General features: G+C 67.7%; 43 protein-coding genes, 3 pseudogenes and 1 CRISPR repeat array (2 of these 47 running past the window's edge). Of the genes and pseudogenes, 22 read left to right on the top strand and 24 right to left on the bottom strand.

Features of this window, described 5'->3' with window-relative positions; all coding sequences use genetic code 11:
• The 3 genes from ACRXBZ_RS26480 to ACRXBZ_RS26490 form a co-directional block, all read left to right on the top strand.
• On the top strand, nt 1–707 hold the 3' portion of the coding sequence (locus ACRXBZ_RS26480; RefSeq protein WP_433881380.1) for an Hsp70 family protein. Its footprint begins 802 nt before the window's first position; the window shows 707 of its 1,509 coding nt (coding positions 803–1,509); its start codon lies beyond the left edge, outside the window; it ends in the stop codon at nt 705–707.
• A gap of 109 nt (nt 708–816) precedes the next feature.
• Nucleotides 817–1,335, top strand: a complete 519-nt coding sequence (locus ACRXBZ_RS26485; protein ID WP_433881381.1) for a vWA domain-containing protein — start codon at nt 817–819, stop codon at nt 1,333–1,335.
• Nucleotides 1,336–2,424: 1,089 nt separating this feature from the next.
• The gene (locus ACRXBZ_RS26490) at nt 2,425–3,033 is read left to right on the top strand and encodes an Rv1733c family protein (RefSeq protein WP_433881382.1); all 609 of its coding nucleotides are present in this window, start codon (nt 2,425–2,427) and stop codon (nt 3,031–3,033) included.
• A 318-nt stretch (nt 3,034–3,351) separates the two neighbouring features.
• Here the strand turns inward: ACRXBZ_RS26490 and ACRXBZ_RS26495 are convergent, their stop codons facing one another.
• Both ACRXBZ_RS26495 and ACRXBZ_RS26500 read right to left on the bottom strand, forming a co-directional pair.
• Nucleotides 3,352–4,014 carry an RES family NAD+ phosphorylase gene (locus ACRXBZ_RS26495; protein WP_433881383.1) on the bottom strand — a complete coding sequence of 221 codons (663 nt, stop codon included), beginning with the start codon at nt 4,012–4,014 and terminating at the stop codon, nt 3,352–3,354.
• Nucleotides 4,015–4,016: 2 nt separating this feature from the next.
• Nucleotides 4,017–4,652 (bottom strand): hypothetical protein, encoded by a 636-nt coding sequence (locus ACRXBZ_RS26500; protein WP_433881384.1) that lies wholly within the window; start codon nt 4,650–4,652, stop codon nt 4,017–4,019.
• 312 nt (nt 4,653–4,964) lie between these two features.
• Here ACRXBZ_RS26500 and ACRXBZ_RS26505 point away from each other — a divergent pair.
• Nucleotides 4,965–5,063: pseudogene (locus ACRXBZ_RS26505) on the top strand (IS982 family transposase); the annotation flags it as partial.
• Between the two features lie 20 nt (nt 5,064–5,083).
• Here ACRXBZ_RS26505 and ACRXBZ_RS26510 read toward each other — a convergent pair.
• A complete protein-coding gene (locus tag ACRXBZ_RS26510; RefSeq protein ID WP_433881385.1) occupies nt 5,084–5,389 on the bottom strand; it encodes a hypothetical protein in 306 nt (101 codons plus the stop codon).
• A 1-nt stretch (nt 5,390) separates the two neighbouring features.
• Here ACRXBZ_RS26510 and ACRXBZ_RS26515 point away from each other — a divergent pair, with 1 nt between their 5' ends.
• A complete protein-coding gene (locus ACRXBZ_RS26515) occupies nt 5,391–6,227 on the top strand; it encodes a hypothetical protein (RefSeq protein ID WP_433881386.1) in 837 nt (278 codons plus the stop codon).
• Between the two features lie 45 nt (nt 6,228–6,272).
• Here ACRXBZ_RS26515 and ACRXBZ_RS26520 read toward each other — a convergent pair whose 3' ends face one another.
• Entirely contained in the window at nt 6,273–7,109 is an 837-nt protein-coding gene (locus tag ACRXBZ_RS26520; protein ID WP_433881387.1) for an SDR family NAD(P)-dependent oxidoreductase, read from the bottom strand.
• Between the two features lie 85 nt (nt 7,110–7,194).
• Here ACRXBZ_RS26520 and ACRXBZ_RS26525 point away from each other — a divergent pair, with 85 nt between their 5' ends.
• Nucleotides 7,195–7,755: a TetR/AcrR family transcriptional regulator gene (locus ACRXBZ_RS26525; protein ID WP_433881388.1), complete on the top strand. Its 561-nt coding sequence runs from the start codon at nt 7,195–7,197 to the stop codon at nt 7,753–7,755.
• 60 nt (nt 7,756–7,815) lie between these two features.
• On the opposite strand, the gene ACRXBZ_RS26530 is transcribed toward ACRXBZ_RS26525, so the two are convergent.
• Both ACRXBZ_RS26530 and ACRXBZ_RS26535 read right to left on the bottom strand, forming a co-directional pair.
• Nucleotides 7,816–9,420, bottom strand: coding sequence for an Hsp70 family protein (locus ACRXBZ_RS26530; protein ID WP_433881389.1), 1,605 nt, complete (start codon nt 9,418–9,420; stop codon nt 7,816–7,818).
• A 24-nt stretch (nt 9,421–9,444) separates the two neighbouring features.
• Complete coding sequence (locus ACRXBZ_RS26535) at nt 9,445–13,200, bottom strand: CHAT domain-containing protein (RefSeq protein ID WP_433881390.1); 3,756 nt, start codon at nt 13,198–13,200, stop codon at nt 9,445–9,447.
• Between the two features lie 256 nt (nt 13,201–13,456).
• On the opposite strand from ACRXBZ_RS26535, the gene ACRXBZ_RS26540 reads away from it, so the two are divergent.
• On the top strand, nt 13,457–14,821 hold the full coding sequence (locus tag ACRXBZ_RS26540; protein ID WP_433881391.1) for a hypothetical protein: 1,365 nt from the start codon (nt 13,457–13,459) through the stop codon (nt 14,819–14,821).
• Here the strand turns inward: ACRXBZ_RS26540 and ACRXBZ_RS26545 are convergent.
• Both ACRXBZ_RS26545 and ACRXBZ_RS26550 read right to left on the bottom strand, forming a co-directional pair.
• Nucleotides 14,784–14,951 (bottom strand): hypothetical protein, encoded by a 168-nt coding sequence (locus ACRXBZ_RS26545; protein ID WP_168586904.1) that lies wholly within the window; start codon nt 14,949–14,951, stop codon nt 14,784–14,786. The two genes, ACRXBZ_RS26540 and ACRXBZ_RS26545, sit on opposite strands and share 38 nt — an antisense overlap.
• Before the next feature lie 234 nt (nt 14,952–15,185).
• Nucleotides 15,186–15,947 carry a sulfite exporter TauE/SafE family protein gene (locus ACRXBZ_RS26550; RefSeq protein WP_433881392.1) on the bottom strand — a complete coding sequence of 254 codons (762 nt, stop codon included), beginning with the start codon at nt 15,945–15,947 and terminating at the stop codon, nt 15,186–15,188.
• 83 nt (nt 15,948–16,030) lie between these two features.
• Between ACRXBZ_RS26550 and ACRXBZ_RS26555 the strand changes: the two genes are divergently transcribed.
• From ACRXBZ_RS26555 to ACRXBZ_RS26570, 4 genes and pseudogenes are all read left to right on the top strand, one after another.
• Nucleotides 16,031–16,981, top strand: a complete 951-nt coding sequence (locus tag ACRXBZ_RS26555; protein ID WP_433881393.1) for a LysR family transcriptional regulator — start codon at nt 16,031–16,033, stop codon at nt 16,979–16,981.
• Between the two features lie 15 nt (nt 16,982–16,996).
• Nucleotides 16,997–17,361, top strand: a pseudogene (locus tag ACRXBZ_RS26560) (SAM-dependent methyltransferase); the annotation flags it as partial.
• 229 nt (nt 17,362–17,590) lie between these two features.
• A complete protein-coding gene (locus ACRXBZ_RS26565) occupies nt 17,591–17,746 on the top strand; it encodes a hypothetical protein (protein ID WP_433884159.1) in 156 nt (51 codons plus the stop codon).
• Between the two features lie 452 nt (nt 17,747–18,198).
• Entirely contained in the window at nt 18,199–18,390 is a 192-nt protein-coding gene (locus ACRXBZ_RS26570) for a DUF397 domain-containing protein (protein ID WP_433881394.1), read from the top strand.
• Between the two features lie 412 nt (nt 18,391–18,802).
• Here ACRXBZ_RS26570 and ACRXBZ_RS26575 read toward each other — a convergent pair whose 3' ends face one another.
• Nucleotides 18,803–20,128, bottom strand: a complete 1,326-nt coding sequence (locus ACRXBZ_RS26575; protein ID WP_433881395.1) for an HNH endonuclease signature motif containing protein — start codon at nt 20,126–20,128, stop codon at nt 18,803–18,805.
• Between the two features lie 527 nt (nt 20,129–20,655).
• Here ACRXBZ_RS26575 and ACRXBZ_RS26580 point away from each other — a divergent pair.
• From ACRXBZ_RS26580 to ACRXBZ_RS26590, 3 genes are all read left to right on the top strand, one after another.
• Complete coding sequence (locus tag ACRXBZ_RS26580) at nt 20,656–21,435, top strand: ATP-binding cassette domain-containing protein (protein ID WP_433881396.1); 780 nt, start codon at nt 20,656–20,658, stop codon at nt 21,433–21,435.
• 143 nt (nt 21,436–21,578) lie between these two features.
• Complete coding sequence (locus tag ACRXBZ_RS26585) at nt 21,579–22,709, top strand: DUF7224 domain-containing protein (protein WP_433881397.1); 1,131 nt, start codon at nt 21,579–21,581, stop codon at nt 22,707–22,709.
• On the top strand, nt 22,706–23,320 hold the full coding sequence (locus ACRXBZ_RS26590) for a hypothetical protein (protein ID WP_433881398.1): 615 nt from the start codon (nt 22,706–22,708) through the stop codon (nt 23,318–23,320). The genes ACRXBZ_RS26585 and ACRXBZ_RS26590 overlap by 4 nt, the downstream gene beginning before the upstream one ends.
• A gap of 342 nt (nt 23,321–23,662) precedes the next feature.
• Nucleotides 23,663–24,221: a CRISPR direct-repeat array (repeat unit 37 nt; unit sequence GCCTCAAGGGGGACCGGCGTTGAACGCCGGTGACAGG).
• 249 nt (nt 24,222–24,470) lie between these two features.
• Here the strand turns inward: ACRXBZ_RS26590 and ACRXBZ_RS26595 are convergent.
• The 6 genes from ACRXBZ_RS26595 to ACRXBZ_RS26620 are packed head-to-tail and all read right to left on the bottom strand — an operon-like array spanning nt 24,471 to nt 31,179.
• Nucleotides 24,471–24,908: a hypothetical protein gene (locus ACRXBZ_RS26595; RefSeq protein ID WP_433881399.1), complete on the bottom strand. Its 438-nt coding sequence runs from the start codon at nt 24,906–24,908 to the stop codon at nt 24,471–24,473.
• Nucleotides 24,905–26,164: an RAMP superfamily CRISPR-associated protein gene (locus ACRXBZ_RS26600; RefSeq protein ID WP_433881400.1), complete on the bottom strand. Its 1,260-nt coding sequence runs from the start codon at nt 26,162–26,164 to the stop codon at nt 24,905–24,907. Before ACRXBZ_RS26600 ends, ACRXBZ_RS26595 begins: the two co-directional genes overlap by 4 nt.
• Nucleotides 26,161–27,369 carry a type III-B CRISPR module-associated Cmr3 family protein gene (locus ACRXBZ_RS26605; RefSeq protein WP_433881401.1) on the bottom strand — a complete coding sequence of 403 codons (1,209 nt, stop codon included), beginning with the start codon at nt 27,367–27,369 and terminating at the stop codon, nt 26,161–26,163. Before ACRXBZ_RS26605 ends, ACRXBZ_RS26600 begins: the two co-directional genes overlap by 4 nt.
• Entirely contained in the window at nt 27,366–27,941 is a 576-nt protein-coding gene (locus ACRXBZ_RS26610; protein WP_433881402.1) for an RAMP superfamily CRISPR-associated protein, read from the bottom strand. Before ACRXBZ_RS26610 ends, ACRXBZ_RS26605 begins: the two co-directional genes overlap by 4 nt.
• Complete coding sequence (locus tag ACRXBZ_RS26615; RefSeq protein ID WP_433881403.1) at nt 27,929–29,275, bottom strand: Cas10/Cmr2 second palm domain-containing protein; 1,347 nt, start codon at nt 29,273–29,275, stop codon at nt 27,929–27,931. Before ACRXBZ_RS26615 ends, ACRXBZ_RS26610 begins: the two co-directional genes overlap by 13 nt.
• Nucleotides 29,272–31,179: a TIGR03986 family type III CRISPR-associated RAMP protein gene (locus ACRXBZ_RS26620; protein WP_433881404.1), complete on the bottom strand. Its 1,908-nt coding sequence runs from the start codon at nt 31,177–31,179 to the stop codon at nt 29,272–29,274. Before ACRXBZ_RS26620 ends, ACRXBZ_RS26615 begins: the two co-directional genes overlap by 4 nt.
• Nucleotides 31,180–31,365: 186 nt before the next feature.
• On the opposite strand from ACRXBZ_RS26620, the gene ACRXBZ_RS26625 reads away from it, so the two are divergent.
• Nucleotides 31,366–32,391, top strand: coding sequence for a hypothetical protein (locus tag ACRXBZ_RS26625; RefSeq protein ID WP_433881405.1), 1,026 nt, complete (start codon nt 31,366–31,368; stop codon nt 32,389–32,391).
• A 44-nt stretch (nt 32,392–32,435) separates the two neighbouring features.
• The gene (csb2, locus tag ACRXBZ_RS26630) at nt 32,436–33,089 is read left to right on the top strand and encodes a type I-G CRISPR-associated protein Csb2 (protein ID WP_433883976.1); all 654 of its coding nucleotides are present in this window, start codon (nt 32,436–32,438) and stop codon (nt 33,087–33,089) included.
• A 75-nt stretch (nt 33,090–33,164) separates the two neighbouring features.
• Here the strand turns inward: csb2 and ACRXBZ_RS26635 are convergent, their stop codons facing one another.
• The 7 genes and pseudogenes from ACRXBZ_RS26635 to ACRXBZ_RS26665 all read right to left on the bottom strand — a co-directional run bounded on the left by ACRXBZ_RS26635 (nt 33,165) and on the right by ACRXBZ_RS26665 (nt 38,556).
• Complete coding sequence (locus ACRXBZ_RS26635; RefSeq protein WP_433881406.1) at nt 33,165–33,536, bottom strand: hypothetical protein; 372 nt, start codon at nt 33,534–33,536, stop codon at nt 33,165–33,167.
• A gap of 13 nt (nt 33,537–33,549) precedes the next feature.
• Nucleotides 33,550–34,476, bottom strand: coding sequence for a LysR substrate-binding domain-containing protein (locus tag ACRXBZ_RS26640; protein ID WP_433881407.1), 927 nt, complete (start codon nt 34,474–34,476; stop codon nt 33,550–33,552).
• 167 nt (nt 34,477–34,643) lie between these two features.
• Nucleotides 34,644–35,435, bottom strand: a complete 792-nt coding sequence (locus ACRXBZ_RS26645; protein ID WP_433881408.1) for an HpcH/HpaI aldolase/citrate lyase family protein — start codon at nt 35,433–35,435, stop codon at nt 34,644–34,646.
• Complete coding sequence (locus tag ACRXBZ_RS26650) at nt 35,435–36,610, bottom strand: CaiB/BaiF CoA transferase family protein (protein ID WP_433883977.1); 1,176 nt, start codon at nt 36,608–36,610, stop codon at nt 35,435–35,437. The genes ACRXBZ_RS26645 and ACRXBZ_RS26650 overlap by 1 nt, the downstream gene beginning before the upstream one ends.
• A gap of 14 nt (nt 36,611–36,624) precedes the next feature.
• Nucleotides 36,625–37,401 carry a 2-hydroxycarboxylate transporter family protein gene (locus ACRXBZ_RS26655; protein WP_433883978.1) on the bottom strand — a complete coding sequence of 259 codons (777 nt, stop codon included), beginning with the start codon at nt 37,399–37,401 and terminating at the stop codon, nt 36,625–36,627.
• Nucleotides 37,402–37,465: 64 nt separating this feature from the next.
• A pseudogene (locus tag ACRXBZ_RS26660) lies at nt 37,466–37,918 on the bottom strand (2-hydroxycarboxylate transporter family protein); the annotation flags it as partial.
• 260 nt (nt 37,919–38,178) lie between these two features.
• A complete protein-coding gene (locus ACRXBZ_RS26665) occupies nt 38,179–38,556 on the bottom strand; it encodes an ArsR/SmtB family transcription factor (RefSeq protein ID WP_168586911.1) in 378 nt (125 codons plus the stop codon).
• A 268-nt stretch (nt 38,557–38,824) separates the two neighbouring features.
• Between ACRXBZ_RS26665 and ACRXBZ_RS26670 the strand changes: the two genes are divergently transcribed.
• Nucleotides 38,825–40,060 (top strand): calcium:cation antiporter family protein, encoded by a 1,236-nt coding sequence (locus ACRXBZ_RS26670; protein ID WP_433881409.1) that lies wholly within the window; start codon nt 38,825–38,827, stop codon nt 40,058–40,060.
• A 59-nt stretch (nt 40,061–40,119) separates the two neighbouring features.
• On the opposite strand, the gene ACRXBZ_RS26675 is transcribed toward ACRXBZ_RS26670, so the two are convergent.
• Nucleotides 40,120–40,791 (bottom strand): helix-turn-helix transcriptional regulator, encoded by a 672-nt coding sequence (locus ACRXBZ_RS26675; RefSeq protein ID WP_433883979.1) that lies wholly within the window; start codon nt 40,789–40,791, stop codon nt 40,120–40,122.
• Nucleotides 40,792–40,994: 203 nt separating this feature from the next.
• Between ACRXBZ_RS26675 and folE the strand changes: the two genes are divergently transcribed.
• Entirely contained in the window at nt 40,995–41,591 is a 597-nt protein-coding gene (gene folE / locus ACRXBZ_RS26680) for a GTP cyclohydrolase I FolE (RefSeq protein WP_168586914.1), read from the top strand.
• A 12-nt stretch (nt 41,592–41,603) separates the two neighbouring features.
• Here folE and ACRXBZ_RS26685 read toward each other — a convergent pair whose 3' ends face one another.
• The gene (locus tag ACRXBZ_RS26685; RefSeq protein WP_433881410.1) at nt 41,604–41,984 is read right to left on the bottom strand and encodes a DoxX family protein; all 381 of its coding nucleotides are present in this window, start codon (nt 41,982–41,984) and stop codon (nt 41,604–41,606) included.
• Nucleotides 41,985–42,542: 558 nt separating this feature from the next.
• On the opposite strand from ACRXBZ_RS26685, the gene ACRXBZ_RS26690 reads away from it, so the two are divergent.
• From ACRXBZ_RS26690 to ACRXBZ_RS26705, 4 genes are all read left to right on the top strand, one after another.
• Entirely contained in the window at nt 42,543–42,878 is a 336-nt protein-coding gene (locus ACRXBZ_RS26690; RefSeq protein WP_433881411.1) for a hypothetical protein, read from the top strand.
• Between the two features lie 482 nt (nt 42,879–43,360).
• Nucleotides 43,361–53,923: a WXG100-like domain-containing protein gene (locus ACRXBZ_RS26695; RefSeq protein WP_433881412.1), complete on the top strand. Its 10,563-nt coding sequence runs from the start codon at nt 43,361–43,363 to the stop codon at nt 53,921–53,923.
• 127 nt (nt 53,924–54,050) lie between these two features.
• On the top strand, nt 54,051–55,595 hold the full coding sequence (locus ACRXBZ_RS26700) for a transposase (RefSeq protein WP_433879170.1): 1,545 nt from the start codon (nt 54,051–54,053) through the stop codon (nt 55,593–55,595).
• A gap of 60 nt (nt 55,596–55,655) precedes the next feature.
• On the top strand, nt 55,656–57,671 hold the 5' portion of the coding sequence (locus tag ACRXBZ_RS26705; protein WP_433881413.1) for a coiled-coil domain-containing protein. The gene runs 2,541 nt beyond the window's last position; only the first 2,016 of its 4,557 coding nucleotides appear in the window; it begins with the start codon at nt 55,656–55,658; its stop codon lies beyond the right edge, outside the window.

Genomic DNA, 57,671 nt, shown 5'->3' on the forward strand with positions numbered 1-57,671 from the left:
AGACGCTGGAAGACCTCGGAGCCGACCTGGTGGACCGCACCCTGCGGATCGTGGACCGGGCGCTGGCCGCTGCCGCGGAGAAGGGAGTGTCCCGGATCGACGAGGTGCTGCTGGTCGGCGGAGCCACCAAGATGCCGGCGATTCGGACGGCGCTGCAAGCACATCTCGGCCGCGCCCCGAAGATCGTCGACCCGGACCTGGCGGTCGTCTCCGGCGCAGCCGTTCGCGCGCGTCGGCTCGCCTCGTCGCAGGCCGGTGCCCGGACCACGGCCGCAGTGGTGCCGCGCAGCTTCGGCGTGCTGATCGAGGACAGCCACGACGAGAAGCTGCGGAGCTTCACCGAACACCTCGTGCACCGCAACGAACCGCTGCCCGCCGTCGCGACGGCCCGGTTCGCCACCATCGTGGACCGGCAGCGATCGGTGCGGATCCAGGTGTTCGAGCAGTCCGGCGACGTGCCGTCGCCGGAGGTCGAGCACAACCGGCGGGTGCTGGACGGCGAGTTCGCCGGATTGCCGCAGCTCCCCGCGGGTTCGGTGATCGAGGTGACGCTGCGTGTCAGCGCGGACGGCCTGCTCGCGGTGACCGCGCGGGAACCGCTCGGCGGCGCGGCGCTGGACCTGGAGGCCTATGTGGACGGTGTCGTCGACGGCGCGGAGACCGAGCAGCTCGTCAAGACCATCGCCGGTCTGTCGGTGCGGTGCTGAAGGGGAAGCGATGAGTTCGTGGATTCGCCGGAACTTCGGCGGGATCGGCCTGACGCAGTCCCCACCGGGCCCACACCTGCCGAAGCTGCAGGAACGGTACGGCGGGCACGTGCTGCTGTGCATCGACGTGAGCGGCTCGATGAGCGGCGGCCTGCTGTCCCAGGCCATCGCCGGCGGTGAGCAGTTCCTCGCCGAGGCCGAAGGCGCGCATTACGAGAGCGGGCTGGTGCTCTGGTCCGATGGGGTGCAGGAGTACGTGCCGCCGGAGGCCCAGCTGGACGAGGTGATCTCCGTGCTGCAAAAGGCAAAAGCGGCCGGCGGCACCGTGCTGTCACACGCGCTGCAGCTCGGCATCGACGTGCTGACGGAATACCCGGGCGACCGCGTGCTGTGCATCTTCAGCGACGGGGCGCTGGCGGACCACGAGAAGGCCAGTGCGCTGGCGCAGAAGGCCTGCTCGATGGGTATCCGCATTATCGTTCGCGGCCTCGGGCGAAAGGCGGCCTCGGCGCTCGCCGATCTCGCCTGCCCCGGCGTGCGGGACGACGACCAGCAGATCGACGATGCGGCCGGTGTCGCGTCCGGCATCGCCTCGATGGCGACCGGCCTGTCGGTGCGCGGCGGCTGACCGGGCTGCGCTCGTGAGTGCTGGTTCCGGTTCTTACCGGAACTGTCACTCACGAGCGATATTCGTGCACGGCGATCACTGCAGTAGGGTGCTGCCGACCGCGACGCGAGGAGGTGAGCCCGATGACCACACCGGTTCCACCCGGGCGTTCCTGGCTGCGGCGGCTGTCTGACCGTCATCCAGGAGGGCCGTTCCACGAACGTGCACTGGATGAAGGAAGAATGATTCAGCCTTTTCGCATTTCCGTTTCCGGCGAAGTCCTCGACGACCTGCGCGCACGCTTGGCGCGAACCCGTAGTGCGGGTAGGCGTTGAGCGCGTCGCCGAGGTCGCCGGGTGCAGGTCGCCAGGTGGCAGGTCGGGTGGCAGGTCGCCGGGTGGCAGGTGCATTTCGTGCATCTGCGGGGCAGGCGCGCAAGGTGCGCCCGAGCCGATGCCGCTGGTCCTGACGCACGGCTGGCCGCGCAGCTTCGTGGCGATGCAGCGCGTCGCTGGGCCGCTGACCGATACCGCCGCGCACGGTGGCGGTCCCGTACTGGGCCACCGGCACCATCGGCTCGTCGTTCCGGCAACGACTACCACCGCAACGACCCGGTACCGGCGACCGCGGTGCCCGGGGCGATCACGTCGAGCCACGAACCCGCGTTCGCGGACTTCCCGAAGAGCCTCTCCGAGCGCGTTTACCGAGACCCGCGCCACTGGAGCACGCCGCGACGCGGCGGGCACTTCATGGCGCGCGAGGAGCCGGCGCAGGTGGCCGGCGAGTTGCGGCCCTTCTTCCGTCCACTGAGGACTGAAGGTTGATCTGACGGATCTCTGCGGACAGCGGTCGCGGAGGCCCGCCACTACCGTTTCGAATGCTGGAACAAGTGCATTCGACTGAATATTTGGTTTCCCGTTATTTGGGAGCGCGGAGCTGCGAACAACGTGACCCGTTACACCAATGGTGTATGACTGGTCACGTTGTGATAACGGCAGATTGGATCGGGGGGATACTCGTATTGGCGGTTGCCGCGCACAACCATCGACGCAAAACCACACGACGGTCGTTACGCGGCTCATGGTGCACCGAGGGTCTTGGAGGTTGGCGATGGTCGCGGCGCTGAAAGCGCACGCAGCATGGTTGGTGAACGCGCTGGGGGTGAACCGGAATCCGCTGCGCAGGCCCATCGATCGACTGGCGGCCGGCTTCACGGTACTGCTACTCATGATTGCGCTGATCGCGATCCCCGCATCGGGTCTGTTTGGTGCGTCACTGCACGCCGACCTGACGCAGCGGGCGGCGGAGTCGGCGGCCACCACCCAGCCGGTGACCGCAACGCTGACCACCCGTCCCACGCTCAGCGTGCCGGTCTCCGAGGCCTACAGCCAGGATGCCCTCAGCTCCACGGCGGTCGTCGAATGGCGCACCGGGCTGCAGCCGCACTCCACGACCCTCCAAGTACCGGCCGACAGCTCGCCGGGCGACACGTTGACGGTGTGGATCGACCAGGCGGGCAACCGCGTGCCGCCGCCGGCGAGCGCTGGCTCGATCACGATCTCGGCGATCTTCGCCGCGATACTCGTGCTGTTGGTGATCGAGCTGGCCTGCATCGCCCTGATCGCCGGAACCCAGAATTTCGCCCGCCGCATGTCCATGCGGGCGTGGGAACGCGAATGGGCGTTCCTCCAGCATGGCGGCACCTGGTCCCAACGGTAAATTTCCCGTTCTGGATACTGTTTCCAGCCTCGTCTTGCGTTGCAACCGAACAGGGGCGCCGTCAAGAAGGGCAAGTCCCCACCGGCATGACGGAATCCTCCTGACGTTCCGCCAGGCAGGACGAGTTTGGATGGTTCGGTTGAAGCGAACGTTCGTGCCGCCTACCGAGGTGAACAGGCCGTTCGCTTCACCCCGATTGGCGAGGCGGAACCAGGTCGCTCCCGCCGGGGCAGCCGGCGGAGCCCCCACCCAGAACGAGTTCCCAACCAGCCTCTGTCGCGACCCGAAAACGCTCACGGCCCCGGACCAGCGGGAACGTCAGTTCGGTCGGGGGGCTACCGCTGCGCGGTAGGGGGCGAGCATCTTGCCCAGCCAGGCCTCGCCGATCGGGGTGTCCAGGTCGATCTGCAGCTCCGGTTCGTCGCCGTCCAGGCCGTCCAAGCCGCAGCGGTCGCCGAACAGCACCAGCGCCGGGTTCCCAGTGTCCCTTTTGGACGGCCAGATCAAGCCGTCCGCCCATTCCGCCTGCGATCGGATCCAGGCCGCCCACGCCTGGGTCCGCGCGTAGGCGTCCTCGCCCTCGGCGTCGACCAGCCACGAATCCTGTGCAACTGCGGCAAGATCCGGTGCCGTCAGCAGGCTGACCAGGTTCAGCTCCCGGGCGGTGCGCACCGCGCTGAGCCGCCGCTCGGCGATCTGAGCCCGGCGGACCAGCCGCTGCCCGTTGCCACCGAACCCGAGGTTGCGCAACAGCACCTCCGCCAACGCCGTCGTCACGTGCAAGCCCGCGTAGTAGGTGGGAAACGGGTCGGCCGCGGTTCCGTCGAACCGGCCGCCCGACGACCCGTTGCCCGCTTGCGCGGGCTTGAACTCGGCCGCGTGCCGCGTGCGGAAATGCAGCCGGAACAGCGTGGTGTCGGCGGGCAGCACGTACTTGTTCGGGGCGGCTTCGAACTCCGGTGGTGGTGTGGCCTCCGGCATGCTCACACCTCCGCCGAGTCTTCGCGGGCGGCGTCGATCAGCACCCGGTCGGCGACATGCCCGATCAGCTCGGCGGGCACCCCGCCGAGCCAGTCGTTCGGCCCGAGCCACCAGTCCGCCGCGCCCCACGGGTCCTCCGCGGCGTGCAGGTAGCGGTTCACGGTCCGCACCAGCTCGCGGGGGACACCGGCGGCGTCGAACTGGAACGCGGGCCACCGGCTCGGGCCGTCTTCCGAAGGCAGCCGGATCAGGTCGAGATCGGCCGGATCCGCCCCGGCGGCCTCGACCTGCTGCTCGTCCAACGAATCCGCCGCGCGCAGCCGGTCCAGGTCGGGGTGCGGCGCGGAGCTCGTCAGCTGGACGCGCAGGTCCGCGCTCAGCCGCTGCCAGTCCACCGTCGGCCGCCGGAACCGCGACTGGGGCTCGGCCAGCGCCTGCCGGACCGGGTGGGTCATCGGCAGCGCATCACCCAGCAGCGAGGCGATGTCCTCGGCGATCAGCGCCGAGGTCTCCGAATCCGCCGCGTCCTGCAACTCGGCGACCAGCGCGACCAGCCGGGTGAACGTCTCGGGATCGAGCCGGTCGGCCACGTCGTCCCACTCGGTCGCCAGCACGTCCAGCATCCGCTGTTGACTCAACCGCCGACCTCCTTTCCGGTGGTGCCCACGGTTCCCGTTCGTCCGCGCGACCCGACGAGATCCACGAACCCGACACCTGCCCAGTCAACACCAAGGTCCATCGAACCGGGGCGAGAAAGCCGGGATTGCGGAACTCCGCTGCCGCACCCTAGACGAGTAAGTCCAAATTCCTGCGGGCATGAGGCGAGGGCGTCCATGATCCGCAGCGAAGGTGCCGTGCGTGTTTTTGGGTGCTATGGCACCCAAAAACGCTCACGGGTGTTCTTCCGCCACGCGAAGGTGGCCATCGGCAGACGTCCCCCCCGAACAGGGCGCGTCGCCCAGCGTGTGCTGGCCCTGGCCGCCGCGATCTGGCACAACTTCCGCACTGGCCAGCCAGTCACTCGCTCGCTCACCGCCTACGATCACTGATCGTATTCAGACTTACTCGTCTAGCCGTTGGCCGGGCAGAACAGGGGTTTCCGGGCCTCTCCCGCGCCGTTGAGCCGCGCCATGAGCTTCCGGGCGTTCGCCCCGGCCATCGCGCTGACCCCGACGCCCGTGCAGGCCAGCTGCGTGACAGCGAGCCCGGACAAAGTGCTTGGCGGCACCGGCAACTGCACGGTCAGGATCCCGTTCTCCGGGGCTCTGGCCGACACCTGCTCGGGCGGCAGGAACGGCAGCTCCGTGCGGAGTCCGGCGGAACCTTCAGCGGCGGTGGGCCCGGCGGCGGCGAGCAGGCGGAGCGCGTCGGGCACGGTGCCGAGCCGGCCGGTCTCCCGGGTCGACGGCCTGGCCGTCGCATTCGTTCTCAGCAGGACTTCGAGCGAAACCGACTCCAGCACTGTGGTCTTCGACCTCGTCGAGCAGGAGGCGCTGCACACCGACCAGGCGGACCGGCAGTTCCGGTCGGCGTCCCTGGTCAGACTGCTCATCGGGCTCGACCTGGTCGAGCGCCGGGTAGTCAGTCCGAAGCGGCCGAGCCCGAGGATGGCCCGGATGCTCTCGCACAGCGACGACGAGATCGCCGGCGAACTGCGGTCTTCCGGAGGCGGGCAGCAGATCGTCACCCGCGTCGCGGCCAAGATCGGCCTGTCCAACACCGAACCGCTCGCCACGCCTGGCCGCTGGGGCCACATGTTGATCACCGCGAACGACCTGGTCAAGGTGCACCAGCATGTTCTGGCGCGGCCGGCCGGGAAACGCGCGTTGCTGCTCGATCCGCTGCGGGATGTCGCGCGCACCGCGGCCGAGGCACCGACCAGTACTTCGGCATCCCCAGCGGGCTGCCCGCCGGTGAGCAGTGGGCGGTCAGACAAGCCTGGGCCGCCGGGCGCGGCGGCGTCGACGCGCACACCAGCGGCCTCGTCGGCAGCGGGGACCGCTACCTGGTTCTGGTGCCCGCGGTCACCCGGAGGGTTATTCGCTGCCGAAGGCGGAACCGCGTCACCGCCGTGGTGGCGGAGCCGGCCGCGCTGCTGGACTGAGCCGCTAGGTGTCCGAGGTTGGAGGTTGGTGCTCCTGAACGTTCTTCCTCGGATCGGTACTCGCGGGCGTAGCGGGTTTCTTCGGCGAGGATTCGCTGGTAGCGCTTGACTTTCCCGGTTGCGGCTCGGTGTAGCGCAGCGGTGCGGCGTGGCGTCAGAACGAGTCCCCGACCGCCGTTGCCAGGCGCGCGGCGTCCTCGTCGTCGTGGTTGCCGACGGTGAGCGTGAGCTTCTTAGCGCCGCGGTAGGCGGCCCTTCCTGAGACCGGGGTGTCGATCATGCCGATGATCGGGCTGACCGCAGCATCCGGGCGTTGGCCCAGCAGCGTCCCGAGAACTGCGGCAGCGGCTTTCATGACCTTCCCGGCTTCGCCGGCGAAGCTGGAACGGACGAGCCGAGCCGGGCCCCAGGTCACGTAAGCGAGGTCCGGATTCTCATTGGTGGCAAGGATGCCGAGCAACTCGTTGGCTCGACGCTGCTGCGCGTTGGACCTCGCGAAGGTGAACCCCTCGCGCATCTCGAGATCGTCGAAGTCGATCGCATCATCTCGCGCACCTGGAACGGCCATGTTCACGATGACCGGCCGCTCGGCCGCATGGAGGAGCGCGGCGAGTCCCGTGACGAACAGGTACTTGGAGATGAAGAACAGCACCCAGGACGCCTCACGCCCCTCGACCGTGGCGTGTCGACGTTGCCGGATGAATGAGGCCGCAAGAACCAGTGCGTCGATTCGCGCGTGGTTCGCCTGCAAGTGTTCGATCACGCGGCGGCTGTCAGCGACCAATGACAGATCAGCCGCGACGAAATCCGCCCGTGACGCCGCTTGAGGTTCCTCAGCTGACTGGTGGTTGCCCGCCACGGTCGTGAGCAGCGCGTCGAACTTGGCACGGCTTCGCCCGATCACCACGACGCGGTCACCCGTTCTCAGGAAGTGACGCGCCAGCGCTGCTCCCATGCCGTCGGTGCCTCCGGTGATCACGATCGTCCGCATGCCCTTTCCTCCTTGTTCCGGAACTCGCGTTCCGGATCAAGCTAGCATCAACGGAACAGATGTTCCGAATCGCTATAGTGAGGGGATGGCCGAGGATCGGAAGCAGCGACGAGACGCCGTCGCCAACAGGGAGCGGATCTTGGTGGCCGCGGGAAAGGTCTTCCGGGACAACGGCATGGCCGTGGACATGCGCGCCATCGCCGCAGCGGCCGGTGTCGGCATCGGCACCCTCTACCGGCACTTCCCCACACGCGAGCACCTCGTGCAGGCCGTGACAGGGACCGACCTCGCCGACCTCGCCGAGGCAGCCCTTCCCGAAGGAGTACCCGCGATTGCCGGACTCCGCGAGTTCTTCACCTCGACGATGGCTCAACTCACCGGCAACAAGGCGATGGTCGATCTGCTCGCCGTCGGATCACCGTCGAACGAAGATCTCGAACGATGCCTCTCGCACCTCACCAAGATTGGCCAGCAGGCTGTCGATCGCGCCCGGACCGATCACACCCTCGGCACCGATGTGACCGCGCACGACATCGCCTACCAGCTCCTCGGACTCATCCGCATCGCGCAGCTGATCCCCGACCCCGAACCAAGCGTGATCGGACACCAGGTAGATCTCGCGCTACGCAGCCTCGCCGCAGAGTAGGGGTCTCGAAACCAGGCCGGCGACTGCCCTGCCCTGACCTGCCGTCAATGTCCTGCCCCGCTAACCGCTTACCTGGTGCCCGGCGATGTCGGTGCGGGCCTTGGCCACCGCTTTCTGGTCCATGCCGCCGATCTTGAGCTCGAAGCGCACATCGTTGCCGCCCTCCAGCTCCTTGGCGTGCACCGTCAGTTCACCGGTTTCGGACATGTTGAAGGTGATCTCGATGCGGCAACCGGCCGGGCGCGCCGGGATGCCGGTGAGCATGCCGGTCCCGACCTTGGTGTTGTCGGCCGGTTCGTCCGACGCGAGCGGACCGGCCTGCTCCCACACCTCGATCTCGACCATCCGCTGGTTGTCGACGGCCGTCTGGAACGGATACGGACCAGTGTCGGCGGGCAGCTCGGTGTTGGCGTGCAGCAGGTGCGCCACCATCTGCCGCGCCCGCATCGGATCGGTGAGCGCCAGCGGATCACGCGGGTCCACCGCCTTGACCCCGAACGCCCGCGGCACCACGGTGGCGACCCGCTTCTTGGCCATCGCGTCGACGTCGGCCGCGCTGATCCCCAACCGCCGTTCGGCCGGCGCGCCCTGAACCTTCTTGGCCTGCCTGATCAGCGCGAACAGGGCCGCGCCCTTGGCGACCGCGAGGTCCGGTTCGGAAAGCCGGGCGTCGAGCCCGAAGCGCTGCTTGAGCCCGCCCGCCACGGCGGGCATCCGGGTCATCCCGCCCGCCAGAAGCACCTCGTCGAACCGCTCGACGCCCTTGCGCCGGGCGGTTTCGATGATCCGCTCGGTGATCAACATCGTCCGTTCGAGCAGGTCGGCGGTGAGGTCCTCCAGCTGCTGCCGGGTGACCGGCACGGTGACCGCGGCGCCCCCGGCCCGCAACGCGACGTTGCGGGACATGGTGGCGCTCAACGCCTTCTTGACGTCCTCGGCGCGGTCGGTGAACTCCTGCATGGCCTGCTCGTCGGCGCTGGGATCCAGGTTCGGGTGCGCGTCCCGGAACGCGGCCAGCAGGTGGTCGACGATCCGCTGGTCCCAGTCCGCGCCGCCGAGCTCGCCGTCCCCGTCGGTGCACACCACCTGGATGTCGTGCCCGGACACCCGGATCACGGTGGTGTCGAAGGTGCCGCCGCCCAGGTCGTAGACCAGCACGTGCCGGGCCTGCGGCGAGTCGTCCAGCGCATGGTGGTGCAGCGCCGCGGCGACCGGCTCGTCCAGCACGTCGAGCACGTTCAGCCCGGCGATCGCCCCGGCCTTGCGGGTGGCGTCGCGTTCGGCGATGCCGAAATAGGCGGGCACCGTGATCACCACGTCCCGCACGGTGTGCCCGGTGTTCTCCTCCGCAGCACGGGCGAGTTCGCGCAGGATCAGCGCGGAGATCTTCTCCGGGGTGTAGCGGTTGCCGTGGAAGGTGAACTCGGTGTTCCTGCGCCCCATGTCGCGCTTGACCAGCTGCGCCACCAGGTGCGGCGCGAGCAGCGCGGAGTTCTTCGCCGCCGTGCCCACCAGCGCCACGCCAGGCCGCTCGAAGTACACCACCGAGGGCGTGGTGTCCTCGCCGACCGCGCTCTTGGCGATCACCGGGCGTGCCGCCTCGTCGATGTGCGCGATGCAGGAATGCGTGGTGCCGAGGTCGATGCCGAACGTGGCAGGCGCCATGGAGCTCCCTTCGTCGTGCCGGTGCTAGCGGCCTTGGTAGGTGAATCCTGCCCAGTGGGCGAGCCCGGTGGGGTCGATGTCGGCGAAAAACGCCGCCAGTTCTTCGGGAATACCGGAAAGCGGGCGGCGGCGCGGGTCGAGCATCCACTGCTGCGCGGCCCGCAGCGCGCTCGCCGGGTCGGCATAGCCGGAGTTGAGGTAGTGGTGGAACACGATCATGAACATGGCCGTGGGAATGTCCTCGACTTCCCAGCGGGTGCCGACAACCCCGGCGGCACCCGCGGCGAGGAACGCGGTGGACAGCGTCAGCACCTCGTCGTGCTCCCGGTCGGTGAGGTCGCTGGCGCAGGCCGCGAGCACGACCAGCGCCCCGGCGGCGTCGCGCGGCCGGTCCCGCGCCTGGCGCAGGATGTCCTGCACCGGCAGCACTTCTTCGGAGCCGAGCAGCAGGGCCGATTCGGTCGGCAGCTCCGCCGGGGTGGCGTGGCAGGCCAGGTGCAGCAGCGAGGCGGTGGGCAGCTGGGCGAGCACCTCGGCCGGTTTCGGTGGTTTGCGGTTCCGGTTGCGCCGCCTCGGATCGGACGGTTTCCCCAGGTAGGCGCCGTGCGCGTAGTGCGTGTCGTGGATATGGCCGAGTTCGTGCCGGCTGAAGTGCAGCTCCGGCATCCGCACCAGCAAGGGGTCGCTGGCCCAGGAACGGGTTTCGCGCCGGCCGGCCTCGACGAACTGCCGTGCCGACGCCGCGTAGCAGATGATCGCGTCCTGGCAGGCGTAGCGGACTTTGCCGCCGGGCACTCGCCGCCGTGCGGCGTGCCACGGCACCGTGCCCAGCTTTCCCACGGGTACCAGCACCATTCGCAGCGGGCGCTCGCGCGACCCGGCGGCGACCCGGTCCAGCACCGGGTTCAACGCCGCGGTCCAAGCCCAGTCGCAGACGCTCTCCAACGCCGCCCGCCACTGGTCCTCGACCTCGCGGGAGCGTTCGCGCTGCATCCGGTCGAACCGGGCGACCGGGCCGTCCTCGGTGAGCTTCGCCGATTCCACCCGCTCGACCCGCCCGTCGGCGGTGACCAGCACCGCGACGCCGGGCAGCAGGTAGACCAGAGCCCGGGTGCGCGCGGCGCGCAGCCCGGCGGCGATCTCCGCCACCGGCGGCGGGGCCAGCAGCTGGGCTTCGACGTTCGTTCCTTCGAAGGCACGGAGGACCCGGGAACGAAGGTCGCTGGGCAGCGCGGCATCGGCCACGCTCGCGGTGCCGGAAGCGCCGTTGTCCCAAGGTTGTTGTCGCCCCACCTCGGATTCCCACCGGTCGGCGAGGTCCGCGTGCCCGTTCTCCCGCAGCAGGGCCGGCATGTTCGCGTCGACCGTCGCAGCGTGCAGCACCATGCCGCGCCCCAACTCCAACGCCTGCACCGCAGCCTCCGGTTCTCCGGCGGCGAGACACCAACGGCTCACGTCGGCTGCTTCGCCGGCCGCGGTGCTCGCCGTCTCCAACGCCCGGCGCGCGCTGGACTGCAGCAGCACGCTGCGGGCCCGCTCGCGCAACGCATCCAGCCCGGTGGTCACGGATCGCTGCGGATCACGACGCACGCTGTCGCCCCGGGTGAAGTAGCAGTCCGCCAGCGAGTGCAGCAGGTTCGCGGTGTCGAACGCGCCGGGCTCCAGCTCGAACTCGCGAAGCACCTGCTCGAACCGGTCGATGGCGTTGCTGAGATCACGTGGTGCGCGGGTGAATTCGAAGCGGGTCCGCAACGCGGTCGCCAACATGTAAAGCGCCTGCCAGCGGTTCTGCGGGTACACGTCGGGTTTGGCGCAGATCTCCACCATCATGCCGATGCCCCGGTTGAGCATCCCGAGATCCCGGGTCGCGATCGCCTGGCCGACGCAAGCCACCGCGGCACCGAGCGCCTCGTTCGGCTGGTCGAAGTGGTGATCAGGCACCTGGTCGAGCGCGTCGAGGATGGCGTCCGTCGCGCTGCGCACCTCGTCCTTGTCGATGCCGTCCAGGCGGAACTCGCCGCCGCTGATCATGCTCCGAAGCAGCCGGATCGAACCCAGCGCACTCGCGAACCGCGGCCGCAGCACGCTGTCCGGCGGAAGTTCCGACAGCAGTTGCCCGAGTTCCGCGCTTGCCTGGTCCAACGCGTCGGGATCGGTGCGGCTCGGGGAAATCCGGCTCACCGCGGAGGTGAACCGCGCGAGCACGTCGTCCCCGCCGACGCTTTCCGCGTAGTAGCGCGCGGCGTCGAGGTCCTCCCGAGCGCCAAGGGCCATGAACCGCTGGGTGAGCAGGGTGCTCAGCCACGGCATCATCAACGGCCGCAGCTGGTGGTCCGCGGGCAGCAGCTCGTCGGCGCGCTGCATGTTCTCCACCGCGGTGTCGAGCAGTTCATCGGTGCGATCGGTGATGGCTTGGAGGCCGTCGGCGGAGCCCAGCAGAAAGTGGTTGACGCCGGTGTTGACCGGATCGGCCAAGCCGCGGCGGATTGCCCGCTCGCACATTTCCCGAACCCTGGCCAGTGATTTCGGCGACTGCGCACGGTCGACCACGACCGAGCCCAGCAGCGCCATCGTCAGCTGGGTGAGCACCGAGGCACGATCCGGATCGTCGTCCGCGAAATACTCCAACGCGTGTTCCAGCCGCTGGATGATGGCGGCGTGCGCGGGCAGGTCGAAATCGGAGGGCTCCTTGCCGGGCGTGACCAAGGAAGTGCGCAAACCGGTGAGCAGCAACGGGCGCATGGGGTGGTCGGCCGGTAAGGCCGCGGCGGCCGCGGCGATCTGGGCAGTCGCGGCGTCGGTGTCCTCGGAGCTGCCCGTGACCTCTGCGAGCTTGGCGGCCAGACCTGCTTGCAGTCCGGCGAGTTCTTGCTTGCCCGGCTCGCCCTCGGGCCAGCTGCGCGCCGCGTCGTCGAGCTCGCCGATCGCCGTCTCCCAGTCCTCGCGGGACGAGTTGTCCAGGTTGCCCGCGGCTTGGACGAGGACCTTCCAGGTGGTCACGGAGCTCTCGGCGGCGGCGTCCGGGGAAAGCGCGTCCAGGTGGCGGCGAACCTCGGGGAGCTCATCGGTGGGGAGTGACATCCGGTCGCCGATGTTCGCGTCGAGGCGGCCGTGGCGCATCTTGGCGGGCACGTCCCTGGCCACGATGAGGAAGGCCAGGCCGATGTGGCAGGCATCCGACATGCTGGTGTCGAGCGGGTGTTCCAGCGCGTCGGTGAGATCTTCGGTCGCGCTCCGGTGATCGGTTTCGTCGCCGCCCATCGACAGGAACCGGACGGTGTGGATCAGCCCACGCGTGAGGCGGAGCTGGTTCCGCAGCGGCGAATCCGGCAGCAGGGCGCACGCCGTGTTCAGGTCGGCCAGTGCCGCGTCGGACTCCTCCAGGGCACCCAGGTTGACGACCATCTGGCCGGTGATCAGACCGATCCGGCCCACGATCTCGGCCGCGTCGTCGGACAGCAGCGGCCGCAGCTGCCGCAGATAGCCGACGGCGGTGCGGAATTCCTCCTTGTCCCCGCGCTCGGCGAGCAAAGCGTGCGCGAGGCCGAGCTGGTAGAGCGGAGCGGCGCGGGCGGGAGAGTCCTCGGCGAGGTGGTGCAGCAGGTTCTCGGCGACCTCAATGACTTCGTCGATGTCCGCGCCGGTGGTCTGGGCGCGGTGCAGCAGCAGGTCGGCCAGCTCCACCAGGATCTGGTAGGCGGTTTCGTCGTCGAGTTCCCCGGCGAGCTGGGCATACCGCTGCGCGATGGCCTCGTCGAGCTCCGCCGGATCGGCAGTCATCGAGCACCTCCCGAGATGATCAAGAACCCCGCTCCAGCTTAAAGTCAGCACAGCTGGACCCCCACCGGTCCAAGCGCCGATTTCGCGCGAAATCGCCGCCCCGGGACTGCGGCGCGCCAGGGTAGGACGTTTCGGGCCGGTGCGGTTTCCGCAGCCGGCCGAACGGCGGCGGGCGAACAGGTGAATTCCGTTCTGCCGCAGCGGTTGTCCGCGTAACCTCCCGATGTTCGCCGTTCCCGACCCGAAGGAGACACCGGTGGGCAGACGAAACCTGTTGGCCGCGGCGTTGTCGGCGGCCGTGGTGACGGCGACGCTGGCAGCGCTGCCCGCCGCGGCGGCCCCGGCGGAAGCGCCCAACCTCAACGATTTCGTGCTCAACAACACCCGCGGTGACCTGCAGTCGAGGGTCGACAAGCTGGACGCTCAACTGCCGAAGCTCGGCGTGCAGAACATCCTGGACCAGGCCAACCGCCAGGGCAGCACCGGAAGTGCCTGCACCTCGCCCGCGCTGGACACGATGCAGGAACCGACGCTGCGGAAGTTCTGCTTCAACGCCGGGGACACCGACACGACCGTGTGGATGCCGCAGGGCATCACCACCGTCGCCGACGCGCAGGACGACCAGCAGTGGGGAACGAAGCAGGCGCTGCTGGTCAGCTGGTACAACAAGGACACCAGCCCGGTCAAGGGTGTGCGGGTCTCCTTCCTTGACCCGGCGACCAGCAAGTACCAGCACGTGCTGCTGGTCTACCCGTACATCAACAGCAACGGGAACCCGTCCTACGAGGCGGTGACCACGCCGCAGGCGGGCAACGGCGGAAGCGTCCACTCCGGCGGGATCGTCTGGTACGGCAACTACCTCTACCTCGTCGACACCGCCCGCGGCATCCGGGTTTTCGACATGCGCTACATCTTCGACCTGAAGTCGGCGAGCAACGGCGACACCGCCGACCAGAACCAGGTCGGCCGCCAGAACAACGTCTACTACGGCTTCGGCTACCGGTACGTGATGCCGCAGGTCGCGGGCTGGTCGAACCCGGAGGGCGTGATCGACCTGCCGGGCGAGTACAAGTGCACGGCCGCGGGCAGGCAGCGCTACTCGTACGTGTCGCTGGACCGCAGCACGACGCCGGACACCCTGCTTACCGGCGAATACTGCGCGGACCAGGGCGATCCGAACCTCAACGGCCGAGTGGCGCGCTGGGACCTGGACGCAGCGACGGGCCTGCCGAAGCCGGACGGTGACGGTGTCTGGCGCGCGAAGTCGGCGTACCGGCTGGCGAAGCCCCGCGTTCAGGGCGCGACGGCCACGGACGGCCGCTGGTACCTCAGCAGCACCGGCGGAGGAACGACCGGTCCGGGCCACTTCCAGGCTGCGTTGCCGGACAAGGCGACCGGGCCGGGAGTGCTCACAGTGGACGGTCCGGAGCGCGACGTGGCGATCGGCGTGGAGGACCTGTCGTACTGGCCGGGCAAGAACGAGGTCTGGACGGTCACGGAGCACCCGGGCAAACGCGTGCTCTACAGCGTGCCCCGCGCAACGGTGAGATCCGGTCCGGGAACCTCCCGGGCCGGAACCGCCGTCACTCGGCCGATAGCACGAGAAGTCCGAGACCGATGAGCGCGACGAGAATGGTCAGCAGCATTTGGCCCGTGATGCCGAGGAGGAGCGCGAGGGCCAAAGCGCGCACGGCGAACTGTCGCTGCAGCCGGGAAACATCGGACGGTGTGCCGGACGATGGTGTGACCATCTCTCTCCTCCGAGCGGGCCGGGAGTGCTTCTCGGTATGTCGTCAATTTGGGACCAGGCAGCGAAAATCGGCGCGGTGCCAGGGGGAACAGGTGGTGCCGTCGGGCTTCGGCTCGTGCTCACCGATCGGACCGGCATTACGCGCGGGACGGCCGGCGCTCACCCCCTCGCAGGCCATCACCCGCCTCGCGCCTGCCGCATCCGTGCGCGGCGGGGTAGCTCGCGCTCCGAATTTTCAGCCGCGCAAGAAATACATGACAGTCATGGTCACAGCGATGGCCAGGATGCTGCCCCGCAGCAGCGAGGCGGGGAGACGGCGGGCGAGGTGGGCGCCGGCCCAGCCGCCGGCCACCGCGCCGACCAGCATGGCTGCGAGGACGAGCGGAGCGCTCAGTACGTCCGAAGCGAAGAGGAACAGCACGGCCGCGCTGAGAAAGACGGCCGCGAGCTGCACGACCCGCATCGGGTTGCTGGCCGCGGCGTCGAGTCCGAGCCCGATGCTCCACAGCGCCATCATCGTGATACCTACGGCACCGCCGAAGTATCCGCCGTATATGGCGAGGAAGAACTGACCGATCAAGACGGCTCGGGGACTCATGCTGACCGAGCGGCCCAGTGCGTTGCGTAAAGCCTGGGAGAGGCGGCGCCCGAAAGCGAGGATCAGCGTGGCGGCGGCGAGCAGCCAGGGCGCCGCGGCGTCGAACGACGATGCCGGCAGTGCCACCAGCAGGCCGGCACCGATCCCGCCGCCGACCATGCTGATCGCCGTCAGCGCCTTCGTGGACGTCTCCCCGACCGGGGTGAGCTCGCGTCGGTAGACCCACGCGCTGGCCACGGCCCCGGGCACGAGGGCGACCCGCGATAACGCGTTCGCGGTCACCGGCGGCAGGCCGAACGCGACGAGAGCGGGCAGCGCGACGAACGTCCCCCCACCACCGATGGCGTTCAGCGCCCCGGCAGCGATACCGGTCAGCAAAACGAGCAATGTCTCGATCACAGCCCGAGCATCGTCCCGTGACCAGCGGGTCCACAATGCGTAATCGACGTACCCAGCCTAAGGCTGGGCCTTAGGCTGAGGCGATGCGCTACGACCTGGACGACCTGCGGCTCTTTCTCCACGTCGTGACCGAGGGCTCGATCACGGCGGGTGCTCGCCGGATGCACCTGAGCCTGCCTTCGGCCAGCACCAGGGTGCGCTCGCTGGAAGCCCAGGCCGGCGTGGCACTGCTGATCCGCGGCCGGCGGGGCGTGCGGCCGACACCAGCCGGGACGACCCTGGCCCGCCACGCACGGGACGTGCTCGTCCAGACTGCGCGGCTCGAAAGCGCCGTCGCGAGCTATACCCGGCCCGCCACCGCTCCGCTGACCCTGCTGGGCGGAGGCTCCGCGATGCACCGGCTCGTGCCGAGGGCCCTGGTCTCGTTCCTCCGAGCACATCCGGACGTCGACGTCACGGTGTCCGAGAGCCGCACCCCCGAGACCGTGCGGATGCTCGCCGACGGCGAGGCGGACCTCGGGGTGGTCCTCGACGACGAGACCCGCGACTGCGGCCTGCACATGGAGCCCCTCGGCGACGACTCCCTCGTCGTGATCGGCCAGGCCGGAGGAATCCTCGCCGGGCGGACCGCGCTGACCTACAGTGAGGTCGCCGAGCACCCTCTCGTCGGGCTCAACGCCGATTCCTCGCTGCGCCGTTGGATCGAGAAGCACCTCGTGTCACACGCTCCGGTGGTGCGCTACCGCACAACCGTCGCCAATCTCAACGTCCTTGTCGCCCTCGCCGCCGCCGGAGTCGGACTCGCCGTCGTACCGCGTCCCGTCCTCGACCCCCACCAGCCACTCGAGGTGTGTGAACTGCAAGACCCCTGGGCTCGCCGCCACCATTTGCTGGCCTGGGGCGTCAAGGACCACGCCGCCTCAACGGCGGTCGCCGCACTCGCTGAACACCTGCGCCACGCCGCCCTTTTCGATCCTGTCTCCCGCGGCATGTACGCAGACCCCATCGACCGGCGTCCCCGCCACGACGGCTGACCGGCCGCCGCCCAGATCGATACCTCCAAACCGAGCATGGCGCGGGTGTACGACGCTTTCATTGCCGGCAAGGACAATTTCGAGGCGGAGCGTGAGGTGCTGCGCGAGGTCCGGCCCCGGACGCGGTGCAGGTCGGGCGGCAGTGCCGGGACTGGCTGATCCGCGTGGTCCGCAACCTCGCGGGGCAGGCCGGCATCGACCAATTTCTCGACCTGGGCTCGGGCCTGCCGAGCGCGGAGAACACCCACCAGAGGGCGCAGCGCATCAACCCCGAGGCGAGGGTGGTCTACTTCGACATCGACGCGTCGGTCGTCGCGAACGGCCGAGCGCTGCTGGTCGACAACGAGTCCACGCTCTTCGAGCTCGGGGACATGCGGAAGCCGGCGGAGGTCCACTTTCTCGGCGGGGTGGCCCGCAAGCGCCGACCGCGCTTTCGTCGAGCGGCTGGTGTTTCTTTCGTGCGGGGCCGGGAGCTGCCACGTTGCTCCCGGCCCCGCTCCGGATCGCAGGTGCGGTCGGGTCCGCGATCCGGATGTCGCCGCGCGCCGCAGGGGAGGGGGCTGCGTCGCGTCGGAGCGACGTCTTCAGCCCGCTGTCCTGGGACTGTCCGTGATCGACAAGTCGCTGGGCAGCAGAATGCAGCAGAACTCGCCGAACTGGACCGGTATCAGCGGCAACCGGCCGATGGTCGATGTGTCGTGCGGTGGTACGCGGCCCTGGCGTTCCTCGCCGTCGATGCGGGCTTGCACGACGGTGCCAGGCTGAATTCGGCTTCGTGCAGGGAGGTTGGGAGAGGGGTGGCCGCCAGATGGGGTCGGGGGAATTGCGGCCGATACCTCTCCCGCCCGAGGCTGGGGCACGGCCGGGGAGAGGTGGCCGCAGGTCCTCGGGAGACCGGTGCAGCGGAGGTCTTCCTCGAAAAGTCCTTTCTGCTGAAGGAAGTTGTAGGAGCGGTGTCTGGCGGGCGTGACGGGTCGGGGGCAGCCACGCCCACCAGGCACCGCAGCACCGACGGAGATAACGGCTCGCCTGGGGGTGCTCGCCGGTGCCGGCGAGACTCCAAAACGCAACTTGCAAGAGGACGTGGACCTGTACAACCGCCTGTGGTCGCGCTTGATCGGCGCGGCGCTCGATCCGGCGGCATCCAGGGATAAGGTGCTGGAAGTAGCCGAAAGCTACTGAGTCCAGCACAACCCTGCAGCGCAAGGATCGTCGCCATGGAGTTCACAGACTGGCGCAAGTCCGCACGCAGTGAGCAGAACGCGAACTGCGTCGAGATCGGCTTCGCACCGTGCCGCATCGGCATCCGGGACACGAAGCTCGGCGAGGGCAGTCCGATCCTGGACATCGACAGAGCGGCGTTCGCCGCATTCGTGCGTCTAGTCCAGGACGGCGCGTTCGACAGCTGATCAAAGTGACGGAAGAGCGGAGCGGGCCACCAGCCACAGGTGGCCCGCCCCGCTCTTTGCATGGCCAGCAGTGCGCTGGCCGCAAGAGGGGACTGGCTCTGTTAGCCGGTGACAGCAAGGCGGCAACACCAACGACGTCCTGTTGCGGTACCGGCATCAATGGGGGCCGGCGTTGTTCGCCGGTGACAGGGCTTCGTGAATTCCGGGCGCCTGACCTGCGGTTTCAAAGTACATCGCGAGCGGTTGTTGTTGAAGATTGCTTGCTGGGGTTTCTTTGATCTTAATCCGTTGTGATTGGTCCTCCTGCCTGCGGTTTTGTGCTGCGAGCGGTCGTGCCTGGGGGTGTTGGTGCTCGACCGCTCGCAGCGGGCGGGGTTTGGCCGTGCGGGATTGCCCGCCGGGGTTCGGCGGTTCAGGCGCAGGCTTCGGTTGCATCCGGTGGGCGTGGTCTCGGGATTGTCCGGCGGAGGATGTTGTTTTGTTCGATGCCCGTTGGGCGGCCGCCCGGTCTTGGTGTTCGGACAGCATCCACTGTGGATGGTGCGGTGAAGGTCGGGCGGCCGTTTACCATCGTGATCTTCCAGTTCCTGTTGTGGACGGCTCGGTGGTGGTGGCCGCAGAGCATCACCAGGTTTTCCAGGTCGGTGCTGCCTCCGTCAATCCACGATTCGATGTGGTGGGCCTCCGGGGTTCCTGGCGGGCGATCGCACGACGGGAACGCGCACGTGCCGTCGCGGTGCAGCAATGCCGCGCGAAGGTGGGGCGGGGCGGTGCGTTCGGTACGACCGATGCTCAAGGGAACGTCTTCGCCGCCGAGGACGATCGGCAAGATTTCTGCGTCGCAAGCCAGGCGGCGGACGTTCTCGGCCGTGATCGGCTGGTTTGTCGCGGTGAGCGTGCCCGGCAGGCCACCAGATTCGGCGGAAGCCAGATCGCGCTTGAGGTCTTCGAAGTCGATCGCGACCGTGATGTGCGGGCGTTGGCCACCGGAGCGGGGCACGCGGTCGGACGCAATCGCGAGGTCCAGCACCGCTTCCAGCGCATCCGCATTGCGTTGGCCAGCCGTGCGCGGATCGTGCTCGCCGTCTTCCGACGGACGCGGGGCCGCCAGCGGTTCGATGACGGCCCGGAACTTCGCGCCGGTCTCACGGTCGAGGCGCGCGTTGATGACCGTCATCCCGTCCGCCGCCGTCCCGTAGTTCAGTTCGCGGATCTTGCGCTGGGTTTCCTCCTGCTGGAAAGCGCCGTCCTGATCGAAGTAGTACCGAGTCCGCTCGGCCAGCCGGGCCAGGTGGTGCGGCGAGAACCTGATGGCGTAACCGGCGAGCATCGTTTCTGCCTGTTCCAGCTGGTCGATGCTGCTGATCGGGGCCAGGCGGCGGACGCCGTCCACGATCACGCGCGCATGCTGCAACGTGATCGCCCCCGAAGCAATCGCCTCGGCAGTGGCCGGAAGCTCCGCGGGTATCGGCGTTCCTTGCGGCGTGGTCCGCTCGGTTGCCATGCGGGCCACCAGAGCACGACTCTTCGCCTCACCCGGCGCGATGTTGAGCATCTCCTGCAACCACACCTCGGACCTGCGAGCGCTGTGCTCGGCATGGAGCCCGCGACGCTCGGCCTCGGCGATAGCCTTCAGCTGGATGGCCATCGCCGCGCGCATGGTGGCCTCGGCCTGACGGATCGCCTCGCAAAGCTCGGAATCGGAGCGCGCGGCCATAGTCGACTGTGGACTCTGCATCTCCACAACCGACCCCGAAACCAACGCCAAGCTATCCATGCCACCAACTATCCCGATCTCGAACACCTGTTTCATCACTCGATCAGGTACGAGATCAAGGAATCCGGCGGCACACCCTCGATCCGAGCTGACGTATCAAGGGGGACCGGCCTCGGGGGCCGGTGACAGGGCTCGGCGACAGGTTCACGTCGAGATCCTCACGGACACGTCGCGGTACGCCTCAAGAGGGACTGGCGCTGAACGCCGGTGACAGTTGGTCGCCGCCGAGGTGTTGCTCTGCCGGTCGACCGACGCCTCAAGGGGGGCCGGCGTTGGGGCCGGTGACAGTATCCAAAAACGCCCCCCATGGAAACTGCATGAATGGGGCCCGGCCTCAAGGGGGACCGGCGTTGGGGGCCGGTGACAGAGAGATCGCCGAGCTCAGGTTTGCCCAATGTCACTTTTGGCGCTCACGGCGCGATAGGGTATCCGGGCTGAGAGTAACGCCGGTCCACGCTTGCAGTGGCGTGGGACGGCACGCTGCGGTTATGAAGCTCATCGGTTTCCTCCTGACTGATTGTGAAAAATACGTCGTGAGTGTTGTTCGCGTCGACAAGGTGAGTCATTCGTACGGGTCTCACGCGGCTTTGCATCAGGTATGCCTGCGTCTTCCTGTTGGCGCGACGGCATTACTCGGGCCCAACGGCGCCGGCAAAAGCACATTGCTGGGGCTGCTGTCTTCAGCGCTGCGCCTTCAACGAGGCTCGATCGATGTTGATGGGCTGACCCCAGGACGAGATTCGAGGCGCTACCGAGAAGCGATGGGTTTTCTTCCGCAGCAGTTTTCAGTACCTCATCATTTGACGTGCGCGGAGTTTCTCGAACTGTCCGCGTGGTGGCGAAAAGTCGCCGAGCGGAACCGCAAGGACGTGGTTCGGCACGCGTTGCGCGCGGTAGAGCTGGAAAAGCGCGCCGCTACCAAGATCGGTAAGTTGTCCGGTGGGATGGTGCGCCGTTTGGGGATCGCCCAGGCGCTGGTGAACTCACCTAAGGTTCTGTTGCTCGATGAACCGACAGTTGGGTTGGACCCACGCCAACGTGCTGGTCTGCGGGACGTGATCGTTGACCTGGCGCGGAGTCAGACGATTCTGGTCAGCACGCACCTCACCGAAGACGTGGCCGCGGTGGCCGATCGCGTCGCTGTGCTGGACCAAGGCCGCGTGGTGTTCGACGGGGATCTTGCAGAGATGGCGGGAAAGCCCGCACCCACCGCGTCAGACCTGGATCGAGCCTATGACGATTTGGTCGGGGACGGTGAAGCGGTGTGAGTCTCGCGGGGATCGTCGTGCGACGCAGCACTGCCCTACCGGCCGCTCCGCTGATCGTCGCTTTCGGCTGGTTCGCTGGAAAACAGCTCGAAGAGCTGTGGGCGGTCGACTGGGCATTGGGCTCGGGACAGGTCAACAGATCGTTGTTGTGGCCGGTCGCGCTGGTAGCAGCCGTCGCGGCCTGGGACACCTCTCGAATGCGTCGTCTGGACGCCGACATGCTGGAGCGCACGTATCCGCGGTCCGGGATCGCGTACTTCGTGTTGAGCGGTGTGCCGGCGTTGGTCGTCGGGATGTTGTCTTCGGTGGCGGTGTTGCTCGCCGTGGCGACGTCGATGCGCGGCGGTGGGCAACCATTGTGGCTGTACCTGCTGGTCGCCGAGCTGATGTTCGTCGCGGCCGTGGCGATCGGTGTTGCCGGCGGCTACGTTCTGCCCCGGTATCTTGCCGCACCGGCGGTGGGTATCGGGCTCTGGCTTCTCCTGGCCTATGGCTCGATCAGCGACAACACCGTCATTCGCCGGCTGGTAGTGAGCGACATCGAGTGCTGTGATGTCTCGCAGGACACGGTGGTGACCACGCTTGCTGGACAAGGCTTATGGCTAGTTGGTGTTGCGGTCATCTGTGCCGCGATCGTGAGCTGGCGTCGTCCGAGGGAAGCGTGGCGGTTCATCGGACTGGCCGCTGTGGTGATCTTTTCTGGGCTCGGACTGCTTGACCGTAGCAACTTCCAGTTGCTGACCATGCGGCAACCAAGCGACGCGGTGTGCCAGGACGACGCTGGCGTGCGGGTGTGTATGTGGCCTGAGCACCGTGACCAGCTTCCTCGGTGGTCGGCCCTCGCACAGCAGTACCGTGCGATGTTCGCTGATCTCGGTCCACAACCGGTGTCGTTCGCTGAAATTGGCACGGACTGGTCCGCGGCCGCAATGCCGATTGGTGTGATCCGCCCTGGCCAGTCTGACCAGGATCTGCTTCAGTCTCTTGGCCTTTCAACGCTGCAGTACCCGCCGGAGTGCGCACGTGTGGAATCCGGCCAATCAGCTGTGATGAGCTACGGCCCCTATCCCGGCATGGAAGGCCGTGACCTGGTGGCGGCATGGATGAATCACCGGATCCGTCCGGAACTGCCTCCCAGCTTGCTCGGAGCGCCTGAGCGCGCAAGCGAGGTCGAACGACTGTTGGCAGCACCCGAACCGGTCCAACTCGACTGGGCGCGGCAGGCAATTCGCGCCAACAGCGACTGTGTTACTCCCGCACCGGAGCTGCCGTGAGCATCCTTGGCCTGATGCTGCGAGCCACGCACTGGCCCCTGTTCGCCGTGGGATGCCTGTGTTTGGCGTTGGTGAACGCGGTTCTTGGCGCGGAACAGTTGCCGGTGCCGGTACCCAACGTCGGACCGATCGAGATCCCGTTGGGATTGTTCAGTCCCTTGGTGATGGCCTGTCTGATCGGGATCCACCTGAAGCCGCCGACCCAGTTGTGGGACACCAGTCCACGCAGACACTGGCTGATACGGGCAGGACAGGCATTCGCCGCGTTCCTCCCCGCGCTGCTGGCATGCACGCCGCTGCTGCTGCACAGCGAACAGCTTTGGACAGCCGCGGTGCGCAACACTGTGGGGCTCGGCGGGATGATCCTGCTGGCCACCGGCGTCATTGGCGCGACAAGAAGCTGGATGCTGCCCTTTCCGTACGTGCTTGCCGCATTACTGCTGGGCTCGAACGGAAACACATTCGTCGGAGGCCGACCAACCCACGGCTGGTGGGCCTTCGTAGTCCACGACGCCAACGACATCCGAGGTGTCCTACTTGCGGGCGCGCTGCTCTCGATCGGACTCACCGTTTTCCTGCGTTCGGGACCACGCAAGGAAAAACACAGCTGACGTCAGGAGCCGCGACCTATGAACAGGCCGCAAAGGGACAGTCACGGGAGGTTTGCGGAAACCAACGTGGCGGTCTCGGCGTTGTCACGAACCGCGACACACCAAAGCGCCGGGTCGCCACCATGACCGACTGGTGCAGGATTCTGTCGACGGCAGGCGGTGGCGACGGTTTGAGCCTGATCGAGATGAAGCCGCTGGTGGTGGATGTTGCTGGTAGCGGAAGACCTGCCGCCTGACGGCCTCAGCTTCACGACTCCAGCCAGAGGACACCGAACCGGAGTTCCGGCCGTCCGCTGCCGAATGGGGTGCCTCAGCCGCCACCGATGCTGCGGGTCGTCGTGCGGCACAACGGGGACCGGCGTTGAACGCCGGTGACAGCTGCCCAGGTTTTCTACCGCGACCCCGTGACCGGCCAAGGCCTCAAGGGGGACCGGCGCTGAACGCCGGTGACAGACCGCTACACCAAGAACGGCGCGGAGGTCTTCGATCTGCCTCAAGGGGGACCGGCGTTGAACGCCGGTGACAGCAGATGCAGCCACGACATCGATCCCGGCGACCGCTACATCGCCTCAAGGGGGACCGGCGTTGAACGCCGGTGACAGGCTGTCATGCAACCGGATGCCGTCAACGAAAACGTGCCTCAAGGGGGACCGGCGTTGAACGCCGGTGACAGGCTGGGCGAGGACGAGTTGCTGGCCCAGGGCTGGGAGGTCCAGCCTCAAGGGGGACCGGCGTTGAACGCCGGTGACAGGGAAATCCACGGCCCGGCCCTGCTCCACGGTCCACAGGCCTCAAGGGGGACCGGCGTTGAACGCCGGTGACAGGAGTACCCAGCGGCTGGTTCAGTCAGCAACAAAACCGACAGCCTCAAGGGGGACCGGCGTTGAACGCCGGTGACAGGCTTGGTGTTTTTTTGGGGGTTTGACCTGGGGTTTCAAAGATCGACGCGAGCGGTTCTCGTTGGAGATCGCTTGCTTGGCTCTCTTCGATCTTACACCCCTGCTATTTGCCCTGTGACCTGCGGTTTTGGGTTGCGAGCGGTTCGTGCCTGGAGGTGTTCGCATTGGACCGCTCGCATCTGGATGACCATCGCTGCGCGTTTCCTGCGGTGCTGGGTGGTGCTGGGTGGTGCTGGTGTGGCGACGGTGGCTCACCGGAGGGTTGAGGCGTGGCCGACGAAGGCGGCCGTGGTGGGGCGTAGCGGGGTCAGTTGGATGAAGTCCTCCCGGTTCAGGATCTCCTTGTCTCCCTTGAACTGGTGGACCTGGCCCTCGTCCGGGTGCCAGTGCCGCAGCCTGGTGCTCGGCGGTTTCGGCACCTTGTCGTGCTCGGTCCACAAGTCGCCGACCGCTGCTTCGCCGCTGGTCAACAGCGCTGCCCACCAGTTGGTGCCGTCGATGCGCACGCGTAGCCAGCGTTGCGTGGTCCATGCCCACAGGTGCGTTGCGACCGGCGGCCGGTCGGGTAGCCGTTCGAGGTGGAAGCCGTTCACGTCGGCCCAGCCCGCATCCCAGCCGACCGCAACCGAATGGAGCCTTGGCCAGTCTCCGGCCGTTCGGCGGCCCGTGCCGTGCAGGTGCCAGATCATGCCGCGTCCTTCCGGAGCGTCGAGGCCAGCGAGGCCAGGTCGGGGGCCTGCCAACCAGGGTCGGCGATGCGGACCGTTCCGTAGCCGCGCGTGGTGCTCTGGCCGATACCGATCAGCCCTTCGTCCAGGTCGGCGACAACAGCCATGAGCAGCTGCACATCGCCATCCTCCAGCTTCCCGATCCGCTCGACGCGCAGCCGGAACTGCCCGGCCACCACGAGTTTGTCCTTGTACAGCGCGCCGTCCTTGTAGCCGCCGGAGAACCGGTCGATCGCCACGTGCGGAAGCTCCTGCTCCACCGGGTTCTCGATGACGGCCGTGTGCACGACGATCGCCCCGCGCCACGCGGGCTTGTGGCCACCCGACCCGAAGATCCGGCACGGGCGGCACCCGTCGGAGCTCTGGCCGTCGCAGGCCGGAACGCCGATCACGCGGCAGATGTACTCCGCGCGGGACCGCAGAACCCCCTTGAGCGTCGAGCCGGGAATCGCTGGCGCACCGTCCAGGCGGAAGACCTCCCGCGCTGCCTCCTCGGGTTTGTTGTCGTCGCCGACACCGCAGTGCAGTCCGTCAACAATGGTCATCTGTACGTTCAAAAGCTCGGCTTCAGGGGTAGTCCCCGACGGACTGGTCGGGGCGGGGTACGAGTCCAGGCCCGTGCGGCGGACCCAGTCGAGCAGGCCTTCCGGTGTGGTCAGGTCGTAGTCGGCGGCGCCCCAGCCGATGAGTCGGCACTTCCCCGCCCCGGTGGTGACACCTCGCCCCAGCCTCGGATGCCAGGATTTCAGCTTGGCCAGGAACCTCTCGCGCCGCTGATCCGGGTCGTTCCAGCGCAGCATGATGTCGAACTCGGTCCCGCGCGGCAGCTGCTCCACCCTGTGCAAGGCGTTGTTCCTGGCCGCGCCGCGAGACCGGTCGATCGCAGTGCGGGCGTGGTGTCTGGTCTCCTCCAGCTCGGGATCGTCGACCGCCCGACGGTAGCGGGTGCCAAGGACCTGGATCGCGGACGGCGTCAGAGCAAAATCCTCGGAATCCGTGCCCTTCCGCTCCTCCGGCTGGCTCCCGAACAGATCGTCCAGCTCCTGGCCGCAGTGTTCGCGCAGGCTCCCCGCGACGGTCGTGCCGGGCAGGTGGATTCCGCCTGCCGGGTCGCGGCGCAGCTGCAGGTCGCTGCCCCGTTCAGTCGGCACCTCGGTGCCGATCACACCGCCCTCCGTCTCCAGACGAATCCGGGCCGTCAGCAGAAGTACCTTCACTTTCCGCTCTCCAACCTCGCCACCAGGCGGCCATAAAGCACCGGATCTGTGACGTCCAGCAGCTTCCGCAGAGCGCTGGCGTACTGGGCGTCGCGTGCCAGCTGATCCTGGAACGGTGCGTCGTTCTCGATCCCGCTACGCAGCTCCCTGGTGTGTTCGCGCAGCTGGGGCAGGGTCTTTTCGACAGCAGCCATGTCGATCCGCAGCCTCGCGAGCACGCCTCCCCACTCGTAGAAGGAAAGCGGCGGAGCCGGTCGGCACAGCGCGCCGAAACCTTCCCGCCGCCGCAGCCCCACCCCGCGAACCATGAGCGCACGCCGGGCAGCTTCGCTGGGCCGTTCGGCGCAGCGGATGCGGTAGGTCGAGCCTGCCTGAACGGCGCGCTCGGTTGGCTTCGGCAGGCCGCTGGCCAGGTGCCAGCCGCCGACCTCGGTCCAGCGCTGCCACGGCTTCACCCCCGGCGAGGTCTCCACGCCCAGAACCTCCGACAGCTCGCCGAGGTCCGGCTCGGCGGCGGGCAAGCCCAGCGCATCGACGAAGATCCCCGGCGAGGCGAGCCGCAGGATCACGTCCTTGCCGATCAGTTCCACCGGCTCCGGTTCGGCCTCGAAGTCGATGGTGACCTCGGCATTGCCCTGAACAGTGCGTTTTCCGCCCAGGGAGAGCGTTCGCACCGGTTCACCATCGATTTGCAGCGAGCGCAATGCCGGCCCGGACAGCCAGCCCTCGAACACGTTGCCCGCGGCAATGCTGCTCTGGTTGAACAGATTTCCGCTGCGTGCGATGCCTTCCGCGTCGAGCGCGTTGCGGGTGCGCGGCGTCCGCCGAATCTTGCCGACCGGGCCGCCCTTGCTGAATTCGAGCTTCTGCTTGCAGTACTGGCACACGTCCACTTCCTCGTGGATCGCGTCCCACCAGAGGACCCGGCATCTGTCGTCCGCCCGGTACTTGTGCACCTTGACGCTGAGCGGCACCGGCAGGCTCGCCGTAGCGTGCAACGGGCCGAAAACGCCGTCGCCTTCGAAGATTTCGAGAAAATCGTCGTCGGGATCGCCGTGCGCGAGCAGCCACTGCGCGGCTAACGCGCCCCGCACGGCGGTGCCGGTGATGTGGTCGTAGGACTCCTGGCGGAAGTCGTTGCGCAGGTGGCGGACCACCGCGACGGGCTCGGTGAGGGTGACGGTCAGCTTCGCGGAATCGGTCATGGCTGCTTCAACTGGAGGAATCGGCGGACGGCGGCTTCGTCGGGTTCGTGACTCGTGCAGGCGATGCCGACCCAGCCCAGGCCGCGCCGCCGCAGCGCCCCCAGCGACCGGGTCGCTTGCGCGGCGACGACCAGCACGTCCTGGTGCGTGGCCAGATCTTCGATGCGGGCGGTCTGCGTCACCGCGAAGGTCGCGCTCTCCGCGCCGGTCTGCTCGGCGATGGAGAGCATGTCCTCGGCGGCGGTGCGGGGCTTGCGGTCGATGCGCACACGCGCGCTGGGCATCGCCGGATACCAGGCGGGCCGATCGCCCGGGGCGGTCGGCCGGGGAACAGGTGAACTCCAGTGCCACGGGCACGGCTTCCGGCTGGAGCCGAAGACCTCGGCCAACACCGGATTCTCCTGGCCGAGCAGGAGTTCGGCGGTGGCGCGCACCACGCCCTTGAGACTGGAGCCCGGCAGCGCGTCCCGCTGGCTGATGGTGTTGTGCACACCGGGCCCGCCCTGCCCGAGGGCGACCCGGAACGGGCCGTGGAAGGTGATCTCGAAATCGAACCGGGTTATCGCCGCCACCAGCGCACCATCCCCAGCGCGTCCGCCAACAGAATCGGGTCCTCCCGGAAGGTCGCGACCTTGCCCGCCAAGCCGAGCCGCCGGAGGTGCTGCTCCACCGGCTTCGTACCGAGCTCGTGGGAGCGCAGCAGCTCGGCGAGCCGCTGCCGCGCTGCGTTGGGGAGCGCGGCGAGCTCGGCGAGCTTGGGCGTTTCGGTCTCCAGCTTGGCGTGCCGGAACGGCGTCCGGTCGATCGGTTCCTCGCCGTCGCGCGTCGCGTCCTGCCAGGCGATGGCGGCTTCGGCACCGTGGTACTCCGTTTTCGCGCTGCGCAGCAGAGTCGAGACGAGATCGTGCATCACGTGCAGCGGCTTGATGTAGTGGTGGAACACGATCCCGGCCGACAGCGATGGCGGCGTGACGCCGGTTCCTTCCGTCGCATGCCTGATCACCCGCGAGAATTCCGATTGCAGCGTCCGGACGAACGCCCAGGCCTGGTCCGCCGGGACGCTGACCAGCACGTCATCGCCGCCGACCAGGTGCGGGATCATGGGCGGCGCCGTGTCGCCGTCCCAAATCTCCCCGACGGCTGCGACCAGGGCTTGCCAGGTGGACTCGTCGATTACCTTCGTGACCCTCTCCAACAGCTCACGGGCCCGCTTTTCGCGCCGCATCCTGTGGAGGTCGCCGATGAACTTCCCGATCGCGTTGCCGTCAGCGTAGATCAACGCCACGTGCGTGCCGTCGCCGCTCAGCTTGGCGAGATCCTTCATCATGTTCGGGACCCGCGTGGCCGTGTCGAGCCTGCTTAGCAGTTCTTTCTCCTGGCGCGGAGCCGGCTTGCCTTCCTCGGCGTCGATCGCCTTGGCCTTGCGCAGGGCGCATTCCCCGCACAGCCGGCTGTTCTCCTCGTCGGCGTCGTTCGGGGTCGCGGGCCAGCTGTAGCACCATTCGCACGGCTTGCCCGGCGGCCAGTCGCTCACCGCCGGCGACCAGGTGTTCTCCCATTTCGCGCGGTTCAGCCTGGCTGCGGCGTAGTTCTCGCCGATGTACTGGCCCGCGCGGAGGGTGGCAGTCGGCAGTTTTCCGCGAAGGTGGCCGACCACGATCTGTTCGACCTGTCGTCCGACGTCATCGTCGTCGACCAGCAGCTTCAGCGCGACGACTCCGTCGATGTCGCCGGCCTCGTCATTGCGCACGACCTTGTCCCGCATGCCGTCGATCACCCCATCGACGACATCTGGGGCGGTTGCCTCGGAGATCATGGCCGATCCGCCGCGTCGGCCACGCAGCTTCGTCGTTCGGGTGAGCCACGACTGGATGTACACGACGCCGATGTCGAGGTAGACGGTCACGAACGGCCCTTCTGCTGCGGAATCTCCTCGATGACGAGCGGCAACTCGTAGCCGCGTTCGGCGCTGGGATCCACCTGCGGTAGCGAGCTGAGGGGGTACTCGCCGTACCCCGAGGTTTGCTTCCAGAACGCGAAGCCGGCGTCGAACTTTTCTGAGCCGCGCTGTGCCCACGGCGCGCCCGGCGGGTACCAGACCTTCGCCGGGTCGACGGCGTCTGGGCGCAGCACTTCGACGACCTGTGGCCAGAGGATCTTTCGATGCGATTCGGGCTGTGCGTTGCGGAATTCAGCAAGCAACTGTTCCGCGTCGACCGGTGGCTTCGCCGAGGCGCTGCAGTAGCGGGAGCCGTTCGTCCACATCTCACCCTCGACCAGTGTGATCCGGCAGCTGCCGAAGCCGAGCGGGCGTCCGCCGCCGATGTGCTGCAACAAGCCTTCCGACTGAATCGCTCGGCCTGGAAGTAGGGCCGCGAGCAGGCCGCCGAGCTGGGCGCGGTCGATGTCGGTGAAGGTGATCGTGGCGGTGAGCCTCGTCCCGACTGGAAAGGCCACCGCCTTCGAGACCATCTTGTTTTCCTCTTGGTCCGGGCGGGCTACTTGATGCGGGCGGGCTTTTTCACGGCCGTTGAACCGCGTCGTGTGCCAGTAGTACTTCCGCCCGCGCAGCTCGCGGGGCTTCTCCTGGTCCGCCTCGGAACCCCACTCGCGAAGCGGCTGGTCCTGCCCGCTGGTGGTCTTACCCTCGAACCCGTCGTTGTGGAGGTAGAACTGCCCGGCTCCTGGGCGCGGCACGCCCAGCGGCGGCAGGGTGAACGGCTCGGGCTTCACCACCGCGTCGGCCAGCGCATCGCCGAACCGCACGTGACCTCGGTAGGAGCGCTGCATCGCCAGGTCGGCCGTTACCGGATCGTCCGGCTTTCCGGACAGGTCCGCCGAGCCGAACAGGCGGCAGCTGGGGCACAACTCGCGATCAGAGGTGCACGGGCCGAATTCCCGGACGCGCTCCCCGGCGGGATGTTCGCCGGGGTGCCGCCAGGCCATCGCCAGGCCCAGGTCCGTGATGCCGCGATTGGGGCCCCACTTGACCCAGACCGGCTGGTGCTTTCGCAGCTTTGCGCTCGCGATGTCGCGGTTGCCGACGTTGAAGACCTTTTCGGTGCCGTTCTTGCTCTTTCGCCGCACGGTCACCGGCTTGATGGGCTTACCTCCTTGTGCTTTCTTCTCGGCGGGGCGCTGGTCATCGGCGTCCTGGACCAGCTTCCGGAAGCGGTCCCATATCTCCTGCGGTACCTCGGCCGTTTTGCCGCTGAGCTTGCGGAGGTGCCCGTGGTAAGGGCCGTCGTCGTCGCGCGTGTCGCTTAGGAACAGCACCCACTCGCCGTTCGGATCGCGCCGGAATTCGCCGTCTTTCCTGGTGAACCTGGTGCCGGACAGGAGCGGGTGGTGTGCGTTGATCCCGTGCAGCTCCGCCGCGGTGAGCCGATCCTTGCTCGGATCGCCCGGTTGGCAGAGCTCCACCTCCGGTGGTCGATCGTCCTGCGGCGCGGCGGTCACGACCGCCATCAACCGGCCCTTGCTCCACTCGACGGGATCCCGGTAGCTCGGCAGGAACTCGTCGTCGAAGACGCGGATGCAGCTGCCGGTCATCGTCTCGTGCAGCGACCTGATCGCGCCCTTCCACGACGAGCCCGGGATGAACGCGGTGCCGTCTGGGCGCGTCGGCAGTTCGGGGCTGTCGTCGCTGCCGAAACCGCGGATGAGCAGCGGTGTCAGAGCCTCGATCGAGACGGCGAGCTTTCCGGTCAGCAGCGCCGGATTGCCCCGGTGCCCGTGGGGTGCGCCGCGCTGCGGCGCTTCCGGCGGGAGGGGAACGAACGCGTACGGGTTGACGAAAAATTCGCCCAAAACTCTGCCTCCTGGGTGACCCTGCCCTTGAGGTGGAGAAAACCGAGCGTAGTCACTCGGTGACACGGTAGGTTACATGCGTCCCCCGAACGACGTGGAGTGGCATGGGAATCCTCTCGAATCTGCAGCGTGGCAATGCCTCGAAGGGTGTGCGGGCCTTCTCCATCGGTAGTCATGTTCGGGGCGGTGGCCACCGCGATGCTGTCGCTGGTCCTCGAAGACCTGCTGCCGAAGGGCGACCCGCAAGCACTGCTCGACCTCAAGAGGTTGGGCATCTTGCTCGCCGTGCTGCTCTTTGCAGGAGGCGCAGTGTGGCTGCGCTACGGCGTGCGCCAAACCTCGGGCACGCTGTTCAGCGTGCAGGTGCTCGACGAGGGGATGCGCGACCGCACACAGGAACAGGGCCGGAATTCCCGTGCGGTTGCGGCGAAGAAGCACATGTCGATCAGAGTGCTGCATCGCTGGCTCGATTTCGAAACGTGCACGGCCAACGATGTCATCGACCTGGAAGCGGACTGCCGCGAAGCGGGCGCTCAGCTGCAGTTGCTGGTCAACACCACTCCCGACGACGGCAAGCATTCCGTTGTGCCGGTCATGCTGTGGCCGATCGCGATGGCAGTCGGTGGTTATCTCCCGGCGCGCACCCACGACTTCAGGATGGTGGAGCTGCCGACCCAGCCCGGGGAAAAGGAGCAGCAATTCGAGCTGCCACTGCTGCTGGAGAAGGATCTGCCGAAGCTGGCCGCACACGAGGAGCTTGTCGAGGACTCGACGGGGGAGCGCATCGGCGTGCACATCGGTCTTGCCAAGTTCTCCGACCAGTTCTACAGGCACCGCTTCCGGCACTTCCGGGCGGCCGGGGTCCGGACCTGCTACACGATCAGCGAATTGGACGACATCCTGATCAGCGAGAACTATCGACCGGTCTTCACCGGCGAGGAGCTGAAGCAGCTCAGCCGGCTCGTCACGGCGGAGTTGTTCCGCATCAAGGAAAAGCATCCCGACGACGAACTCGTGGTGTTCGCCAACATGCCGAAAACCGTTGCCTTCGCCGCTGGTTGGCAACTCATGCAGTACCGCCGCTCCTTCTACCGGAACACTTATCTGATGCACTACGACTCGGGGACCGAGACCTATATACCGATGCGGGTCCGATCGTCGCAGCCGATGACCGGGTTCACCGTGCGGCAGATCCGGGGCGGTGCGGCTTGATGCTCACGTATGCCTTTCCGCAGCACATCCGGGTTCGTGGGCGGATGGCCGGTGCCGTTGCCGGGTGCTTGCGGAAGACTGTCATGAGCCGGGTGCCCGATCCCATTCCGCCAGAGATCAACGGTCACGGCGCGGACGACCAGCCACACTTCGCCTACCTGCCACTGCTCGATTCTGGGCATCCCGACGCGGACGGGGATGTGATCGGTGTCGGGGTGCTGGTTCCCGACGGGCGGACGGACCTCGTCGCAGCCGTTGACGTCGCGCTGGCGGAGAGCTTCGAGCTCCGCTTGCCGGGCGCGCACTTGCGCCTTCGTCGACGCACTACCTCGGGGACTCCGCTGGAGCCGGAATGGTGGTTCCGGCGGTCGCGTCGGTGGGCCACGGTGACGCCGATGGTGCTCGACCGGTTCTCCGGAAGGGAAAACGAGGAAGCCGAAGTCGGCCGCGCTTGCCGGCGTGTAGGGCTACCCGAACCGACGGTCTTGACCACCGGGCGCGACCCGCTTGTGCGTGGCGGCGCGTTCCTCGGCCGTGGCGATCTTGCCCGCCAGGAGAAAGCACCGCGTCCCTTCATGCATGTTCTACTGGAATTTCCGGCCCCGGTGTCGGGCCCGGTTCTGCTAGGTGCCCAGAGGTATCTCGGCATGGGGCTCTGCGTGCCGCTTCCGGCCCGTGAGCGGTTTTCGGCGCTGTAGCACCCAAAACCACTCACGGCGACGTCGATGTAGCTGGTGGTGTCGCAGCACCAGTCGACGAAGGAATACGCGTCGCTACCAGAGCCAGGAGGCGGCGCCGAGCACGACGGCCACGGCGAGCAGCACCAGGCCGGTGACCAGGACCATTCGGCGCGGCGATGCCGACGATGGGGGCTCCCCGCGCATCATCTGCTCGCCCGACCAGCCTGCGGGCGGGAGGTATTTCGAGGGCGGCACCCAGTCCGTGCGTTCCGGGACCTCCAGCCGGGCCTGATCGGACTCGGCGAGAGCGGTTGGCACCGGTGGAAGCGAGGCGGCCCGCGTCGCGCGGCGTTGTAGCCGGAGGCCGTACACCGTCAGGGCCAGCCCGACGAGCCCGATCAGGGCCGACAGCACCGAGCCCAGCTTGTCCGCGATCTCCAGCACCCGAACAGATTGCCAGAACACCCCCGGAAAAGCGCTAGGCCAGCCGGATTCCCGGCCATTCCCCGGCTGCGGCCATCTGCCGCGTCACCACCGAGATGCCCTCCCGCACGGCCGCCACGGCGTCCCGGGCCGGGTAGTACTCGACGGCGTTGCAGACCGCGACGCTCCGCGAGATGACCGGGTTGCGGATCCGCCGCACCCCGAGCTCCCGGTGGTTCGCCTGGTCCGCGACGCTCGACAGCGGCAGGATCGTGCACGCCTCGCCGCCGGCCGCGATGCGGATCATGGCGCCCAGCGAGTCCACGTCCGCGACGATGGACGGCACCAGGCCCTGCGCGGTGAAGGCCCGGTCGATCAGCTCCCGCAGGTTGCTGCGGCCGCCGGGCACCACCAGCGGCGTGTTCTGCAGGTCTACCAACCCGATCTCGTCCTCGTCGGCAGCGGGCGGTTTCGGCTGCCCGATGAGGAAAAGGTCCTCCGAGTACAGCAGGGTCTCGGCGGGGCGGACGGTGTCGTCGTCGCGGTACAGCACGGCTAGGTCGAGGCGGCCGAGGGCCAGCAGCTCCTGGATGTAGCCGCTCATCGACTCGAACAGCTGGAGGTGGATGCCGGGGTGGTGGGCCTTCGTCCACGAGAACAGTGCCGGGGCCAGGCGCACCGAGACGGTCGTCGGCAGCCCGACGGCGACCGGTCCGTGGATGCGGTCGCCGCTGAGCACATCGCCCGCGATGCGGTCGAACTGCCGCACCAGCTGCTGCGCGTCGCGGTAGAGGGCGCGGCCCGCCGCGGTGGGCGTCACGCCGCGCGGCCCGCGTTCGAGCAGCCGGACCCCGAGCCCGGATTCCAGGTAGGCGATCCGCTGGCTCAGGGCCGGCTGCGACACGTAGAGCTGGGCGGCGGCGCGGGTCAGGCTGCCGGAGTCGACGACGGTGATGAAGTCGCGCAGGTGGGCGATGTCCACGTTGACCCCCGTTCAAGCGCCTCGTCCACGAACCTCGAGCCGGATTCGATCACGCATCGTCCGGAGCGTTCGGCGACGCCGATTTCGCGCGAAATCGTCGTTTGGTGGGCGTGGGAGACGCCGATTTCGCGCGAAATCGCCAAACCACCGCGCCGCTCGACGCGACCCTATTCCGCCGCCCGCAGCAACCGCCGTGCGCGTTCGACCACGGGCCGGTCAATCATCGCACCGTCCAGCGACACCGCAGCTCCGAGCGCCTGCTCGTCCGCTTCGACCACGCGCCGCGCCCACGCGACCTCCTCGGGGCTCGGTCGCATGGCGTCGCGGACGACCGGCAGCTGCGCGGGGTGGATGCACAGCTTCCCGCCGAAACCCCACTCCTTGGCGCGACGCGAATCCCGTTCGACGGCTTCGGTGTCGTTGATCGACGGCGTGACACCATCGAGCGGCGCGGGCAGCCCGCACGCCGCGGACCACCGGACCAGGTCGCTGCGCGACGTGTCCAACGCCGCGTCGGCCGTGACACCGAGGTCCAGCGCGAGGTCGATGCTGCCGAACACCAGCCTGACGAGCCCCGGGGCAGCGCAGATCTCGCCGAGGTTGATGAATCCGCGCGCCGTTTCGACGAGGCCGAGCACCGGGCGTCCGGTGGCTTCGGCGGTTACCGCGACGTCCTGCGCGCTTTCGGTCTTCGGCAGGACGACTGCGGCAGGGCCGAGTTCCCGGCAGAGCGCCACGTCGTCGTCGAACTCCGGGCTGCTGCGCCCGTTGATGCGCACCGCCACGCTGGAGCCGATCGGCCACGCGGAGCGCAGGTTCTTCCGTGCCGCGGCCTTGGCATCCGCCGGGACGGCATCCTCCAGGTCGACGATGACGACATCGGCGCCCGCCCCGGCGGCCTTGGCGAACCGCTCAGGACGTGAGCCCGGCACGAACAGCCAGGTGACCGCGTTCTGCATCACACCACTCCGTCACGAATCAAATCGTCCACATCAGACTCCCCGCGGCCGAGCTCCGCCAGGATCTTCCTGGTGTGCTCGCCGACGTCCGGGACCGGATCCATCCGCGGCTCGGGGTTGACCGGCCCGGGAGGTGCCAAGGCGGGCACCGGGCCGCGCGGCGTCTGCACCTCGTGCCACCGCCCGCGCGCCGCCAGCTGCGGGTGTTCCCACACGTCGGCGAGGGTGTTGACGCGGGCGCAGGCGACCGGCACGGAGGTCAGCAGCGCGGTCGCTTCGCCGCCGGTCAGGTCAGCGAAGCGCGCGGCGATGATCCGGCCCAACTCCTCGCGGTTGGCGTTGCGGTTGGCGTTGCCCGCATAGTCGGGGTGCTCGGCGAGCTCCGGCCGCCCGAGGAACCGGTCGCAGAACGCCCGCCATTCCCGCTCGTTCTGGATGCTCATCATGATGACCTTGCCGTCGCCCGCGGTGAACGGGCCGTACGGGTAGATCGTCGCGTGCGCCGCACCTGCGCGCGGCGGCGGCTCGGCGCCGTCGTAGGTGTAGTAGAGCGGGAACCCCATCCACTCCACAGTGGATTCCAGCATCGAGACGTCGATGTGCGCGCCCTTGCCGGTGTTCGCCCGTTCCAGCAGCGCCGCGAGGATCGAGCTGTAGGCGTACATCCCGGCGGAGATGTCCGATACCGAGATGCCGACCTTGGCCATGTCGTCGCCGGAGCCGGTGACCGACAGCAGCCCGGCTTCGCTCTGCACCATCAGGTCGTAGGCCTTCATCGACTTGTACGGGCCGCCCCGGCCGTAGCCGGAGATGTCGCACACGATCAGCCCGGGGTTGCCGGCCTGCAGCTCCTCGGCACCGAGCCCCATGCGGGCCGCGGCTCCCGGCGCGAGGTTCTGGATGAACACGTCCGCCGTGCCGAGCAGCTGGCGTAGCACGGCCATGCCGCGCGGGTCCTTGATGTCGAGCGTCAGCGATTCCTTGCTGCGGTTGACCCACACGAAGTGCGAGCTCAACCCGTTGACGCGGGAGTCGTACTGGCGCGCGAAGTCGCCCGCGCCCGGCCGTTCCACCTTGATTACCCGCGCGCCGAGATCGGCGAGCTGCCGGGTGGCATAAGGCGCGGCGATGGCCTGTTCGAGGGCCACCACGGTCACGCCGCGGAGCGGTCGCACTTGTTTTCCACCTCTCAGTACAGGTTGGCGTGGGCGATGAGCGCGACGGTCACCGTGATCGCGCCGCCGATGCGCGTCGCGATCTGCGCGAACGACATCAGCGCCATGCGCCGGGTGGCGCTGAGGATCGCGACGTCGCCGGTGCCACCCATGCCGGTGTGCGTGCCGACGACGATCGCGGTGTCGACGGGGTACATGCCCATCCAGCGACCCACCACGATCGCGGTGGCCATCATGGTGACAACGGTGGCGACGATGGTGATCACGGTGCCGACTGTGAATGCCTTGAGCAGCTCGTTCCACGGCGTGGACGACACCCCGATGGCGAACAGCAGCGGGTAGGTCACGGCCGTCGACATGAAGTCGTAGACCAGGCCCGAGTGGTGCTCCAGGCTGCGCGGCAGCCAGCGGCTCAGCTTCAGCAGGATCGCGGCCACCAGCATCACGATCGGCGCCGGCCAGCCGAACAGCGCGTGCGTGGCCTCGCCCAGCAGGTACAGCGCGACGGCCATGAACCCGGCGGCGGCCAGCTGGCGGATGTCGAAGGCGACGTGCCCGCGATCGGCGAGGCCGAGCTCGTCGTCCTCGGCGGGCTGGATCTTGCCGAAGCCGGTGGTCTGCGGGAAGCGCTGCCCGATCATGGACAGCACGCTGGAGAACACGATCGCGCAGACGTTGGCCAGCAGCACCACCGGAAGCACCTGCGCCAGCAGTGTTTCCGCCTGGCCGGCGCCGGACTGCGCGTAGCCGAGGGTCAGCGGGATGGCGCCCTCGCCGAGGCCGCCGCCCATCACCCGGCACGACGATGAAGAGCACGGTCCGGTGCAGGTCGCCGGTGATCGCCCAGCCGACCAGCGAGCCGACGACCAGCGCTGCCGCCGAACCCGCGGCCAGCGGCACGAAGATCTTGAGGAAGCCCCTGATCAGCACCGTGCGGTTCATGCTCAGGATGGAGCCGACGATGATCCCGGCGATGAACACGTACAGGAAGTTCGTGGACTTGTAGAACGTCGAGATGTGCTTGGCCAAGTCGGCGGGGATCCACTGCGCGGCGACCAGGAACGCGGGCAGGAAGGTCACCAGGATGACCGGCCCGCCGATCGAGCGGAAGCCCGGGATGCGCCGCCCGACCTCGTAGCAGGTGTAGCTGCAGACGCCGAGCAGCGCGGCCATCGTCGGGATGTCGGCCGCCAAGTCGTCCTGCCAGGCGAGCACCGCGAGCACGACGACCAGCAGCGCGTAGAACGGCAGCGGGATGACACCGATCCGAACCGACCAGAAGGACCGGGGTTGCTCGGTGGGAGCCACTTGCTCCAGCCGATACCGCGTCCGGGGGTGATGCCATCTCGCTACCTCCTCGTAGGGATAGCAGGCATCAAACCCCCCACCTCCAGGCCGCGAGTAGGGGCCGATTCCCTAGGTGGGCATAAGCCGCGCTTATGGCTCGGCTGCCGAAACGCGCCTGCGCCGGCGCGCGCAGGAGGCTGGCGACCAGGCTGCGGCCGTAATGGGCGTCCGCACCCACTTCCCGCCGCCCCCACAGCGGGCTCCGTCGAAGCCCGCTGGCGTCAGCGGGTCTGTGGCGGGTCCGGAGCGAGGGTGCCGTCCGGGGCGATGTGCTCGAAGATCTGCTCGACCAGCGCCACCACGTGCGGGTCGTCGACGGAGTAGAGGTGGCGGCGGCCGTCGCGGCGGGCGGTGATGACACCCGCCAACCGGAGCTTGCTCAGGTGCTGGCTGACCGTCGCGATGCTGATGCCGACCCGCTTGGCCAGCGTGCCCACGTCGTAGGAACCGTGTGTGATCAACCACACGAGGTGTAGTCGTGGTGGGCTGGCGAGCAGCGCGAACGTCGCCGCGGCAGCGGTCAGCTGGGCCCCGGTCGGTTCGGCGTCCCGCCTGGACAGGTCGGATTCTGCGGCGTGCGGCGTGCGATTTTTCGGCATGGCGAGCTCGATTGTTCCTGATCGCGCAACCCCCGGGTGGGAAGCCGCGCAAATGCTTCGTTGGTTGCGCAAACTACGAAATGAATGCCAGGGTGATCTCGTTCCGAAGGGGAGTAGTCCGCAAGCCCACCGTTCGACACGCTGAGATCCTTCTCCGGCGGTGGCGCCCGCGACGCGGGTGGACGAGACCTTCGGCCAGCTGATCTGCGCCTGGCCGAGACCCCTGGACGTCCCGGCCGAGGCAGGCCACGGCCCGGGAAGGTGTTCGATGTCCCCCAAGCTGCTGCGACCGCTCGCGCTCTGCGGAGTGCTGGCGGTTCCCGCGTTGGTCCTCCGGTTCTCCGGGCTCGCGCCGAGCCCGGTGCTGGGATTGCTGTTGTCCGGGATGGCCGTGGTGGCCTCGTCGTTCGTGCTGGCCTGGGCCGCGGAAGCGGCGCAGGTCGACATCTCCGGCGGGCTGTCGATCGCGATCCTCGCGGTGATCGCCGTGCTGCCCGAGTACGCGGTCGACCTCTACTTCGCCTACACCGCGGGCAGCAATCCCGAGTACGTCGCCTACGCCGCGGCGAACATGACCGGCTCCAACAGGCTCCTGCTCGGCCTGGGCTGGTCGCTGGTGGTGGTCGTCGCGCTCGCGCTGGTCAAGCGGCGCACCGGGAAGTCGGTGCGTGAGTTGACCCTGGAGTCCGGCAACCGGGTGGAGCTTGGGTTCCTCGCGATCGCCTCGATGATCGCGTTCCTGGTGCCCGCGACCGGTCAGATCTCGCTGCTGCTCGGGTTCGCGCTGCTCGGGTTCTTCGTGTTTTACCTGTGGAAGGTCTCGCGCGCCGAGGCGGAAGAACCCGACCTGGTCGGCACCGCCGCCACCATCGGCGGGCTGCCCAAGCACGTCCGCCGACCGCTGGTGATCGCACTGTTCGTCTTCGCCGCGGCGGTAATCGTCGTCTGCGCCGAACCCTTCGCCCACTCGCTGATCGAAACGGGCACCCAGCTGGGCATCGACCAGTTCCTGCTCGTGCAGTGGCTCGCGCCGCTGGCCTCGGAAGCGCCCGAGTTCATCGTCGCGATCCTGTTCGCCGTCCGGGGCAAGGGCGCCAACGCGATCGGCACGCTGATCTCCGCCAAGGTCAACCAGTGGACGCTGCTGGTGGGCAGCCTGCCGGTGGCCTACCTGCTCGGCGGTGGTGGGACGGCGCTGCAGCTCGACGCCCGCCAGGTGGAGGAGTTCCTGCTCACCGCGACCCAAACGGTGCTCGGGGTGGCCGCTCTGCTGGCGCTGCGCTTCCCGCGCTGGACGGCGTGGACGCTGCTCGGGCTGTTCGCGGCGCAGTTCGCGCTGCCCGGCCAGACCGCCCGCTACGTCCTGTGCGGCAGCTACGCCGTGATCGCGATCGCTGCGCTCATCCGCAACCGCCACCACATCCTGCCTACCCTCGCCGCGCCCTTCCGGCGCCAAGGTGAAGACAGCACGGCAGCGCCCGAACCTGCAAGCGCCGTCCGCTGATCGAACGGCTGTCCATCAGCGGGCGCACCCCCAGTTTCGCGCCCGCTGGTGAGCAGCCTTCACGTGCTGCGCAGGGCGACGCAGCACTCCCCGGGCCGCGGGTCCAGGGCGGCCTCCACGGACCATGCCTGCAGCCCGGCCAGGAAGCCCTGGAGGAAGACGTGGTTGAGCCCGCAAACCAGCTCCGGCGACCTGGCGGTCAACGGGTGGAACGGGCAGTTGCGCAGCCGGACGCAGGTCGGGGTCTCCCGGTCGGGTTCGAAGCCGTAGCGGGTGAGAACCTCTTCGGTCCTGGTCAGCGCGCGTTCGGCGCCGAGGCGGCCGGGGCGGCTGCGGAGGCGTTCTTCGGCGCCGAGGCGGTGTCCACGTTCGCGCGCGGTGCGCATCGCCGACTCGATCGCGGTCTCGCGCTCGCCCTCGGTGAGCACCGCATCGAGCAGGATGTCGGCCAGCAGGTCGGGGCGCCTCGGCGGGATGCTCACCCTGATGTGGGCGTCGGTGGGTTCGTAGACCTTCGGCGTGCGGCCGACCTTGCGGATGCCGCCCACCGGTTCGAACCGCGCGCACAGCAACCCGGCGTCGACGAGCTTGTCCAGGTGGAAGGCGGCGAGCTTGCGGGAAATGCCGACCGCGGCGGCCGCCTCGTCCCGGCCGACGGGCCGACGGGCGCGGCGGATGAACTCGAACATCCCACGCCGCAGGTCGTCCGCCAGTACTGCGACCGCCGCCATCGAGCCCGCGGCCGATTCGTCGCTGGACACCATGCCTCCACGGTAACGCCTCTCGCGCCCAATGTGGTGTCCGAAATTGGCATGGGGAGGTCACATACTGCTGCATTGACCCGTTGGCGTGAAAAATACTAGCGTTCATTGGTGAAACTAGTCCGGGTGGCCGAGCCAGGTGGCCTGGCGCAACCGACCCAGAGGATCGCCTGATGTCCGCACCTGCCCTGCACGTCGCCCACCAGCCCGACGGCGAGATCGACCTCGCGGCCGCCGAGAAAGCGGCCGGTGATCTGCTGCGGGCGTTGGGGATATCCACCGATTCCGAGAGCCTGAGCGGCACGCCGGGGCGGATGGCCCGCGCCTACGCGGAGCTGTTCACGCCGCGGCCGTTCGACCTGACGACCTTCCCGAACGAGGAGCAGTACGACGAGCTGGTGCTCGCCCGGGCTATCCCGGTCCGCTCGGTCTGCGAACACCACCTGCTGCCGTTCGTCGGCACCGCGCACGTCGGCTACCTGCCCGGCGACCGGATCCTCGGGCTGTCGAAGCTGGCCCGGGTCGTCGAGCACTTCGCCTGCCGTCCGCAGGTTCAGGAGCGGCTGACCAAGCAGGTCGCCGACTGGCTGTGCGAGCAGCTGAAGCCCAAGGGTGTCGGCGTCGTGATCGAGGCGGAGCACACCTGCATGACCCTGCGAGGCGTGCAGGCCACCGGCTCCAACACCGTAACCTCGACGCTGCTGGGCACCTTGCGACAGGACGCGCGGTCGAGGCAGGAGTTCTTCGCCCTCACCGGCGTCAACGCGTGATTCAGCCTTGACTCAGCCCGCCTGGGTGGGCGCGGGGGCCTGCCGGGCTTGGCGGAGCAGCGCGTCGAGCGCGAACGGTCCGGCCCCCAGGATCGCGAACAGCAGGAAGAACCAGCTGTACAGCGCGGCCGGAACCCCGCCGTTCAGGATCGGGAGCAGTCCCCGGGGCTGGTGCACGGTGAAGTACGCGAAGGCCATCGCGCCGGAGCACACTAGCGCGGCCGGCCTGGTGAAAAGTCCGAGGAGGACCAAAGCCCCGCCGACGACCTGGATCAGCCCCGCCCACCAGCTCGGCCACATGAACAGCGGAACGGGGTACGGGGCGCCCAGAACGCCGAACAAGCCGGCCACGCCGTGCTGGATGAACAGGAACGACACGACGATGCGCGTCACGGACAGCGCGATCCCGCCAAGTCGATCAGGAAATTCGTGAGTCACACGCCCGCCCCCCAAAACCGGTCGGGTTCTTCGCGACACCACTAGGTGTTTCCAGCTCGGAGCGTTCTCAATCTGGCGGGCGATGCGGAGGACCACCGTTGGGCGAGGCCGTCGCCGGGCAACTCATGACACGAACCCGTCTCGGCGATCATCCTGGTGGCGATAGTGATGATCATCTCGCTGCCCGGCATGGGCCCCGATGTGGATGAAGATCGGGCAAGAAGCGTGCGGCCTGCTCCTCCTCGGAGCCGTCGTCCTCGCCATCGGCAAGCAAATGCGATCCCTGTTCACCACGAAGTAGGAACACCAGCTACGCCACCGTTACGCCGTAAAGCAGCGCGGAAGCCGTGACGAGAGCTCCACGTGACACGTGGCGGCCGACGGCGCGTAGTCGAGTTCAGGTCTGCTCACGCCCAGACGCCGAGGGCTTCGAGTGCTGCCGCGACCTCCTGTCGCACGTCCGGATCGAGACCGCGCGGCGGCCGGGCAGGTTGGGCGGTCGATGAGTACCAGGTGTTCGGCTGCGGACATAACGCGCAGGCTCCTGTGGCGGCGGAACAACTCCCACAACGGTTGCATGCGGTCCGACAGGGCCGCGGCCTGGTTGGGATCGCCGTTGGCTGCGGCGCGGGTGATGGCCAGGCAGAGTTCGGGCAGCAGTCCGCCGATGACGCTGAACCAAAGGTCGGCGCCTCCGTTGAGACCGGCTGCGGCGAACTGGTCGCCACTGACCCCGAGCGCTACGCCGCCGGGGAGACTGCCGCGGAGACCGGCGATCCGTTCGGGCGCCTGTTCGGCGGGGATGCGAAGGCGACGGCAGAGATTCACCGCGTTTCTGCCTGCGATTAGCAAGGATGCCCAGAAGAAGATCAACAGAGACATCCGCCGATGCGGCTACACCTGCGGATCGCCCATTCCTTCGGAGCGACGCCGTGCAGCACTTCATCACCACACCTGGAAGAAGGCCCTCGACGCCTTCGAGATCACCTTCGACGGACGCCTGTCCGCCAGACGCAGATCGAACGGAAATCAACAGTAACACCGAAAACTTGACAGCCCCTGCCACCAGCAGAGGTGTATCCGTTGGGAGTGATATCTTTGTAGATTCGAGTGGCGTGGGTGCATGCTGCTGCTTGAAGGAGCCGTGCTCTCATTGTGAGGCGTGTTGTGGTTCGGATAGCCGGTCGGCTGAGGCCGCCCGGCTACCGGGTTTTTGGTGCGTCACCGCGCTCGCGGGTCACAGGACCGGCGCTCAGCGGGGCGGAAGGGCTGCTTGCCGCATACCTCGTTGCTGCCTTGGGTTGTGGTGGCGTTGGGGCGGGGTGGGTGTGATGTTTTCGTCGGTCATGGTGCCGGAGGGGGTGAGGCGGCTTTTTCAGGTGTTGACCGGTGAGGATATGACGGATGCGGATGAGGGTGCGTTGTTCGCGGTGGCGGACGCGTTGGAGGCGGGTGCGGCGGAGTTGGGTGAGGTGCGGGCGTTGGTGGCGGAGCTGGTGGGAAAGGTGCGGACGGGGTTTTCGGGGAGGGCCGCGGACCGGTTCGCGGACGGGTTGGGGGTTTTTGATGGGTTGTTGTCCTCGGGGCAGGGGTCGTTACTGGATTTAGCGGTATTCGTGCGGGCTACGTCGCAGCAGGTGCGGTATGTGAAGTTGATGACGATTTATAGCCTGGAATTGCTGTGGTTAGAGATGGCGTGGGCGATGCAGTTTGCGGGGGCGACCGGTGGTGCGTCGCTGTTGTGGCTGGCGGCGCGGATGGCGGCGATGCGGCTGTGGTTGACGCGGTGGTGGGGGCAGTTGTTCATGCGGTTGGCGATGATGGCGGCTGGTGGTGTGGCGTTCAACGTGGTGCCGGATCTGCAGGCCCAGGTGCAGATGCTGGGTGAGAAATCGGCTCAGAAGTGGGATGGGACGCTGACCGAGCAGGCGGCGGGGATGGGGGCGTTCTCGGCGTTGGTGGCGCTGCCGTTGTCGGCGGTGGGCGGTCTGGTCAGCAACACGTTGACGAAGGTCCTGGTGAAGGGCCTGGGCGATGACGTGGATGCGGCGATTCTGGAGGCGGCGGTGAAGAAAGCGGTGGCCGAGCACGCGGAGTTGTATCCGGTGTCGGCGATGGCGAAGTTCGCGGACGCGGTGGGCAAGAGTGTGGATAACTATGCGGGGATGCAGGTGGGGACGATGTGGTTGGTGAAGATGGGCAGCGGGTTCGGGGACGCGGTGGCGGGTTCGTTGTCGGAGTTTTTCGGGGAAGTGTTGTATCAGTTGTTGCAGGGTGGGCCGTTGACGTGGAACCCGTATTCGTTGTCGGCGGGTGGGTTCGAGACGGTGTTCAGCGGTGTGGGCAATCTGGCGGGTTTGGCGTTGCGGGGCAAGCTGCACCCGGTAGGCCCGAGCCCGTACCTCGAGGGCACCGGCGGGGGCGGGGGCGGCGGCAGCGGCGATGGTGGCGGGTCCGGTGGGGAGAAGACCCCGCTGCCCGGGGCAGGGTCCGGGTCGCAGACAGGGGACATCCCTGGCTCCCCAGACAAGGACGACAGCACGTTCATCCCATCCGATGCCTCCGATTCCTCGCGATCGGATGCCTCCGATGCCTCGGATGGCTCGCAATCGGATGCCTCGCGATCGGATCGCTGGGCCGACTCGGATTCCGAGGCCGGCTCGGATTCCCCGAGTGTGTCTGATGTGGACACTGTGTTCTCGGATACCGGGTCGGTGAATTCGGCTGCGGTGTCGGTGCCTTCTGATGATGACCTGGTGGTGCCCGGTTCCGCTGTGGTGTCTGCCGCTGTTGTGGGCGGCACAGACGGTAAGGACGGCACGGACGGTAAGCGGGGTGCCGATGGCGGTGTGCCGGGCGGGACCCCGGCTCGTGACGTTCCGGTGGTGCCCGGTGCCGGCCAGCACCGGCCGGGCACACCACCACCGGCATATCCCGGTGGGGGACCTGGTGTTGGTCCGGACCGGCCGGGCACACCGCCACCGGCATATTCCGGTGGGGTACCTGGTGTTGGTCCGGACCGGCCGGGCACACCGCCACCGCCGTACAGCCCGGATCCCGGTGACGATCAGGCCGTACCCGGGAAGCGGCCGCTGGAGGTGTCTGCCTCGAAGACACCAGACTCCCCGACGGTGACCCCACAAGCTTCCGATGTGCCCGCGGATCCCCTGCGCCCGGAGACAGTCAGGCCCGGGTCTGCTGACGATCGTGTGCCTGCGGGGCATCCGGCATCGGAGACTGCCGGGTCCGGGTCTGTCGTGGATTCCGATGGTCGTGTGGCCGGGGGGCATCCGGGGTCGCCGGGTGGGGTGACCGGCCGCGATGGGGATCCCGGTACGGACTCGGTCGCGGGGCGTGGGGATTCGCACCGCCAAGATGAGGCGGTGGTGTCGCCGGATTCGGTGACGCTGCCGGGGGGCGGGTCGCAGGCGGCGCCGTCTCTGCATCGGGATCCGGCGGCGGTGTCGCCGGCGGTGTTGCCGGCGGACACGGTGCGGGTGCCGGTGACCGCGGATGTGGCTGCTGGTGGCGGGTTGGCAAAGTTCGTGCAGGGTGCCGCGGATTCCATGGGCGGGCCTGTGCTGCTGGTGTCCCCCAGCGATCCGACTGCGGGTGTGGTGGTGACGCGGGGTCAGGGGTCGGCACTGGCGCAGGATTTGGGCCGCCACGTTGTCGCGATGACGACGCCGGAACAGGCCGGGCGCGAGCCGCGATGGACGGTGTTCCCCGCGAATGGTTCTCGTCCCAAGCCGCTGGCCGGGCCTGGTGCCGCGGTGCTGGCCGGCGGGCGGAGTGGGGGCGTGGCCGGTCTGGCGGACGCCTCGGCAACGTTCCCGGCCGCCGCCGGTGGCAAGACGGTGACCCGGGGTGAGGCATCGGCTACCGGGACGGCGTCTGCCCAGGCGAGGTCGGTGGCCGGGTACCCACGGTCCGCGGCTACCACACACGATGGCCAGGCGGGCACGCGGCTTTCCGGCCCTCGGTCGGCGCAGTGGCCGGAACAGGACCTGCGCCGGGTTGATGCAACCGCTGTGGAGGAGGAGTCCGGGGATTCTGGCGCGGTGCCGTGGTCGGCTGATCCCGTGGCGGTGGCTCAGGCGGCCGGCATGTCCAGCGGTGCTGATTCTGCTGGTGTTGTGGAACGCGGCCTGGAATCGATGGCGGGGCAGCTCCAGCGGTCGAGTCCAAAGGGTGATGCTGCCCGGTCCCGTGATGCTGGTCCGGGCGGGGCGGTAGTGCAGCCCAGGCGCGGTGTTTCCCGCGTGTCGGAACAGCCCGGGCGGGCGTCCCGGGAAGGAGAGGCGACCGGTGAGGGGGCGCGACGCACTTCCGCCGATCCCGCTGCTGGTGTACGACGTCGCCGGGCCTGGCCTGGTGGTGTGAGGGCGAACCAGGCCAGGCCCGGTGGCAACGAACCCGGTGGTGCGGGCCCGAAACGAGCGCCGGAGGATGCGCTAGGGCCGGATGCGGTGAGGCGGGATTCTGGGGTGTGGGCGGTTTCAGCTCCGGTAGCGGAGGGTGGGCCGGTGGGGTCTGGATATCTGTTCCTGCGGGGGGTGAATCAGGCCAATTATTTCTTCGGGGAGAAGCGTTTCCGGGTGAATTGCCTGGAAGCGTTTGTGGCGTTCCATAATTCTCTGAAGTTCGGCCGGCAGTTCGTGGCGGGGCCGGCTGGGGGTGACCGGGATCCGGCTCGGTTGGAGGCGGCGTTCGGGGCGAGGGCCCGGCCGATGGCTGGTGTGGCTGGGGTTGAGCGGTATGTGCAGGGTGTGTCGGTGGGCGTGGCTGTGCCGGTGATTTACCGGCGACAGGATGGTAGCGCTCATGTGATCGCTGCGGTGCATGCCGAAGACCGCGATGGGCAAGGGCGGGTGGCTCTGCTGAATCCGCAGAAGGGGGAGGCAGCCGAGGCCGCTGAGGTCCTGGCTGCGACCGGGATGTGGGTGATCGCGGTGTCGGGGGTGGAAGTAGAAGAGGAGGTGGTGTTGCCGCCCAGTGGTTCCCGGTGGCGAGGCCAGGACGGGGGGGCCGGGCTGCCCGCCGTGGTGACGGGTCCGAAGCGTCGGGGTGGTGCGTCCGGGCCGGTGGCGGGCAAAGCCGGCACGAAGAGCACGAAGGGCACGAAGAGGACGCGGGGGAAGGCTGACCAGGGTTCGCGGGAGGAGGCCGGCGGGGGTTCCCGGGCACCCAAGCGGCGGAAGGTCCAAGGACCCGTTGTTGAGGCTGGTTCCGGGAATCACGGCGGCGAGGGCGACGGGCCCGCGCCGACCAATCCGGCAGCACAGCAGGACCCGAGTGCGGAGCAGGAGCGGAAACAGAAAAAAAAGGTATACGACGCGACGTGGCGCCAGAAGAAGAAGGCCGAAGCCGCCCTGGTTAAGAAGTTGCAGCGGAAGCCGCGGGAGGAGTTGACGCAGAAGGAAAGCGAGGATCTGGCCCGGTTTGGGCCGGAGGTGGCGGAGCGGAGACGGAAAAACACGGAAAGCGTTGCGAACCGGCGCCGGAATAAAAAAGACGAATCCGTCGCCGCGATTGCGTGGTTGGAGAAGCAGGAGCGGCTGACTCCGAGGCAGCGGGCCGAGCTCGATTTGCGCAAGAAAATACAAAAGGACGAAGAGGAGGGAAAGCGGCTGGCGCCCCGAGTGTCGAAGCTGAAAAAAGAGATCGAGGCGTTGCAGGCGCTGCCGGAGCCGACCGAGGCTGAGCGGGACAGGCTGGCGGACCAGAGGGCTAAGCGGGCTGATTCTGTGAACGTTTTGGAGGCGGTGAGGGAAAGGCTGGAGAAAGATAACGCGGCGCTGGAGAGGATGCTGGCTGAGGGGGAGGAGGAGGCTGGGGGGAGGGTGGGTGCGGGGGCAAGTGGGCAGCAGTATGAGCGGGATGCAATGGTGCCCAGCGAGGTATCGGAGCAGGCTGGGGCTGATCCGGACGAACACCTTGATCAGGACGCGGGGTCGGAGGGAAGCGACGATCTCGCTGCGAGTCCGAAGCGGGCCGAGCTCGATTTGCGCAAGAAAATACAAGAGGGCCAAGAGGAGGGAAATCGGCTGGCGCCCCGAGTGTCGCGGCTGAAAAAAGAGATCGAGGCGTTGCAGGCGCTGGGGGAGCCGACCGAGGCTCAGCGGAACAGACTGGCGGACAAGAAGGCTGAGTTAACTGGTCTTGCGTCGGAGTTGGAAACGGTGAGGGAAAGGCTGAAGAAAGACAAGGCGGCGCTGGAGATGGAAAGGGCTGCGAACTCGCGCCGGAATAAAAAGGACCGGATTGCGGGGTTGGAGGAGCAGGAGCAGCTGACTCCGACGCAGCGGGCCGAGCTCTATTTGCGCAAGACAATACAAGAGGGCCAAGAGGAGGGAAATCGGCTGGCGCCCCGAGTGTCGCGGCTGAAAAAAGAGATCGAGGCGTTGCAGGCGCTGCCGGAGCCGACCGGGGCTCAGCGGGACAGGCTGGCGGACCAGAGGGCTAAGTGGGCTGATTCTGTGAAGGATTTGGAAGCGGTGAGGGCAGGGCTGAAGAAAGACAATGCAGCGCTGGAGAAGATGCTGGCTGAGGGGGAGGGTGAGGCTGGGGGGAGGGTGGGTGCGGGGGCAAGTGGGCAGCGGGATGAGTGGGATGCGATGGTGCCCAGCGGGGTATTGGAGCGGGCTGGGGCTGATCGGGGCGAACATTTTGATCGGGACGCGTGGTCGGGGGGAAGCGAAGATCTCGTTGCGTGGCTTGCTCGGGCGGATGAGGAGGGGGCTGGGTTGGGGGATGCGGGTTCGGCGGAGCAGAGTGGCGTTGTATGGGGTGCGGGGTTGGATAGCGGCGTTGAGTCTGGTGCGTGGGTTGAGGAGGTGATGGGGAATCCGGCCGGGCAGGAGCGGGCTGCGGCATCGTTGTCCGGCCGGGTCGAGGACCAGCAGACGGCGTGGGGGGCGGAGTGGGAGTCGGATGCGGTTGTGCGGGCTGTGCAGGCGGAGACGTGGGAGGGGTTGGTTGAGGAGGAGCGGGGGGATGCGACCGGCGATGAGGAGCCGGACGTGCGGGTTGCGTGGCTGCGGGAGTCGCTGAAGCAGGCTGAGTCTGGCCTGGCTTCGTTGGAGGCGTTGGCGGGCTGGGACGGGATTCAGCGGGCGGAGTTGGCGGTGTTGCCGGGGTTGGATGGGGGTTTGCGGGAGTACTGGGAAAAGGCGCAGCGGCGTATCGAGGAGTTGCGGGCGGAGTTGGCCGTGATGGTGAACGGCGAGGGTGAACCGGTCGGGCAACACCTGGGTGAGACGGGAGAGGAGCGGGCTGCGGCGTCCGTGCCGGCTGAGATTGCGGCGTTGGCCGGGCTGACGGATCGGATGGAGCAGCATTTGCAGGCGATGCCGCTGGAGTACAACCCGGGCGGTGTGCGTGAGCGGGTCGAAGGGGCGAAGCAGTGGGTGAGCCAGGGGCAGTGGACTGCAGGTCAGTTGCAGACGGTTCGGTCGGGGTTGGCTGCGGTGCAGGCGGCGGAGAGGAAGTTACGACACGTCGCTGGCCGGGCGAAGGATGCGCAGGCGATAGGCGGGGGCGAGCAGGGGGGCGGGTATCGGCTCCTGGTGGGGGTGAACCGGGCCAACTATCTCTCCGGGGAGAAGCGTTTCCGGGCGAATTGCCTGGAGGCGTTTGTGGCGTTCCATAATTCTCTGAAGTTCGGCCGGCAGTTCGTGGCGGGGCCGGCTGGGGGTGACCGGGATCCGGCTCGGTTGGAGGCGGCGTTGGGGGCGAGGGCCTGGTGGGTGGCTGGTGTTGCCGGGGTTGAGTGGTATGTGCGGGGTGGGCTGGTGGGGGTGGCTGTGCCGGTGGGTGTGGCTGTGCCGGTGATTTACCTGCGGGCGGACGGTAGTGCGCATGTGATCGCTGCGGTGAATACCGGCGACGTAGATGGGCAAGGGCGGGTCGTGCTGGTGGATCCGCAGAAGGGGGAGGTCGCTGACAAAGATGATGTTTCCGCGGCGTTCGGGGTGTGGGTGGTTCCGGTGTCGGAGGTGGCACCGGATCGGGAGGTGGTGTTGCCCAGTGGTTCCGGGCTGCGGCGCCTGGGCTGGGGGGCTGGGCTGCCCGCCGAGGTGGCAGGTCCTCCCCAGCGTCAGCGTCCCGGTGGGCCGGTGGCCGGCACGACGAGGAAACGGGAGCAGGCCGGCGAGGGTTCCCGGGCACCCAAGCGGCGGAAGGTGCAAGGACCCGTTGTTGAGGCTGGTTCCGGGAATCACGGCGGTGAGGGCGACGGGCCCGCGCCGACCAATCCGGCAGCACAGCAGGACCCGAGTGCGGAGCAGGAGCGGAAACAGAAACGCAAGGTATACGCCGCGACGCGGCGCCGGAAGGAGCGGGCCGAAGCCGCTCTGGTTAAGAAGTTGGAGGCGAAGCCGCCGGAGACGTTGACGCAGAAGGAACGGGAGGATCTGGCCCGGTTTGGGCCGGAGGTGGCGGAGCGGAGACGGAAAAACGCGGAAAAGGTTGCGAACTGGCTCCGGAATAAAAAAGACGAATCCGTCGCCGCGATTGCGTGGTTGGAGGAGCAGGGGCAGCTGACTCCGACGCAGCGGGCCGAGCTCGATTTGCGCAAGAAAATACAAAAGGGCCAAGAGGAGGAACAACGGCTGGCAGCCCGAGTGTCGTGGCTGAAAAAAGAGATCGAAGTGTTGCAGGAGTTGCAGGCGCTGCGGAAGCTGACCGGGGCTGAGCGGGACAGACTGGCGGACCAGAAGGCTAAGCGGGCTGTTTCTGTGAAGGATTTGGAAGCGGTGAGGGAAAGGTTGAAGGAAGATAAGGCGGCGCTGGGGAGGATGCTGGCTGAGGGGGTGGGTGAGGCTGGGGGGAGGGTGGGTGAGGCTGGGGGGAGGGTGGGTGCGGGGGCAAGTGGGCAGCAGGATGAGTGGGATGCGATGGTGCCCAGCGGGGTATTGGAGCGGGTTGGGGCTGATCGGGACGAACATTTTGGTCAGGACGTGGGGTCGGAGGGAAGCGACGATCTCGCTGCGAGTCCGACGCAGCGGGCCGAGCTCGATTTGCGCAGGAAAATACAAGAGGGCCAAGAGGAGGAAAATCGGCTGGCGGGCCGAGTGTCGTGGCTGAAAAAAGATATCGAGGCGTTGCAGGCGCTGCGGGAGCCGACCGGGGCTGAGCGGAACGGACTGGCGGACAAGAAGGCTCAGCGGGCTGATTCTGTGAAGATTTTGGAAGCGGTGAGGGCAGGGCTGAAGAAAGACAAGGCGGCGCTGGAGATGGAAAGGGCTGCGAACTCGCGCCGGAATAAAAAGGACCGGATTGCGGGGTTGGAGGAGCAGGGGCAGCTGACTCCGACGCAGCGGGCTGAGCTCGATTTGCGCAAGAAAATACAAAAGGGCCAAGAGCAAAAAAATCGGCTGGCGCCCCGAGTGTCGAGGCTGAAAAAAGAGATCGAAGTGTTGCAGGAGCTGCAGAAGCTGCGGGAGCCGACCGAGGCTGAGCGGAACGGACTGGCGGACAAGAAGGCTCAGCGGGCTGATTCTGTGAAGATTTTGGAAGCGGTGAGGGCAGGGCTGAAGAAAGACAAGGCGGCGCTGGAGATGGAAAGGGTTGCGAACTGGCGCCGGAATAAAAAGGACCGGATTGCGGGTTCGGCGGAGCAGGGGCAGCTGACTCCGACGCAGCGGGCCGACAATTTGCGCAAGAAAATACAAAAGGACGAAAAGGAGCAAAGAAGTCGGCTGGCGCCCCGAGTGTCGAGGCTGAAAAAAGAGATCGAAGTGTTGCAGGAACTGCAGAAGCTGCGGGAACTGACCGAGGCTGAGCGGAACAGGCTGGCGGACAAGAGGGCTAAGTGGGCTGATTCTGTGAAGGATTTGGAAGCGGTGAGGGCAGGGCTGAAGAAAGACAAGGCAGCGCTGGAGAAGATGGTGGCTGAGGGGGAGGGTGAGGCTGGGGGGAGGGTGGGTGCGGGGGCAAGTGGGCAGCGGGATGAGTGGGATGCGATGGTGCCCAGCGGGGTATTGGAGCGGGCTGGGGCTGATCGGGGCGAACATTTTGATCGGGACGCGTGGTCGGGGGGAAGCGAAGATCTCGTTGCGTGGCTTGCTCGGGCGGATGAGGAGGGGGCTGGGTTGGGGGATGCGGGTTCGGCGGAGCAGAGTGGCGTTGTATGGGGTGCGGGGTTGGATAGCGGCGTTGAGTCTGGTGCGTGGGTTGAGGAGGTGATGGGGAATCCGGCCGGGCAGGAGCGGGCTGCGGCATCGTTGTCCGGCCGGGTCGAGGACCAGCAGACGGCGTGGGGGGCGGAGTGGGAGTCGGATGCGGTTGTGCGGGCTGTGCAGGCGGAGACGTGGGAGGGGTTGGTTGAGGAGGAGCGGGGGGATGCGACCGGCGATGAGGAGCCGGACGTGCGGGTTGCGTGGCTGCGGGAGTCGCTGAAGCAGGCTGAGTCTGGCCTGGCTTCGTTGGAGGCGTTGGCGGGCTGGGACGGGATTCAGCGGGCGGAGTTGGCGGTGTTGCCGGGGTTGGATGGGGGTTTGCGGGAGTACTGGGAAAAGGCGCAGCGGCGTATCGAGGAGTTGCGGGCGGAGTTGGCCGTGATGGTGAACGGCGAGGGTGAACCGGTCGGGCAACACCTGGGTGAGACGGGAGAGGAGCGGGCTGCGGCGTCCGTGCCGGCTGAGATTGCGGCGTTGGCCGGGCTGACGGATCGGATGGAGCAGCATTTGCAGGCGATGCCGCTGGAGTACAACCCGGGCGGTGTGCGTGAGCGGGTCGAAGGGGCGAAGCAGTGGGTGAGCCAGGGGCAGTGGACTGCAGGTCAGTTGCAGACGGTTCGGTCGGGGTTGGCTGCGGTGCAGGCGGCGGAGAGGAAGTTACGACACGTCGCTGGCCGGGCGAAGGATGCGCAGGCGATAGGCGGGGGCGAGCAGGGGGGCGGGTATCGGCTCCTGGTGGGGGTGAACCGGGCCAACTATCTCTCCGGGGAGAAGCGTTTCCGGGCGAATTGCCTGGAGGCGTTTGTGGCGTTCCATAATTCTCTGAAGTTCGGCCGGCAGTTCGTGGCGGGGCCGGCTGGGGGTGACCGGGATCCGGCTCGGTTGGAGGCGGCGTTGGGGGCGAGGGCCTGGTGGGTGGCTGGTGTTGCCGGGGTTGAGTGGTATGTGCGGGGTGGGCTGGTGGGGGTGGCTGTGCCGGTGGGTGTGGCTGTGCCGGTGATTTACCTGCGGGCGGACGGTAGTGCGCATGTGATCGCTGCGGTGAATACCGGCGACGTAGATGGGCAAGGGCGGGTCGTGCTGGTGGATCCGCAGAAGGGGGAGGTCGCTGACAAAGATGATGTTTCCGCGGCGTTCGGGGTGTGGGTGGTTCCGGTGTCGGAGGTGGCACCGGATCGGGAGGTGGTGTTGCCCAGTGGTTCCGGGCTGCGGCGCCTGGGCTGGGGGGCTGGGCTGCCCGCCGAGGTGGCAGGTCCTCCCCAGCGTCAGCGTCCCGGTGGGCCGGTGGCCGGCACGACGAGGAAACGGGAGCAGGCCGGCGAGGGTTCCCGGGCACCCAAGCGGCGGAAGGTGCAAGGACCCGTTGTTGAGGCTGGTTCCGGGAATCACGGCGGTGAGGGCGACGGGCCCGCGCCGACCAATCCGGCAGCACAGCAGGACCCGAGTGCGGAGCAGGAGCGGAAACAGAAACGCAAGGTATACGCCGCGACGCGGCTCCAGAAGGAAAAGGCCGAAGCCGCTCTGGTTAAGAAGTTGGAGGCGAAGCCGCCGGAGACGTTGACGCAGAAGGAACGGGAGGATCTGGCCCGGTTTGGGCCGGAGGTGCAGGAACGGAAACAGAAAAACAAGGTACGCGCCGCGACGCGGAACCAGAAGGTAAAGGGGCTCTTCGCAGTGGAGCGGATCCTGTATCCGAGTGATCACTTGTGGTGATAGCTGATTGTTGCGTTCTGTAGCCGCGCCCGCGGCTTGTGTAGGGCGGGGACGAGGTGCGCCCACCGAACCTGTGATGATCTTTGTCGACCAAGAGCAAGGATCATCGGTAGAGGCGGGTGGGCGCGTGTCACAGACTACGGTGCCGGCGCAGTTGCTGGGACTGGACGGGGTCGAGATCGATGTGATCGAGCGGGAGGCGGATGGTTCCTGGACGGTGCATGTGACGACCGCGGCCCCGCGGGCGGCGTGCTGTCCGGGCTGTGGGCACGCCGCGGAGCGGGTCAGAGAGTCCACGGTGCATACCGTCAAGCACGTGACGATGGTCGCGATGCGGGTGAGCTGGCACAAGTCTCGATTCTGGTGTGGGAACGCCGAGTGCGGTAACGCGAGCTTCGTCGAGACGGGGCCGCTGGCCGATCGGCGAGCCGGGATCTCGTCGCACGCCAGGACGGTGACGGGGCATCTGGTCGGGGACTGGCTGGTGCCGGTGTCCCGGGTGGCCGCCGGGGTCGGGATGGCCTGGCACACCGTGCATGACGCGTTCGTCGGGGTGGCCGCCCAGGCGGGGATCGTGGTCACCGACACCACCACGACCACCGACCGTGGGGCCGGTGTGGCCTGCGACGCCGGGCCCGATCGTCAGGACGGGGAGACCGCCGGCGGCGGTGACCCGAGGGTGGCCGACGCGGATCCCGGTGCTGTCGGCACCGATCTGGCCGCCCGCCCCCAGAGGTCGGTGGGCGGCGGGGTGTTGCCGCCGGTGGCGGTGCTGGGCATCGACGATCATCGCCGTGGCAAGCCCCTGTATCACCGTGACCGGTCCACCGGGGAGTGGGTGGCCGATGCCGACCGCTGGCAGACGGTGTTCGTGGACTCCGCCGGGGGACACGGGCTGCTGGGGCAGGTCGAAGGTCGGGCCGGGGTGGACGCCGCGGCGTGGCTGGCCGCCCAGGATCCGGCCTGGCGGGCGGGTATCACCCACGTCACCATCGATATGTCCACTGTGTACAAGTCGGTGGTCACCACCAGCGGGCTGCTACCACACGCGGCCTTGATCGTGGATGCCTTCCACGCGGTGCAGCTGGCCAACACGATGGTCGGTGACGTGCGGCGCCGGGTCACCTTCGAGCACTACGGGCGTCGTGGCCGCGCCACCGATCCCGAATACACGATCAAGAACCAGTTGGTGCGCGGCAAGGAGAAGCTCTCCGAGCGGGCACGGAACAAGCTGTTGTGTGTCCTGGCCGATCTGGGCGGGTACGGCCGGCAGATCGGTGCGGCGTGGCGGGCCAAGGAACTGCTCCGCGCGGTGATCGGCCTCTCGCCCAACCAGACCGGCGTGGCAACCACCGGCCACCGGCTACGCCGGGCATTCCACGCGTTTTTCACCTTCTGCGGCACGATCGGCGCCAGCGTCCCGGAGATCGTGACCCTAGCCCAGACCATCTCCACCTGGCGTACCGAGATCGCCCGGGGCGTGCTCACCGGCCACAGCAACGCCGCCGCCGAGGGCGTCAACCGTCTGGTCAAGCTCGTCTACCGGGGTGCGTTCGGGTTCACCAACGTCACCCATCAACAACGCCGCTCCCGCTACACCGCGTCCCGGTCCACCCGCCCCGAATGGCTACACACCGTCAACACCTCTGCTGCACCATGCGTAGTCACATGATTACAAGATCCCGCCAGATGCGAAGAGCCGGTAAAGGACCAAGCCGATCTGGTTAAGAAGTTGGAGGCGAAGCCTCCGGAGACGTTGACGCGGAAAGAACGGGAGGTTCTGGAGCGGTTTGGGCCGGAGGTGGCGGAGCGGAGACGGAGAAAAGCGGAAAGGGTTGCGGACTGGCGCCGGAATAATAAGGACCGGATTGCGGAGTTGCAGGAGTTGGAGAGGCTGAACAATCTGAATGTGGCGCAGGCGGAGGAGTTGGCGGAGCGGCTGATGAAGGAGCAGAAGGAAAGGAAAGCTGCCGCGAACGCTTACCAGTCGAGAAAGAACAAAACCGTCGCCACGATTGCGTGGTTGGAGGCGCAGGAGCAGCTGACTCCGACGCAGCGGGCCGAGCTCTATTTGCGCAAGACAATACAAGAGGGCCAAGAGGAGGGAAATCGGCTGGCGCCCCGAGTGTCGCGGCTGAAAAAAGAGATCGAGGCGTTGCAGGCGCTGCCGGAGCCGACCGGGGCTCAGCGGGACAGGCTGGCGGACCAGAGGGCTAAGTGGGCTGATTCTGTGAAGGATTTGGAAGCGGTGAGGGCAGGGCTGAAGAAAGACAATGCAGCGCTGGAGAAGATGCTGGCTGAGGGGGAGGGTGAGGCTGGGGGGAGGGTGGGTGCGGGGGCAAGTGGGCAGCGGGATGAGTGGGATGCGATGGTGCCCAGCGGGGTATTGGAGCGGGCTGGGGCTGATCGGGGCGAACATTTTGATCGGGACGCGTGGTCGGGGGGAAGCGAAGATCTCGTTGCGTGGCTTGCTCGGGCGGATGAGGAGGGGGCTGGGTTGGGGGATGCGGGTTCGGCGGAGCAGAGTGGCGTTGTATGGGGTGCGGGGTTGGATAGCGGCGTTGAGTCTGGTGCGTGGGTTGAGGAGGTGATGGGGAATCCGGCCGGGCAGGAGCGGGCTGCGGCATCGTTGTCCGGCCGGGTCGAGGACCAGCAGACGGCGTGGGGGGCGGAGTGGGAGTCGGATGCGGTTGTGCGGGCTGTGCAGGCGGAGACGTGGGAGGGGTTGGTTGAGGAGGAGCGGGGGGATGCGACCGGCGATGAGGAGCCGGACGTGCGGGTTGCGTGGCTGCGGGAGTCGCTGAAGCAGGCTGAGTCTGGCCTGGCTTCGTTGGAGGCGTTGGCGGGCTGGGACGGGATTCAGCGGGCGGAGTTGGCGGTGTTGCCGGGGTTGGATGGGGGTTTGCGGGAGTACTGGGAAAAGGCGCAGCGGCGTATCGAGGAGTTGCGGGCGGAGTTGGCCGTGATGGTGAACGGCGAGGGTGAACCGGTCGGGCAACACCTGGGTGAGACGGGAGAGGAGCGGGCTGCGGCGTCCGTGCCGGCTGAGATTGCGGCGTTGGCCGGGCTGACGGATCGGATGGAGCAGCATTTGCAGGCGATGCCGCTGGAGTACAACCCGGGCGGTGTGCGTGAGCGGGTCGAAGGGGCGAAGCAGTGGGTGAGCCAGGGGCAGTGGACTGCAGGTCAGTTGCAGACGGTTCGGTCGGGGTTGGCTGCGGTGCAGGCGGCGGAGAGGAAGTTACGACACGTCGCTGGCCGGGCGAAGGATGCGCAGGCGATAGGCGGGGGCGAGCAGGGGGGCGGGTATCGGCTCCTGGTGGGGGTGAACCGGGCCAACTATCTCTCCGGGGAGAAGCGTTTCCGGGCGAATTGCCTGGAGGCGTTTGTGGCGTTCCATAATTCTCTGAAGTTCGGCCGGCAGTTCGTGGCGGGGCCGGCTGGGGGTGACCGGGATCCGGCTCGGTTGGAGGCGGCGTTGGGGGCGAGGGCCTGGTGGGTGGCTGGTGTTGCCGGGGTTGAGTGGTATGTGCGGGGTGGGCTGGTGGGGGTGGCTGTGCCGGTGGGTGTGGCTGTGCCGGTGATTTACCTGCGGGCGGACGGTAGTGCGCATGTGATCGCTGCGGTGAATACCGGCGACGTAGATGGGCAAGGGCGGGTCGTGCTGGTGGATCCGCAGAAGGGGGAGGTCGCTGACAAAGATGATGTTTCCGCGGCGTTCGGGGTGTGGGTGGTTCCGGTGTCGGAG

The sequence above is a fragment of the Saccharopolyspora hattusasensis genome (assembly GCF_050972075.1).
Taxonomy (GTDB): Bacteria; Actinomycetota; Actinomycetes; order Mycobacteriales; family Pseudonocardiaceae; genus Saccharopolyspora; species Saccharopolyspora hattusasensis.

Bases quoted from the DNA above. Each gene is read 5' to 3' on its own strand.
- ACRXBZ_RS26490 (WP_433881382.1), top strand. From the start codon at position 2,425: ATGGTCGCGGCGCTGAAAGCGCACGCAGCATGGTTGGTGAACGCGCTG.
- ACRXBZ_RS26495 (WP_433881383.1), bottom strand. From the start codon at position 4,014: ATGCCGGAGGCCACACCACCACCGGAGTTCGAAGCCGCCCCGAACAAG.
- ACRXBZ_RS26520 (WP_433881387.1), bottom strand. From the start codon at position 7,109: ATGCGGACGATCGTGATCACCGGAGGCACCGACGGCATGGGAGCAGCG.
- ACRXBZ_RS26525 (WP_433881388.1), top strand. From the start codon at position 7,195: ATGGCCGAGGATCGGAAGCAGCGACGAGACGCCGTCGCCAACAGGGAG.
- ACRXBZ_RS26530 (WP_433881389.1), bottom strand. From the start codon at position 9,420: ATGGCGCCTGCCACGTTCGGCATCGACCTCGGCACCACGCATTCCTGC.
- ACRXBZ_RS26535 (WP_433881390.1), bottom strand. From the start codon at position 13,200: ATGACTGCCGATCCGGCGGAGCTCGACGAGGCCATCGCGCAGCGGTAT.
- ACRXBZ_RS26545 (WP_168586904.1), bottom strand. From the start codon at position 14,951: ATGGTCACACCATCGTCCGGCACACCGTCCGATGTTTCCCGGCTGCAG.
- ACRXBZ_RS26555 (WP_433881393.1), top strand. From the start codon at position 16,031: ATGCGCTACGACCTGGACGACCTGCGGCTCTTTCTCCACGTCGTGACC.
- ACRXBZ_RS26570 (WP_433881394.1), top strand. From the start codon at position 18,199: ATGGAGTTCACAGACTGGCGCAAGTCCGCACGCAGTGAGCAGAACGCG.
- ACRXBZ_RS26575 (WP_433881395.1), bottom strand. From the start codon at position 20,128: ATGCAGAGTCCACAGTCGACTATGGCCGCGCGCTCCGATTCCGAGCTT.
- ACRXBZ_RS26580 (WP_433881396.1), top strand. From the start codon at position 20,656: ATGAAGCTCATCGGTTTCCTCCTGACTGATTGTGAAAAATACGTCGTG.
- ACRXBZ_RS26595 (WP_433881399.1), bottom strand. From the start codon at position 24,908: ATGATCTGGCACCTGCACGGCACGGGCCGCCGAACGGCCGGAGACTGG.
- ACRXBZ_RS26605 (WP_433881401.1), bottom strand. From the start codon at position 27,369: ATGACCGATTCCGCGAAGCTGACCGTCACCCTCACCGAGCCCGTCGCG.
- csb2 (WP_433883976.1), top strand. From the start codon at position 32,436: ATGGCCGGTGCCGTTGCCGGGTGCTTGCGGAAGACTGTCATGAGCCGG.
- ACRXBZ_RS26645 (WP_433881408.1), bottom strand. From the start codon at position 35,435: ATGCAGAACGCGGTCACCTGGCTGTTCGTGCCGGGCTCACGTCCTGAG.
- ACRXBZ_RS26655 (WP_433883978.1), bottom strand. From the start codon at position 37,401: ATGGGCGGCGGCCTCGGCGAGGGCGCCATCCCGCTGACCCTCGGCTAC.
- ACRXBZ_RS26665 (WP_168586911.1), bottom strand. From the start codon at position 38,556: ATGCCGAAAAATCGCACGCCGCACGCCGCAGAATCCGACCTGTCCAGG.
- ACRXBZ_RS26670 (WP_433881409.1), top strand. From the start codon at position 38,825: ATGTCCCCCAAGCTGCTGCGACCGCTCGCGCTCTGCGGAGTGCTGGCG.
- ACRXBZ_RS26675 (WP_433883979.1), bottom strand. From the start codon at position 40,791: ATGGCGGCGGTCGCAGTACTGGCGGACGACCTGCGGCGTGGGATGTTC.
- folE (WP_168586914.1), top strand. From the start codon at position 40,995: ATGTCCGCACCTGCCCTGCACGTCGCCCACCAGCCCGACGGCGAGATC.
- ACRXBZ_RS26695 (WP_433881412.1), top strand. From the start codon at position 43,361: ATGTTTTCGTCGGTCATGGTGCCGGAGGGGGTGAGGCGGCTTTTTCAG.